General features: G+C 69.9%; 56 protein-coding genes, 1 tRNA gene and 1 pseudogene (2 of these 58 only partly in view). 25 read left to right on the plus strand and 33 right to left on the minus strand.

Features of this window, described 5'->3' with window-relative positions; translation table 11 throughout:
- On the plus strand, positions 1-779 hold the 3' end of the coding sequence (locus ACLHG5_RS07255) for a molybdopterin-dependent oxidoreductase (RefSeq protein WP_411318263.1). Its footprint begins 1,939 nt before the window's first position; 779 of the gene's 2,718 nt are visible here — the last part of the coding sequence; the start codon falls outside the window, past its left edge; its stop codon occupies positions 777-779.
- Between the two features lie 168 nt (positions 780-947).
- On the opposite strand, the gene ACLHG5_RS07260 is transcribed toward ACLHG5_RS07255, so the two are convergent.
- Positions 948-1,931: an XdhC family protein gene (locus ACLHG5_RS07260; protein WP_411318264.1), complete on the minus strand. Its 984-nt coding sequence runs from the start codon at positions 1,929-1,931 to the stop codon at positions 948-950.
- 78 nt (positions 1,932-2,009) lie between these two features.
- On the opposite strand from ACLHG5_RS07260, the gene ACLHG5_RS07265 reads away from it, so the two are divergent.
- Complete coding sequence (locus tag ACLHG5_RS07265; RefSeq protein ID WP_411318265.1) at positions 2,010-3,344, plus strand: amidohydrolase family protein; 1,335 nt, start codon at positions 2,010-2,012, stop codon at positions 3,342-3,344.
- A gap of 26 nt (positions 3,345-3,370) precedes the next feature.
- On the opposite strand, the gene ACLHG5_RS07270 is transcribed toward ACLHG5_RS07265, so the two are convergent.
- The 7 genes from ACLHG5_RS07270 to ACLHG5_RS07300 form a co-directional block, all read right to left on the minus strand.
- Complete coding sequence (locus ACLHG5_RS07270; RefSeq protein WP_411318266.1) at positions 3,371-3,664, minus strand: BON domain-containing protein; 294 nt, start codon at positions 3,662-3,664, stop codon at positions 3,371-3,373.
- A 157-nt stretch (positions 3,665-3,821) separates the two neighbouring features.
- Positions 3,822-4,388 carry a TetR-like C-terminal domain-containing protein gene (locus ACLHG5_RS07275; protein ID WP_411314847.1) on the minus strand — a complete coding sequence of 189 codons (567 nt, stop codon included), beginning with the start codon at positions 4,386-4,388 and terminating at the stop codon, positions 3,822-3,824.
- Positions 4,381-5,217, minus strand: coding sequence for an alpha/beta fold hydrolase (locus ACLHG5_RS07280; protein ID WP_411318267.1), 837 nt, complete (start codon positions 5,215-5,217; stop codon positions 4,381-4,383). Before ACLHG5_RS07280 ends, ACLHG5_RS07275 begins: the two co-directional genes overlap by 8 nt.
- 40 nt (positions 5,218-5,257) lie before the next feature.
- Positions 5,258-5,752, minus strand: coding sequence for a DUF4870 domain-containing protein (locus ACLHG5_RS07285; protein ID WP_411318268.1), 495 nt, complete (start codon positions 5,750-5,752; stop codon positions 5,258-5,260).
- Positions 5,753-5,784: 32 nt separating this feature from the next.
- On the minus strand, positions 5,785-6,639 hold the full coding sequence (locus ACLHG5_RS07290) for an ATP-grasp fold amidoligase family protein (protein ID WP_411318269.1): 855 nt from the start codon (positions 6,637-6,639) through the stop codon (positions 5,785-5,787).
- 68 nt (positions 6,640-6,707) lie between these two features.
- The gene (locus ACLHG5_RS07295) at positions 6,708-7,682 is read right to left on the minus strand and encodes a PDR/VanB family oxidoreductase (RefSeq protein WP_411318270.1); all 975 of its coding nucleotides are present in this window, start codon (positions 7,680-7,682) and stop codon (positions 6,708-6,710) included.
- Positions 7,679-8,314 carry a helix-turn-helix domain-containing protein gene (locus tag ACLHG5_RS07300; RefSeq protein WP_411318271.1) on the minus strand — a complete coding sequence of 212 codons (636 nt, stop codon included), beginning with the start codon at positions 8,312-8,314 and terminating at the stop codon, positions 7,679-7,681. Before ACLHG5_RS07300 ends, ACLHG5_RS07295 begins: the two co-directional genes overlap by 4 nt.
- A 194-nt stretch (positions 8,315-8,508) precedes the next feature.
- Here ACLHG5_RS07300 and ACLHG5_RS07305 point away from each other — a divergent pair, with 194 nt between their 5' ends.
- The 9 genes from ACLHG5_RS07305 (at position 8,509) to ACLHG5_RS07345 (ending at position 16,732) form a co-directional block, all read left to right on the plus strand.
- Positions 8,509-9,759, plus strand: a complete 1,251-nt coding sequence (locus ACLHG5_RS07305) for an amidohydrolase family protein (RefSeq protein WP_411318272.1) — start codon at positions 8,509-8,511, stop codon at positions 9,757-9,759.
- A gap of 5 nt (positions 9,760-9,764) precedes the next feature.
- The gene (locus ACLHG5_RS07310; protein WP_411314840.1) at positions 9,765-10,538 is read left to right on the plus strand and encodes an ABC transporter ATP-binding protein; all 774 of its coding nucleotides are present in this window, start codon (positions 9,765-9,767) and stop codon (positions 10,536-10,538) included.
- Positions 10,535-11,395 (plus strand): ABC transporter permease, encoded by an 861-nt coding sequence (locus ACLHG5_RS07315; protein WP_411314839.1) that lies wholly within the window; start codon positions 10,535-10,537, stop codon positions 11,393-11,395. The genes ACLHG5_RS07310 and ACLHG5_RS07315 overlap by 4 nt, the downstream gene beginning before the upstream one ends.
- 65 nt (positions 11,396-11,460) lie before the next feature.
- Positions 11,461-12,630 carry an ABC transporter substrate-binding protein gene (locus tag ACLHG5_RS07320; protein ID WP_411314838.1) on the plus strand — a complete coding sequence of 390 codons (1,170 nt, stop codon included), beginning with the start codon at positions 11,461-11,463 and terminating at the stop codon, positions 12,628-12,630.
- 19 nt (positions 12,631-12,649) lie between these two features.
- Positions 12,650-13,414 carry an SDR family NAD(P)-dependent oxidoreductase gene (locus tag ACLHG5_RS07325; protein ID WP_411314837.1) on the plus strand — a complete coding sequence of 255 codons (765 nt, stop codon included), beginning with the start codon at positions 12,650-12,652 and terminating at the stop codon, positions 13,412-13,414.
- A gap of 85 nt (positions 13,415-13,499) precedes the next feature.
- Complete coding sequence (locus ACLHG5_RS07330; protein WP_411318273.1) at positions 13,500-14,882, plus strand: FAD-binding oxidoreductase; 1,383 nt, start codon at positions 13,500-13,502, stop codon at positions 14,880-14,882.
- Entirely contained in the window at positions 14,879-15,691 is an 813-nt protein-coding gene (locus tag ACLHG5_RS07335) for a creatininase family protein (protein WP_411318274.1), read from the plus strand. The genes ACLHG5_RS07330 and ACLHG5_RS07335 overlap by 4 nt, the downstream gene beginning before the upstream one ends.
- The gene (locus tag ACLHG5_RS07340) at positions 15,688-16,317 is read left to right on the plus strand and encodes a pyridoxamine 5'-phosphate oxidase family protein (RefSeq protein WP_411318275.1); all 630 of its coding nucleotides are present in this window, start codon (positions 15,688-15,690) and stop codon (positions 16,315-16,317) included. Before ACLHG5_RS07335 ends, ACLHG5_RS07340 begins: the two co-directional genes overlap by 4 nt.
- 4 nt (positions 16,318-16,321) lie before the next feature.
- On the plus strand, positions 16,322-16,732 hold the full coding sequence (locus tag ACLHG5_RS07345) for an NUDIX hydrolase (RefSeq protein ID WP_411318276.1): 411 nt from the start codon (positions 16,322-16,324) through the stop codon (positions 16,730-16,732).
- Position 16,733: 1 nt separating this feature from the next.
- Here ACLHG5_RS07345 and ACLHG5_RS07350 read toward each other — a convergent pair whose 3' ends face one another.
- Positions 16,734-17,789: a methylenetetrahydrofolate reductase C-terminal domain-containing protein gene (locus ACLHG5_RS07350; protein ID WP_411318277.1), complete on the minus strand. Its 1,056-nt coding sequence runs from the start codon at positions 17,787-17,789 to the stop codon at positions 16,734-16,736.
- Positions 17,790-17,990: 201 nt separating this feature from the next.
- On the opposite strand from ACLHG5_RS07350, the gene ACLHG5_RS07355 reads away from it, so the two are divergent.
- The 7 genes from ACLHG5_RS07355 to ACLHG5_RS07385 all read left to right on the plus strand — a co-directional run bounded on the left by ACLHG5_RS07355 (position 17,991) and on the right by ACLHG5_RS07385 (position 25,378).
- Positions 17,991-18,827: an alpha/beta fold hydrolase gene (locus ACLHG5_RS07355; protein WP_411318278.1), complete on the plus strand. Its 837-nt coding sequence runs from the start codon at positions 17,991-17,993 to the stop codon at positions 18,825-18,827.
- 348 nt (positions 18,828-19,175) lie between these two features.
- Positions 19,176-20,267, plus strand: a complete 1,092-nt coding sequence (locus ACLHG5_RS07360; protein ID WP_411318279.1) for a type I restriction endonuclease — start codon at positions 19,176-19,178, stop codon at positions 20,265-20,267.
- Positions 20,268-20,321: 54 nt separating this feature from the next.
- Complete coding sequence (locus ACLHG5_RS07365) at positions 20,322-21,461, plus strand: hypothetical protein (RefSeq protein WP_411318280.1); 1,140 nt, start codon at positions 20,322-20,324, stop codon at positions 21,459-21,461.
- A gap of 119 nt (positions 21,462-21,580) precedes the next feature.
- The gene (locus ACLHG5_RS07370) at positions 21,581-22,528 is read left to right on the plus strand and encodes a hypothetical protein (RefSeq protein ID WP_411318281.1); all 948 of its coding nucleotides are present in this window, start codon (positions 21,581-21,583) and stop codon (positions 22,526-22,528) included.
- 42 nt (positions 22,529-22,570) lie between these two features.
- Positions 22,571-23,926 (plus strand): allantoinase AllB, encoded by a 1,356-nt coding sequence (allB, locus tag ACLHG5_RS07375; protein ID WP_411318282.1) that lies wholly within the window; start codon positions 22,571-22,573, stop codon positions 23,924-23,926.
- A 46-nt stretch (positions 23,927-23,972) separates the two neighbouring features.
- Entirely contained in the window at positions 23,973-24,878 is a 906-nt protein-coding gene (gene pucL, locus ACLHG5_RS07380) for a factor-independent urate hydroxylase (protein ID WP_411318283.1), read from the plus strand.
- Positions 24,875-25,378: a nucleoside deaminase gene (locus ACLHG5_RS07385; RefSeq protein ID WP_411318284.1), complete on the plus strand. Its 504-nt coding sequence runs from the start codon at positions 24,875-24,877 to the stop codon at positions 25,376-25,378. Before pucL ends, ACLHG5_RS07385 begins: the two co-directional genes overlap by 4 nt.
- A gap of 17 nt (positions 25,379-25,395) precedes the next feature.
- On the opposite strand, the gene uraH is transcribed toward ACLHG5_RS07385, so the two are convergent.
- Entirely contained in the window at positions 25,396-25,728 is a 333-nt protein-coding gene (gene uraH, locus ACLHG5_RS07390; RefSeq protein WP_411318285.1) for a hydroxyisourate hydrolase, read from the minus strand.
- Positions 25,725-26,231 carry a 2-oxo-4-hydroxy-4-carboxy-5-ureidoimidazoline decarboxylase gene (gene uraD / locus ACLHG5_RS07395; RefSeq protein ID WP_411318286.1) on the minus strand — a complete coding sequence of 169 codons (507 nt, stop codon included), beginning with the start codon at positions 26,229-26,231 and terminating at the stop codon, positions 25,725-25,727. The genes uraH and uraD overlap by 4 nt, the downstream gene beginning before the upstream one ends.
- A gap of 56 nt (positions 26,232-26,287) precedes the next feature.
- On the opposite strand from uraD, the gene ACLHG5_RS07400 reads away from it, so the two are divergent.
- Positions 26,288-26,953 carry an NTP transferase domain-containing protein gene (locus tag ACLHG5_RS07400; RefSeq protein WP_411318287.1) on the plus strand — a complete coding sequence of 222 codons (666 nt, stop codon included), beginning with the start codon at positions 26,288-26,290 and terminating at the stop codon, positions 26,951-26,953.
- Here ACLHG5_RS07400 and ACLHG5_RS07405 read toward each other — a convergent pair.
- Genes ACLHG5_RS07405 through ACLHG5_RS07415 form a run of 3 tightly spaced genes read right to left on the minus strand, consistent with a single transcriptional unit; the run spans position 26,922 to position 29,895 of the window.
- Positions 26,922-27,425 (minus strand): iron-sulfur cluster assembly scaffold protein, encoded by a 504-nt coding sequence (locus tag ACLHG5_RS07405; protein ID WP_411318288.1) that lies wholly within the window; start codon positions 27,423-27,425, stop codon positions 26,922-26,924. The two genes, ACLHG5_RS07400 and ACLHG5_RS07405, sit on opposite strands and share 32 nt — an antisense overlap.
- Positions 27,422-28,663, minus strand: coding sequence for an allantoate amidohydrolase (locus ACLHG5_RS07410; RefSeq protein ID WP_411318289.1), 1,242 nt, complete (start codon positions 28,661-28,663; stop codon positions 27,422-27,424). The genes ACLHG5_RS07405 and ACLHG5_RS07410 overlap by 4 nt, the downstream gene beginning before the upstream one ends.
- Positions 28,660-29,895, minus strand: coding sequence for a pyridoxal-phosphate-dependent aminotransferase family protein (locus tag ACLHG5_RS07415; protein ID WP_411318290.1), 1,236 nt, complete (start codon positions 29,893-29,895; stop codon positions 28,660-28,662). Before ACLHG5_RS07415 ends, ACLHG5_RS07410 begins: the two co-directional genes overlap by 4 nt.
- A gap of 106 nt (positions 29,896-30,001) precedes the next feature.
- Here ACLHG5_RS07415 and ACLHG5_RS07420 point away from each other — a divergent pair, with 106 nt between their 5' ends.
- Both ACLHG5_RS07420 and ACLHG5_RS07425 read left to right on the plus strand, forming a co-directional pair.
- Positions 30,002-30,310: a hypothetical protein gene (locus ACLHG5_RS07420; protein ID WP_411318291.1), complete on the plus strand. Its 309-nt coding sequence runs from the start codon at positions 30,002-30,004 to the stop codon at positions 30,308-30,310.
- Between the two features lie 51 nt (positions 30,311-30,361).
- Complete coding sequence (locus ACLHG5_RS07425; protein WP_411318292.1) at positions 30,362-31,186, plus strand: YidC/Oxa1 family membrane protein insertase; 825 nt, start codon at positions 30,362-30,364, stop codon at positions 31,184-31,186.
- Here ACLHG5_RS07425 and ACLHG5_RS07430 read toward each other — a convergent pair.
- Together ACLHG5_RS07430 and ACLHG5_RS07435 are read right to left on the minus strand one after the other, a co-directional pair.
- Complete coding sequence (locus tag ACLHG5_RS07430) at positions 31,183-32,751, minus strand: AtzH-like domain-containing protein (RefSeq protein ID WP_411318293.1); 1,569 nt, start codon at positions 32,749-32,751, stop codon at positions 31,183-31,185. The two genes, ACLHG5_RS07425 and ACLHG5_RS07430, sit on opposite strands and share 4 nt — an antisense overlap.
- Positions 32,752-32,755: 4 nt before the next feature.
- Positions 32,756-33,865, minus strand: a complete 1,110-nt coding sequence (locus ACLHG5_RS07435; protein WP_411318294.1) for an acetamidase/formamidase family protein — start codon at positions 33,863-33,865, stop codon at positions 32,756-32,758.
- 128 nt (positions 33,866-33,993) lie between these two features.
- Between ACLHG5_RS07435 and ACLHG5_RS07440 the strand changes: the two genes are divergently transcribed.
- Together ACLHG5_RS07440 and ACLHG5_RS07445 are read left to right on the plus strand one after the other, a co-directional pair.
- Positions 33,994-34,713, plus strand: coding sequence for a YoaK family protein (locus ACLHG5_RS07440; RefSeq protein ID WP_411318295.1), 720 nt, complete (start codon positions 33,994-33,996; stop codon positions 34,711-34,713).
- Positions 34,714-34,943: 230 nt separating this feature from the next.
- Positions 34,944-36,965 (plus strand): hypothetical protein, encoded by a 2,022-nt coding sequence (locus tag ACLHG5_RS07445; protein ID WP_411318296.1) that lies wholly within the window; start codon positions 34,944-34,946, stop codon positions 36,963-36,965.
- Positions 36,966-37,028: 63 nt separating this feature from the next.
- Here ACLHG5_RS07445 and ACLHG5_RS07450 read toward each other — a convergent pair whose 3' ends face one another.
- From ACLHG5_RS07450 to ACLHG5_RS07500, 11 genes are all read right to left on the minus strand, one after another.
- Entirely contained in the window at positions 37,029-37,373 is a 345-nt protein-coding gene (locus ACLHG5_RS07450) for a hypothetical protein (protein WP_411318297.1), read from the minus strand.
- 80 nt (positions 37,374-37,453) lie between these two features.
- Positions 37,454-37,527: transfer RNA gene (locus ACLHG5_RS07455), tRNA-Leu, on the minus strand.
- 57 nt (positions 37,528-37,584) lie between these two features.
- Positions 37,585-38,904, minus strand: coding sequence for an NAD(P)/FAD-dependent oxidoreductase (locus ACLHG5_RS07460; RefSeq protein WP_411314813.1), 1,320 nt, complete (start codon positions 38,902-38,904; stop codon positions 37,585-37,587).
- A gap of 4 nt (positions 38,905-38,908) precedes the next feature.
- A complete protein-coding gene (locus tag ACLHG5_RS07465) occupies positions 38,909-40,201 on the minus strand; it encodes a S8 family peptidase (protein ID WP_411318298.1) in 1,293 nt (430 codons plus the stop codon).
- Positions 40,198-40,707, minus strand: coding sequence for a DUF501 domain-containing protein (locus ACLHG5_RS07470; protein ID WP_411314811.1), 510 nt, complete (start codon positions 40,705-40,707; stop codon positions 40,198-40,200). The genes ACLHG5_RS07465 and ACLHG5_RS07470 overlap by 4 nt, the downstream gene beginning before the upstream one ends.
- Before the next feature lies 1 nt (position 40,708).
- The gene (locus ACLHG5_RS07475) at positions 40,709-41,284 is read right to left on the minus strand and encodes an FtsB family cell division protein (protein ID WP_411318299.1); all 576 of its coding nucleotides are present in this window, start codon (positions 41,282-41,284) and stop codon (positions 40,709-40,711) included.
- 20 nt (positions 41,285-41,304) lie between these two features.
- Entirely contained in the window at positions 41,305-42,585 is a 1,281-nt protein-coding gene (gene eno, locus ACLHG5_RS07480) for a phosphopyruvate hydratase (RefSeq protein WP_411314809.1), read from the minus strand.
- Between the two features lie 129 nt (positions 42,586-42,714).
- On the minus strand, positions 42,715-43,998 hold the full coding sequence (gene hisS / locus ACLHG5_RS07485) for a histidine--tRNA ligase (RefSeq protein ID WP_411318300.1): 1,284 nt from the start codon (positions 43,996-43,998) through the stop codon (positions 42,715-42,717).
- A gap of 37 nt (positions 43,999-44,035) precedes the next feature.
- A complete protein-coding gene (locus ACLHG5_RS07490; RefSeq protein ID WP_411314807.1) occupies positions 44,036-44,641 on the minus strand; it encodes a TetR family transcriptional regulator in 606 nt (201 codons plus the stop codon).
- Between the two features lie 267 nt (positions 44,642-44,908).
- The gene (locus ACLHG5_RS07495) at positions 44,909-45,586 is read right to left on the minus strand and encodes a YabN family protein (RefSeq protein ID WP_411314806.1); all 678 of its coding nucleotides are present in this window, start codon (positions 45,584-45,586) and stop codon (positions 44,909-44,911) included.
- The gene (locus ACLHG5_RS07500) at positions 45,583-47,067 is read right to left on the minus strand and encodes an MDR family MFS transporter (RefSeq protein WP_411318301.1); all 1,485 of its coding nucleotides are present in this window, start codon (positions 47,065-47,067) and stop codon (positions 45,583-45,585) included. Before ACLHG5_RS07500 ends, ACLHG5_RS07495 begins: the two co-directional genes overlap by 4 nt.
- 52 nt (positions 47,068-47,119) lie before the next feature.
- On the opposite strand from ACLHG5_RS07500, the gene ACLHG5_RS07505 reads away from it, so the two are divergent.
- On the plus strand, positions 47,120-47,923 hold the full coding sequence (locus ACLHG5_RS07505) for a CPBP family intramembrane glutamic endopeptidase (RefSeq protein WP_411318302.1): 804 nt from the start codon (positions 47,120-47,122) through the stop codon (positions 47,921-47,923).
- Here ACLHG5_RS07505 and mfd read toward each other — a convergent pair.
- The 3 genes and pseudogenes from mfd to ACLHG5_RS07520 form a co-directional block, all read right to left on the minus strand.
- Complete coding sequence (gene mfd, locus ACLHG5_RS07510; protein ID WP_411318303.1) at positions 47,889-51,590, minus strand: transcription-repair coupling factor; 3,702 nt, start codon at positions 51,588-51,590, stop codon at positions 47,889-47,891. The genes ACLHG5_RS07505 and mfd overlap by 35 nt on opposite strands.
- A gap of 183 nt (positions 51,591-51,773) precedes the next feature.
- Positions 51,774-52,349, minus strand: a pseudogene (gene pth, locus ACLHG5_RS07515) (aminoacyl-tRNA hydrolase); the annotation flags it as partial.
- Between the two features lie 38 nt (positions 52,350-52,387).
- Positions 52,388-53,080, minus strand: a complete 693-nt coding sequence (locus ACLHG5_RS07520) for a 50S ribosomal protein L25/general stress protein Ctc (protein WP_411316273.1) — start codon at positions 53,078-53,080, stop codon at positions 52,388-52,390.
- A 320-nt stretch (positions 53,081-53,400) separates the two neighbouring features.
- Between ACLHG5_RS07520 and ACLHG5_RS07525 the strand changes: the two genes are divergently transcribed.
- The gene (locus tag ACLHG5_RS07525) at positions 53,401-54,105 is read left to right on the plus strand and encodes a FadR/GntR family transcriptional regulator (protein WP_411314802.1); all 705 of its coding nucleotides are present in this window, start codon (positions 53,401-53,403) and stop codon (positions 54,103-54,105) included.
- Positions 54,106-54,111: 6 nt separating this feature from the next.
- Here ACLHG5_RS07525 and ACLHG5_RS07530 read toward each other — a convergent pair whose 3' ends face one another.
- The 3 genes in view from ACLHG5_RS07530 to ACLHG5_RS07540 are tightly spaced (at most 2 nt apart) and all read right to left on the minus strand, a layout consistent with a single transcriptional unit that may run on beyond the window.
- Positions 54,112-55,146, minus strand: coding sequence for an L-idonate 5-dehydrogenase (locus ACLHG5_RS07530; protein ID WP_411318304.1), 1,035 nt, complete (start codon positions 55,144-55,146; stop codon positions 54,112-54,114).
- Positions 55,143-55,913, minus strand: coding sequence for an SDR family oxidoreductase (locus ACLHG5_RS07535; protein ID WP_411318305.1), 771 nt, complete (start codon positions 55,911-55,913; stop codon positions 55,143-55,145). Before ACLHG5_RS07535 ends, ACLHG5_RS07530 begins: the two co-directional genes overlap by 4 nt.
- 2 nt (positions 55,914-55,915) lie before the next feature.
- On the minus strand, positions 55,916-56,219 hold the final stretch of the coding sequence (locus ACLHG5_RS07540) for a GntP family permease (protein WP_411314799.1). Its footprint extends 1,106 nt past the window's final position; the window shows 304 of its 1,410 coding nt (coding positions 1,107-1,410); its start codon lies beyond the right edge, outside the window; its stop codon occupies positions 55,916-55,918.

Below are 56,219 nucleotides of genomic sequence, written 5' to 3' on the forward strand. Positions count from 1 at the left end.
GCACCACCACAGCCCACGTGCAACTGCTCGCGACCGCGATGTCGACGAGCCCCGACCGCATCCGGGTGAGGCAATCCGACACCGACGTCGTGCCCTACGACACCGGAGCGTTCGGGTCTGCGGGAACCGTCGTCGCGGGCAAAGCCGTGCTCGTCGCGGCGGGGGTGCTGCGGGCGCGGCTCGAGGCGGCCGCGACGTCGGGGGCGGATGCATCCGCTGTTCTCACGGCGCACGGTGTCACGATCGGCGGCGGAGGCACCGTGTCGTTCGGCGAGCTGCTCGGCGGTGACGAGTCGTGGTCGGCGACCGGAAGCGACGACGGCACACCGCGCTCGGTCGCCTTCAACGTGCACGCGTTCCGGGTCGCGGTCGACACCGCGACGGGTGAGGTGCGCATCCTGCAGTCCGTTCAGGCTGCGGACGCCGGGGTCGTCATCAACCCCGAGCAGTTGCGCGGCCAGATCGAGGGCGGCACCGCGCAGGCGATCGGCACGGCGCTCTTCGAAGAGATGCGCCTCGACGGCGAGGGCCGCGTGCTCAACCCCGAGATCCGCAACTACCACGTGCCGCAACTCGTCGACATCCCCGAGACGGAGGTCTCGTTCGCGTCGACCGTCGACTCGCTCGGTCCGGTCGGCGCGAAGTCGATGAGCGAGGCGCCGTACAACCCCGTGGCGCCGGCGCTCGCGAACGCCGTGACGGATGCGATCGGCGTGCGGCCGCACGAACTCCCGATGTCGCGCGACCGGGTGTGGCGGCTGCTGCACGGCGGCGCGTAGCGCGGGGCAGCGGCGCCGCAGGGCTGAGGCGCTGCAGGGCGGGGTTGCGTGTCGCATCGCGGTCGCGAATGGCCGCTCAGCGCCCGCGATACCCGCAGAATGCGACCGCGCGAGGGCGTCAGGGCGTCAGGGCATCGCGGCCCGAGGCGCCCCTCCTAGCGACCCGCGTCAGCGTCGCGCGTGGATCGCCCCCGAGCGGGCGCGCAGCTCTGCGCCGCTCGCACCCGATCGCGCTGCGAGCACCTCGGCGAGGATCGACACGGCCGTCTCTTCGGGGGTGCTCGCACCGATGTCGAGCCCGATGGGTGAGTGCAGGCGGGAGAGGTCGTGGATGCCGCGGTCGGCGAGCGCCTCGACGCGTGCCGCGTGCGTGGCCCGGGAGCCCATCGCGCCGATGTAGGCGACGGGGCGCGCGAGGGCGCCGGCGATGAGGTCGACGTCGAACCTGTCGTCGTGGCTGAGGATGCAGACGACCGATCGCTCGTCGAGGTCGACGCGCGCGAGGTAGTCGGTCGGCCATTCGACGACGACCTCCGTCGCTGCGGGAAAGCGCGCGCGTGTCGCGAACGTCGACCGGGGGTCGCACACGGTAACGGCGAAACCGAGGGCGGATGCCGCGGCACACAGCGCCACGGAGAACTCGACGGCCCCGAAGATGAGAAACGTCGCGGGGGTCTCGACGGCGTCGGTGAACACGGTGAGCCCGTCGCATCCGTCCGGGGAAGTCACGACCTCCCCGATGCGAGAGGGGTCACCCGAGGTCACGAGTGACACGCGCGCCGAGCGGCCTGCCGCCGCGTCACGCAGCGCCGCGATGATGGGGGCGCTCGCGGCATCCGCGGTCGACACGCGCACGGCGACGATCTCGATCCGGCCCCCGCACGCGAGCCCCACCGCGAACGCGGCGTCGTCGTCGAACCCGAACCCCGCGAACTCGGCGCGCCCCGTCGCGAGCACCCGGTCGCACATCTCGACGAGGGCGCCGTCGACGCAACCGCCCGAGATGCTTCCGGCCACAGCCCCGCTCGACGACACCGCCATCGACGACCCGACGGTGCGGGGGGCGCTCCCGGTGATGCTCACGGCGGTCGCGACGACAACCGCGTGACCGGCGTCGATCTCGCGCAGCACGCGATCGGCGATCTCGAACACGGCTGCCCCTCTCGCACCGGGGCCGACCCACCGGCCCGTCGTCACGAGCCTGACACATGACGCTGGTACCCATGGTGCATGCTCACCATCACCGGGGCCGACGCCATCGTCATCGACGAGAACACCGAGACGACGGGCGACCTCTCCCTCGTCGACGGTGTGGTCGCCGAGTTCGGGCGTGCCGACGTCGACATCTCCGACACACGCATCCCCGATTCCCCCACTCTCGACACCGAAACACTCGACGCCTCGGGCTGCGTCGTCACCCCCGGCCTCGTCAACGCCCACCACCACCTGCTGCAGTCGGCGTTCCGCACCCTGCCGGGCACGCGCGGGGTGCCGATGGCCGACTGGCTTCCGACGATGGCCGCCGCCTACAGCGCCGCGGGCGTCGACCCCGAGCTGTGCCACGTCGCGGCGAGCGCGGGGCTCGCCGAGTCGCTGCTCTCGGGCGTGACGACCGTGGCCGACCATCACCTCACGTGGCCCGCCGGGTGCGACAGTGTGGGCATGGCGCGCGCGACCGCAGACGCGGCCCGCGCGCTCGGCGCCCGACTCGTGTTCGTGCGCGGGTCGGCGCGCGACGACCCCGAGGTGGCCGCGGCGTCGGCCGAGGCGATCGCAGAGGCGCTCGTCGCCGGAGCCCGTGGCGGCGTGAGCGCCGACGGCATGCTGCAGTTCGCCGTGGGTCCGGCGGGCGTGCACAGCGATTCGGCCGAGACGTTCCGTCTACTCGGCGAGGTCGCCGAACGCCACGGTCTGCGGCGCCGCACCCAGTCGAACGAGCAAGTGGATGTCGCGATCGCCCTCGAGCGCTTCGGTCGGCGCCCGCTCGACCTCCTCGCCGAGTGGGGGTGGCTCGCCCCCGACGTGACGCTCGCGCACCTGTGCGATGTGACTCCCGCGGAGATCGCGCGGGTCGCGGCATCCGGGGCCTCGGCGACTCACGCGCCCGGGTGCGATGTGCCGATGGGCTGGGGCATCGCCCCCGTGGCCGCACTGCGCGGGGCCGGCATCGCCGTGGGGCTCGGCACGAGCGGCGGCGGCAGCAATGACGCCGGTCACCTGCTCGCCGACGCGCGACTGGCGATGCAGATCGCTCCGCTCGTCGGCCCTCCCCTCGCCGCACGCGAGGTGCTCGGCATGGCGACCGCGGGGTCGGCCGCGGGGCTCGGGCGACCGGAGCTCGGGCACCTGCGCCCGGGGGCCGCCGCCGATGTGTGCGTGTGGGATGTCTCGGGGGTCGCGGATGCCGGCATCGCCGACCCTGTGGCCGGGTTGCTGTGGGGCTCCCCCGGGCGCCGTCCCCGCCACGTCGTCGTGGGCGGGCGCGTGGTCGTGCGCGACGGCGTGCTCGTGTCGGGTGACGAGCGCGCGATCACGCGACGGATGCGCGAGCGCGTCGGCCGGTAGCCACGGCCGACCGAGACTGAAGCCCGCTACTCGCCGGAGTGGATGCTGAGCGTCTCGACGAGGAGCTGGTCGCCCACGGCGGAGACCCCGTCGACGCCGAGGGCCGTGTTCACGACCATGTTGCGTTCATCCATCGATCCGACGGAGCCCTGGAGGGCGATGCCGCCGACCGCATAAACCACGCGCACGCGTGAGGTGTCGGTGCTCGGACAGCCGCCGATCGCCGCCGTCACCCGGCCGACCAGGTCGGCCTGAGGGTCGGTGGCACTCGAGGCGGTGCCCGAGATGTTGTTCGTGGCGTTGCTCACGGCATCGTTCATGGTCGAGCCCTCACATTCTGGTGGAAAGAGTCGGTGCGGCTGTGGAGAAGTCCAGTGCGGCACATCCTCCTCCCCTCGGGGGCTCCGAGGAAGAGTCGAGTGCACTAATTGTGAACGAACACCGTGCGAGGCCGCCCGAGGCACCCGGCCCGCCCGATCAGCGCTCCCACGAGGCGAATGCCGTCACGACGCTCTGCACGAGGGTCTCGAAGCTGCGGTCGAGGTCGAAGGGCATGCCGAACCCTCCGCCGGTCTCGAGCGCGACGAACCCGTGGAGTGTCGAGCGGAAGAACCGCGTCGCATCCACCGCGTCGGTGTCGCGCAGGTCGTAGCCTGCGAGCACCGTGAAGATGAGGTCGAGGAGCGCCGCCGACACCGCGAGTTCCTCGTCGCGATCGGCCGCCGGAATCCGCGTCGTGAGCGGGTACTGCCCGGGGTGCTCGAGCGCCCACCGCCGGTAGGCGTGGGCCATACTGCGGATGGCATCGTCGCGCGCGAGCCCGACGGCCGACCGGGACATCGCCTCGACGAGACCCGTCTTCGCGAGAAGGGTCATGCCGAGCACGAGCCCGGGCATGCCGTCGACGTGTTTGTAGAGCGAGGGAACCCTCACCCCGAGGCTGTCGGCGACGGCCGCGAGGTTGAGCGTCTCGGTCGGGTTGGCGTCGAGCAGTTCTGCCGCCCTGCCGACCACGATCGCGGTGCTCAGCCCCGCCCTAGGCAACGGGAGCCACCCTCGCGAGAAACGGGAGCACCGCGGCGCTCGTGAGCTCGGGTTGCTGCGAGTGCGGGTAGTGGCCCGCCTCGGGCACCATCACGACCTCGGCCTTCAGGGTGTCGCCGATCCAGCGCGCCTCGCCCGCCGGGTCGGAGAAGTCGGGGTCGCGCTCGCCCATGACGACGAGCGCGGGCGCAGTGACGTCGGCGAGTCGCGCTTCGGCGGGGTCGTGGTCGGTCTGCCTCGTCGTGAGCGAGAACGCCTTGCCGTAGGCCGGCCGACGGATGCTCGCGACGACACGGGCTCGGTAGTCGTCGAAATCGGCGGGCTTCCTGCCCGCGTAGAGCGTGGGCATGTAGGCCTTCCACGCCGTCGCGACCCACAGCGGGGCCATCATGGCGCGGAACACCGCGAGCATGAACGCGCTCGATTTCGGGTTGCGCACGAACGGACCCACGAGCGCGAGCCCGCTGACCCGATCGGGTTGTTCGGCGGCGACGATGACGGCGGCCCCCGCGGCGAGGGAGTTTGCGACGATCACGGCCGGGCGGCCGAGGTGCCCGAGGAGGGCACTGATGTCGCTCGCGGTCTCAGGGTCGCCGTACGACGAGAACGTCGTGTCGCTGTCGCCGTGACCGCGCAGGTCGGTCGTGACGACCGTGTAGCCGGCGGCGAGGAGTTCGGGGGTGAGGAACCGGTAGGTCGAGCGGAGGTCGCCCATTCCGGGAACGAGGATCACGAGGGGTCCCGAGCCCTGCGTGTCGTAGGCGATGCGGCCTTCGGACACGGACAGGTACTGCGTTGCGGGAGTCGAACCCGCCGGTGTTGTGGTCATGTAGCTAAGTTAGTTAGCTCAATCGCTAATGTCAATACCCCTACGACGCCCGGATGAACGGAATCGCGAGCCGGTTGGTGGAGACCTCCCGGTGGTGGGCCCGCACGAGGCCCCGGATGATCACGACGAGGTGCACGACGCACACGACCACGAAGAGGGTGATCGGGATGCCGAGAGGGTAGAAGCCCGACACGGGCTCGTCGCGCGTGAAGGCGAAGAGCAGCGCGAAGTGCCCTCCGACCGTCAAGACGGTCAGCAGGATGAGCGTGTAGCCCCAGTTGGCGGCCTGGCGCGCATTCTCGGCGGCGAGCGCCCCCTTCTTCTTCGCCGACGGGTAGATCGCGGCCATGACGATCCCCGCGGTGATCACCGAGAGGAACGGGATGCCGATGAACGCGAGGAAGCCGAGCCCGTAGTAGAGCGAGCCGGTCGGCGGCGGCGCGGGGTGAGGCGCGGACGGGGTGGGCTGCGCGGCCGACGGCGGGGTGGGCTGCGCGGCGGACTGCGCGGCGGGATCGGGCTGAGAGATCGTCACGGTCCGAGTGTAGGGAGCCACCGCACGCGCGACTAGACGTAGCGCCGCGGAACCGTCCAGTGGCTGCCGAACTCGGCGTCGTACCGCGAGGGGGCGAACGGGCTCTCGCCCCCGGCCGGATAGCTCGTGAGTTCTCCGAACACGACCCGGTCGGGCAGGTCGTAGAGGTCGACGCGAACGAAGTCGGTCTCGGCAGACAGGCGCCTCGCGACATCGAGCATCTCGTCGAGGCAGCCGGGTCGCGCCGGTGTCGGATCTGCCCACCGAGGCCCGCCGCTGAGGGGCACGTGGTTCCACTCGGGGTCGAAGAAGTCTTGAGTGCGCGAACCGAAGCGCGCGGCATCCACCTGGATGTAACGGCACCGACCGTGGAACATGAAGAACTTGAGGTCGGGCGGGATGCCGCCGTCGGAACCCTCGAGCAACTCTTCGACGATGACGCGCCGTGGCACTCGACCGTAGGCCCACTCGCGATTGGGCCCCTGCCCGTAGAGCTTGGTGAGCCACACCCGGGCGATGTCCGCGAGGTGACGCCGGTCGGCGGCGCCGGGCGCGACGTGCCGATACACCCACCCCCACTCGGCTCGCGGAAGCTCGGCGCCTGCGGGCGCCGACGCAGACACGACGATCGCCGCCCCGCTGCCGTGCGTGGGTTTGACGACGAACGCGTCGGGCAGGTCGACGCTCTCGAGGGCGGCCGAGTCGTCGACGATCGCGTAGGCCCGCGGCAGATACGCGGCACCGACGCGCGACGCCACGTAGTCACGCACGGCCGCCTTGTCGGCGAACGTCACGATGAGTTCGCGCCGGTCGCGCAGCATCTTGTAGCGCACCTTCTCGGTGAAGGTGACCGGATGCCGCGTGCGCAGGAGTCTCGCGAGGCGCACGAGTCGGCTCCGTTCCCGCACGACACGGGCACGGCGAACCAGGGCGGAGCGGGCCACGAGCGCGGCGCTCAGAGGTCGAGAACGAGTCGCGGGCACGCCGCTCGGGAGACGCAGATCATCATCGTGTCTTGCCCGTCTTGCTCGTCGGGGGTGAGCACGGAGTCGCGGTGCTCGATCTCGCCGTCGAGCACGGGGGTCTCGCACGTGCCGCACGTGCCGACCCGACACGACGACACCACGAGCACGCCCTGCTCTTCGACGACCTCGAGGATGGTGCGATCGAGCGGAACCTCGAGGGTCATCCCCGAGAGCGCGAGTTCGACCTCGAACGGCTCCTGCCACACGGGTTCGCCGAACTCCTTGGCCTCGAAGTGCTCGATGTGCAGTCTCGACGTCGGCCACTCGGCGCACGCGCTCTCGACAGCCTCGATGAGGCGCGTGGGGCCGCAGCAGTAGAGCACGGTGTCGGCGTCGAGGCTCGCGATGAAGGCCGCGAGGTCGAGGCGGGCCCCCTCGTCGCGGGCGTGCACCCGCACCCGGTCGCCGTATGCGGCGGTGAAATCATCCGCGAAGGCCATCGTCGAGCGTGATCGCCCCGCGAAATCGAGGGTGAAGTCGACACCCGAGGCCTCGGCCGCCGCGGCCATCGAGACGAACGGCGTCACCCCGATCCCGCCCGCGAGGAACGCGACGCGCGACCCCGGCTTCGACTCGAAGGCGAAGTGGTTGCGGGGTCCGCGGATGCGCACGGGGGTGCCGACGGTGAGAGCGTCGTGGATGACGGCGGAGCCGCCCCGGCCGTCGGTCTCGCGCAACACGGCGACACGGTAGCGCGCCCGATCGGCGACGTCACCGCACAGGGAGTACTGCCGCACGATCGGGCCGTCGGAGGTCGGCAGCAACACGTCGATGTGCGAACCGGGGGTCCACGCGGGCAGGTCGCGGCCGTTGACCGCCACGAGATCGATCGCGACGATGTCGTTCGCGACCGTCGTCGTCGCCTCGACGACACAGTCGCGTTCGACGTCACTGAAGAAACTCACTGCGCCTCCTCCATCTCGAGCGCGAGCGCCGGGTCCCAGACGCTGTCGAGGTCGCGCACCGCGAAGTGCTCTTTGACCACGAAGAGGCGGTAGGGCTCGCCGTCGGGCGAGAACCAGCGGTGCGGGGAGCCCCCCACGTAGTAGAGCGAGTCTTCGGGCGCGAGCTCGAAGGTGCCCTGGTCGGCGAGGTCGACGACACAGCGCCCCGAGATCACGTGGAGGAACTCGTCTTCGTCGTGCTGGTGATACTCGCCCGGGTCGGCGTTGCTCGCGGTGAAGAGCATGGGGTGGAAGCGGCGATCGCCCTGCACGAGGAGCCTCGCGTGACCGAGGCTGTACGGCCCGGTGTCTCCCTCGCCCGCGCGCACGAGCGTGGGGGTCGAGGTGACGAGGCCGCGAGCGAGGTCTGCAGCACCCGAGAGCAACTCGAGCTGGCTGCTGCCGAGAGCCCGCGCGATCTTCTCGAGCGACACCATGCTCGGCCTCGTGAGGCCCCGCTCGAGCTGGGAGAGGAACGGGTGCGAGAGTTCGGCGAGCGCCGCGAGCTGCACGAGGGTGAGCTGGCGCGAGCGCCGCATCGCCCGGATGTGCTGACCCAGAAGATGCTCGTGGCTGGGCGACTCGGTGTCCATGGCCTCTGACTATAGGGGGCGGAATCCGGGCCCCGGTGCACGGTGGCGCGAGCATCACCGCAGCGCCGGAAGGGAGTCCCCGCCAATTAACGAGGCGGGAATGATCGCGACACACGACCGAAACGAGGCGTGCGTAAATTCGCCGATGTTGAGGCCATCAACATTTTGCACCGCCCGCCCCGGCGAGGAGATTCGTGATTCTTCCACTCCCCCTCACGCTCTTGCGAGGAGCGACGCTGCCCGACGGCCGCGTCGTCGACGTCGAGATCGAGGGCGACACCGTGACGGCGGTTCTGCCCGCGGGCGACGCCGCGCCGACATCCGCCGAGCTCGACCTCACCGGATTCGTGCTGCTCACGGCGACCGCCGACCCGCACTCCCACCTCGACAAGGCCCGCTCGTGGGACGCCATCCGACCCCCGATGGGCGACCTGCTCTCGGCCATCAACTCGTGGCGCGACTACACGGCCACGATGACCGAAGCGGATGTCGCCGGCCGAGCCCGCGCACAAGTGCTCGCGATGCTCCGCCAGGGCACCACCGCGATCCGCTCCCACGTCGACGTGCTGCGTGGAGCCGACCCGCTCCTGTGCGCCCGCGCCCTGGTGAGCGTGCGGCACGAGCTCGCCGACCTCGTCGACCTCGAACTCGTCGTGCTCGCCGGCCCCGAGACCCCCGACGTCCACGTCGAGGCGGCCCTCGACCTCGGGCTCGACCTCGTGGGCGGTGCACCGCATCTCGCCGACGACCCGAGCGCCGACCTCCGCCGCCTCCTCGCGATCGCCGAGCGCCGCGGGTCGGGGGTCGACCTCCACACCGACGAGTCGCTCGACGGCGCCGTGACCCTCGGCGAGTTCGCGGCGATCGTGCGGGGCTGGACCCAGAACGTCTCCGCCGGCCACTGCGTGCGGCTCGGCACCCTCCCCGCGGCCGAGCGCGACGCCGTGATCGCCGAGGTGGTCGCGTCGCGCATCGGAATCATCGCGAACCCCATCACCAACCTCTACCTCCAGGGCTGGGACCACGACTCCTCGGTGCCGCGCGGTCTCACGGCCGTGCGCGAGCTCCTCGACGCGGGGGCCCGGTTCGCGGCCGGCGCAGACAACGTGCGCGACCCGTTCAACCCGCTCGGTCGCAGCGACGCCCTCGAAACCGCCATGCTCCTCGTCGCCGCAGGCCACCTCACGATCGACGAAGCGGTGACGGCGGTGAGCGACGGAGCGCGCGAGGTCATGGGCCTGCCCGTGGCGGGGGCGACCGTCGGCGCGAAAGCCGAGTTCCTCGCGGTGCGCGGAACGAGCCTCGCGGATGTCGTCGCCGACGCTCCTGCCGACCGCCACGTCATCCACGCCGGGCGCCTCGTCGCCACCACGACCGTCACGAGTCGAGTCGCCGCCGCGGCCTCCCTCGTATCGCAGACCACCGCCCCTGTGTCGGAGAGATGAGCAGCATGTCCATCGCACCAAGCATCGACCGCCCCAAGACGTCGACCGAACCGCTCCTCGACTTCTCGAACGTCGCCATGAGGTTTCCGAACGGCACCGTCGCCCTCTCGGGTGTCGACCTCACGGTCGGTCGCGGTGAGTTCGTCACCGTCGTCGGGCCGAGCGGATGCGGCAAGAGCACCCTCCTCCGCATCGCGTCGGGCCTCGAGACGGCGAGCGAGGGCGAGGCGATCCTCCGCACCAAGCGTGTCGGCTACGTGTTCCAAGACGCGACGCTCCTGCCCTGGCGCACCGTGCAGCAGAACGTCGAGCTGCTCGCCGAACTCAACAAACAACCGAAGAAGCAGCGGGCCGCGAGCGCGAAGGCGGCCATCGACCTCGTCGGGCTCGCGGGCTTCGAGAAGAACCTCCCGAAGGAGCTCTCGGGCGGCATGAAGATGCGCACGTCGCTCGCGCGATCGTTCACCCTCGACCCCGAACTCTTCCTCTTCGACGAACCCTTCGGGGCTCTCGACGAGATCACGCGCGAACGCCTCGGCGACGAACTGCTCCGCATCTTCGCCGAGCAGCAGTTCGCCGGGCTCTTCATCACCCACTCCGTGGCCGAAGCGGTGTACCTCTCCACGAGGGTCGTGGTCATGAGCGGTCGGCCGGGAAAGATCGTCGACACGTTCGAGGTTCCCTTTCCGAACCCTCGCGACCCCGACATCCGCTTCACCCCGGAGTTCGCCGCCCTCTGCGGCGAAGTCTCGCACGCACTGAGAGAAGGTCACTCGTGAGCACAGCAGTGAAATCCGCGGTGTCGAACACCCAGCCCGCGACCGTGAGCGTGGGGGCGAGATCGAGCAGCCTGGCCAAGCGCGTGGGGCCGCCACTCATCGTCTTCGTGCTCATCATGGTCGGCTGGTACATCGTCGCGAGCTACCTCGAGAGTGTGAACCGGTCGTTCCTGCTGCCGCTGCCGCACCGCATCGTGACGGAGTCGTTCTTTCCGACGAACGGGGCGGAAGGCATCGCCCCCGACCTCCTCCGCGCCCTCGCGTTGTCGACCCAGGTCGCTCTCGTCGGGCTCGCGATCTCGATCGTCATCGGAATCGTCTGGGCCGTGCTCATGTCGCAAGCCCGCTGGGTCGAGCGGTCGCTCTTCCCCTACGCCGTCATCCTCCAGTGCATCCCGATCCTCGCCCTCGTTCCCCTCATCGGTGTCACGATCGGCTACAGCTTCGAAGCCCGCATCCTCGTGTGCATTCTCATCTCGCTCTTCCCGATGGTCTCCAACACCCTGTTCGGGTTGCAGTCGGTCGACCGCAGCCAGCGCGAACTCTTCAAACTGCAGAGCGCGAGCCGCTTCACGGTGCTCACCAAACTGCAGTTTCCGAACGCCATGCCCGCGATCTTCGCCGGGATGCGCATCTCGGCGGGGCTCTCGGTCATCGGGGCGATCGTCGGCGACACGTTCTTCCGTCGCGGACAACCCGGTCTCGGCAACCTCATCAGCGTCTACGCCTCGCGCGTGCAGACCGAGGAGCTCTACGCCTCGGTCATCACGGCGGCGCTCCTCGGCGTCGTGATCTTCCTCGTCTTCGGGCTCATCGGCAAACTCGCCGTCGGCCGCTGGTACGAACAGACCACCTAGACCCTCCCTCCCCGCTCCACTCCCCGCCGCAGCATCCGCCTCACCCCGCCCACTCAAGGAGAACCATGCACACACCAGTCCGTCGCACCATCGCGGCCGTCGGCGCTCTCGCCGCCGTCGTCGCCCTCGCCGGTTGCGCATCAGGAGAGGAGGAGGCCGCTCCCCGAGACGACATGGAGATCGGCGCCATCGACCTCTCGGAGAACTGCCCCTCGACCGTCGTCATCCAGACGGACTGGAACCCCGAGTCGGAGCACGGCACGCTCTACGAGCTGCTCGGCGAGGACTACACCGTCGACGCCGACCTCAAGTCGGTCTCGGGGCCGCTCATGGCGAGCGGTGAGTACACCGGTGTCGACGTGGAGATCCGCTCCGGCGGGCCGGCGATCGGCTTCCAGACCGTCGCCGCCCAGATGTATCAGGACACCGACATCACGATCGGATACGCCGGTACCGACGGACAGGTGCAGCAATCGGCCGACCTCCCCACCAAAGCCTTCATCGCCCCGCTCGACATCAACCCGCAGATGATCATGTGGGACCCGGAGACCTACCCCGGTGTCAGCTCGATCGCCGAACTCGGCGAAGAGCTCGGCGACAACGTCGTGCGATACTTCGACGGCGCCGCCTACATGGAGTACCTCATCGCCGACGGCCAGCTGTCGCGCGAGCAGGTCGACGGCTCGTACGACGGCACCCCGGCGAACTTCGTCGCCGCCGCGGGCGCCGACGGTCAGCAGGGCTTCGCGAGCGCAGAACCGTTCGTCTACGAGAACGAGGTCGAGAGCTGGAACAAGCCCGTCGAGTTCGAACTCATCCACGACGCCGGGTGGACCGCCTACGCCGGCGCCCTCTCGGTGCGCAGTGCCGAGTTCGAAGAGCTCAGCCCGTGCCTCGCCGACATCACGCCGGTGTTCCAGCAGGCGACCGTCGACTTCTACACCGAGCCGGCCGCCGCGACCGAGGTCATCCTCGACCTCGTCGAGCAGTACGACACGGGGTGGGTCTACTCCCAGGAGGTCGCCGACTTCTCGGTGCAGCAGCAGGTCGACCTCGGTCTCGTCGGCAACGCCGACAACGAGACCGTCGGTGACTTCGACCTCGACCGCGTTCAGGGCATCCTCGACACGATGAGCCCCATCGCGACCGACCTCGGCACCCCGCCGGCCGACGGACTCTCCGTCGACGACCTCGTGACCAACGAGTTCATCGACGACTCCATCGGAATGCCGTAACGGCACGGAAGCCACGATCATGACGACACCCCCGGTGACCTCGACCTCCGCCCGCCTCGCGGGCGCGCGGGCCGTCGTCACCGGGGGTGCTCGCGGCATCGGGGCGCACATCGCCGAGAGGTTGAGCGCCGACGGTGCCGACGTGGCGATCCTCGACAGACTCACCGAACGAGGCGAACCCACCGCCGAGCGCATCGGCGGCCGGTTCATCGACGTCGACCTCCTGCATCCGCTCTCGACGATCGCCGCCATGAAGACGGCCATCGCGCACCTCGGAGGCATCGACATCCTCGTCAACAACGCGGGCATCCTGCGCCTCACGCCCCTGCTCGACATCTCGGTCGAAGAGTGGGATCACGTGTTCGACATCAACACGCGGCCCATGCTCGTGACGACCCAGATCGCCGCACGATCGATGATCTCGGCGGGCACCGCGGGCACGATCATCAACATCGCGAGCATGGCGGGCAAGAGCGGCGGTGCGGGGCAAGCGCACTACGCCGCGTCGAAAGCCGCCGTCATCGCCCTCACGCGCGTGTCGGCGCTCGAGCTCGGCGAACACGACATCACCGTCAATTGCGTGTGCCCCGGATACATCCTCACCGAGATGGGCGCGGCCACGAGAACGGATGCCGACGTCGAACGCTGGTCGTCGTTCTCCCCGCTCGGGCGGCTCGGCACCCCCGCCGACGTCTCGGGGGTCGTGGCTTTCCTCGCGTCGAGCGACTCCGACTATCTCACCGGTCACGCGATCGACGTCTCCGGCGGCATGGCCGCCCAGTGACCGAGCCGCTCGCCGCGACACCGCGCCTCTCTCCCCCGCTCCTCTCCACCCAGACCACAACCACCCTCTGCTGTAAGGAATCCGCATGACGGTCGAAGACCTCCACACCGAACTCGTCGAGCTACTCGGGCCTCGCGGCGCGACGGTCGAGATGCGCGCGCGCGAGAAGGCATCCGTCGACGGAGCCAAGATGTCGCCGATCATCACCGAGCTGCTCCCCCTCGGTCTCGCCGACATCGTGGCCTTCCCGACGAGCGCCGAGCAGATCGCCGAGGTCGTCGCGGCCGCCGTGCGCCACGGCGTGGGCATCACCCCGCGCGGCAAGGGCACCGGCAACTACGGTCAAGGCATCCCCCTTCAGGGCGGCCTCGTGCTCGACCTCTCGAAGGCGCGCGCGATCGTCGAGGTCGGTGACGGCACCATCACGGCCGAAGCGGGCGCCCCGATGATCGCGCTCGAACAAGCCGCACGCGAGAGCGGACAGGAGTTGTGGATGTATCCGTCCACAGCCCAGTCGAGCCTCGGCGGTTTTCTCTCCGGAGGCTCCGGAGGCACCGGCTCGATCCTGCACGGCGCCAACCACCAGGGATTCGTCGTCGCGCTCGACGTCGTGTTCGGCGGCCCGGAACCGGAACTCGTGCACGTCGAGGGAGACGAAGCCCAGAAATTCGTGCACAACTACGGCACCGCGGGCATCATCGCGCGCGCGACCGTGCGACTCGACCCCGTGCAGGACTGGGTCGCGTTCTACGCGAGCTTCGACGACTTCTCGGGTGTGCTCGCGACCATCCGCGAGGTCGGCGGCGTGCACCCGACACCGCGACTCGTCTCGGGCGACCTGGCCGAGATCGCCGCGACCCTGCCCGCCGACCCGGCGATCCCCGAGGGCCGCGCGAGCCTCCGCGCGATTCTCGAGAGGTCGACCCTCGACGCCGCCCGCGGACTCGTTGAAGCCGCGGGAGGGGTCGTCGAAGAGGTGCGTGAGGGGCCGACGGCGTGCGTGCGATTGAGCACCCTCTCGTACAACCACCCGATCGAGTGGTTGCAGAAGAGCGCGCCCGGCACCTACTTCCACCTCGAGGTCGGCGGACACGCGCTCGTCGACCGGATCGACGAGGTGCACGCGGTCTACCGCGGCGGGATGCTGCACATCGAATCCCAGCACCGCGGCCCGATCGGCATGCTCGCGGGTGTCTACGAGAGCCCCGAGCAGGTCTACGCGGGCATCGACGCCCTCCGCGAGCTCGGTGTCGGCGTGCACAGCCCGCACCAGTGGTTCGTCGACTTCGAGGTCGAGCGCACCCTCGCGACCGCGCGCGAGACCGACCCCCTCGGGTTGCTCAACCCCGGAAAGCTCGTCGCCGAGGTGACCGCTCCCGGCGCCGGCAAGGTCGCGTCGGGCGAGAGCGCGCCGCGCGCGACCTCGTCGGGAACCCTCGTGCCCGAGTCCGTGTCGAGCGCGTCGTGACGGGCACCGCGTCGCGGCGCCTCGACGAACTCTCGGGCACCGCCGTGACCGAGCGTCTCACCGAGGACTCGATCATCGTGCTCCCCACGGGAGCGATCGAGCATCACGGGCCGCATCTGCCGCTCTCGACCGACGCTCTGCTCGCGGGCGCACTCGCGGGCGCCGCCGTCGATCGGGCCGCCGACGCGGGTCTCGACATCTGGATCCTGCCCACCCTCACCTACACGAAGTCCGACGAGCACCACTGGGCTCCCGGCACGGTGTGGTTGAACTGGGACACCCTCATGGCGACGCTCGTCGACATCGGCAGGTCGATCGCCGCGACCCCCGCCCGCACCCTCGTCTTCATGAACGGGCACGGCGGAAACGGCGCTCTCCTGCAAGTGGCCAATCGCGAGCTGCACCGGCGTTTCGGCCTCAAGACCTTCACGATGCCCGCGGGCATTCAACGCGCGGGCGCCGGCGGTGACGCGGGAGCGGATGAGGCGGGGCTCGGAATCCATGCCGGCCACGGCGAGACCTCCCTCGTGCTCCACGTGCGCCCCGACCTCGTCGACATGGCGCGCGCCGAACGCAACGTGCCCGAGCACATCGGGGCGATGGAGTTCATCGGGTTCAACAACAAGCCCGTGTCGTTCGGTTGGCTCAGCAACGATTTCGGGGCGAGCGGCGTCATCGGCGACCCGACGGCCGCGACGGCGGAGGCGGGTGCCGCGCTCTTCGAGGAATCGGTCGCCCGTTCGGTCGACGCCCTCCTCGAGATCTCCCGGTTCACGTTCGAGGCGCCGCCCTCGGGGCCGACACCGTGACCGATCAGCCGGCGGCCGCGACCGCGACCGACGACACCCTGCACGCCGACCCTCACGAGATCGCCCGGCACTGGCTGCCGGGCAACGAGCACCCCGATCGCCCGCAGATCACCCTCGTGACGAACGGGCTCGACGGCTACCCGACCGGGCGCACAGTGTTGCTCTCCGAAGTGACCGACACGGGCTTCGCGTTCCACACCGACGCGCGCTCGCGCAAAGCCCTCGAGATCGAGGCGGATGCCCGCGTCTGCATCGTCGTCGTCTGGCCCGACTTCTACCGGCAGCTCGTCATCCACGGAGAAGCGCACCGGCAGTCCGAGGAGCGCATCGCGGCGGCGTACCACCGTCGATCGCCCTACCTCAAGCAGCTCGCGTGGGTGAACGACGCCGACTACGCCCGATTGCCCTACGACGAGAGGGTCGCGCTGTGGAGTGACGCGCAGGCGACGCATCCGGAGGGTCCGGTCGACCCGTCGCCGACGTGGGTCGGGTTCGACATCACCCCCGTGCGCTACCTCTTCTGGGAGTCCTCCCCCGTGACCGCGAGCCGGCGCACGGAGTTCCGGCGCGACGGATCGCGTGCCGACGCGCGCGTTTCGTGGGCGGTCGATCACCTGCCAGGCTGACCGGGTGTCCCGCCCGATCATCCGCGTCTCCGCCGCCCTCATCGTCGACGAGTTCGGTCGAGTGCTGCTCGTGCGCAAGCACGGCACCACGATGTTCATGCAACCGGGAGGCAAACCCGAGCCGGGAGAGTCGGCTGCGGATGCCCTCGCTCGCGAGTTGCACGAAGAGGTGGGGTTGCGAGTCGACCCCGCCGACCTCCACTACCTCGGCAGTTTCGAGGCCGACGCCGCCAACGAGCGGGGGCACGCTCTCGTCGCCGAGATGTTCGCGGTGCGGGTGAGCGCGCCCGTGATCGTGACGGCGGCCGCCGAGATCGCGGAGCTGCGCTGGTTCGCCGTCGACGAGCTCGGGGGGCCGACGATCGCCCCGCTCACGAGAGACACCGCCCCCGCGCTCGTGCGGCGGGGCGCCTGAGTCAGGAGCGCAGCGCGCTCCCGACCTCGGCGAGCGCGTCGGCGAACCGCAGCTCGCCGCCCGCGCCACCCCCACCCGAGAGGTTGACACCCGCGACCCCGTCGACGTCGAGCAATCGACGGCTCAACTCGATCGCGGCCGAGATGCCCGCCGCCGTCGGAGAATCGGCGGCGAAGATGCCGTCGAGGTAGCCGGGCGGCAGCACGAGAGACGGAAAACTCGCGAGGAGCGCGGCGCTCTCGACGTCGACGACGATCGGAACGCACGCGATGAAACGCAGCCCGCTGCCGAGGGCCCGGGCCTCGGCGATGAACGCGCGCACCGGCTCGACTCCCCCGGCGTGGTTGACGAAGCAGACCTCCGCGCCCGCCCGCTCCTTCTCTCGCAGCCGCTCCGCGCGACGGTCCATCGGGGGCGTCGCGGGCGACTCCCCCACCGAGACGAGGTGCCCGGCCGCCCGGGCGACGGCCGCGAGGCGGGTCGAGTCGAGGTCGAACACGGGGCGCGCGTCGGGTCTCGACCCCGTCGCCGTGTGGTCTCCCGTCACGCAGTGCACGCCCGAGACTCCGACGTGGGCGAGGCCGGCCAGCTCGCCCTCGAGGGCGACCCTGTTGCGATCGCGGCAATTGAGCCCCGTCCAGACCTCGAGGCCCGCGGCGCGGATGAGCTGCGCGCGGTAGGTGGGCGAGAACTGCACGCGTGAGCGTGCGGAATCGCCGGCGAGCACCGCATCCGTCGACCCCGCGAGGATGTCTGCGCACTCGCGGATCGAGTCGGCGTCGAGAGCCCGCGCCGGAAAGTCACCCACGACCACCCGCCCCGAACCCAGGAGCGCGCGCATCCGGTCGGCCGGCGTGTGCGGGGTGGGTGACGTGTCGCGCGCGGGTGGGCCGAGCGCCGACCGCTCGCGCGACCAGCGCACGGTGTCGACGTCGAGGAACACGCACGCGTGTTCGGCGACCTCACAGCGGCCGTCGCCCTCGACCCCGCCGCACGGGCCGAACTCCATCGACTTGGGGCACTCGGGTGCTCGCACGATCTCGGTCTCGGGTGGCACGACATCCCCTCTCGACCGGTGTGGACCGCACGCTACCCCCGGTGTGTTTCGACGGTGTGACCAGCTCGGGTGTGACCGGCTCCGGTGAGACCGGTTCGCCGCCGCTCGCTGGCAAACCCCCGAGCGCGACCAAACTCCGGCCAACGGGGTGCCGAACCCCCCACGCTCCGCCACAGCGGCGAGCGCACGAAGGAGAAGACGATGACCGAGATCACTGCGCACCACGGACTGTTCAAAGACACCAACCTGCACGTCGACGACACCGGAGGGTCGGGTCGCCCCGTCGTTCTCATCCACGGCTGGCCGCTCTCGGGCGAATCGTGGTCGGAGCAAGTGCCGGCCTTCGCCTCCGCGGGATACCGCGTGATCACCTACGACCGCCGCGGGTTCGGGCGCAGCGACAAGCCCAAGACGGGCTACACCTACGACACCCTCACCGAAGACCTCCACACCCTCCTCACCGAGCTCGACCTCACCGATGTCACGCTCGTCGGGTTCTCGATGGGCGGCGGCGAGGTGGCGCGCTACTTCACCAAGTACGGCGACGAGCGCATCCACAGCGTCGTGTTCGCCTCCGCCGTTCCGCCCTACCTCATGACGACCGACGACAACCCCGAGGGTCCCCTCGCGCCGAGCGCCGCCGGAGAGATGACGGCCCAGCTCACCGCGAGCGAGGAGTCGTTCTACGACCAGTTCACGACCGATTTCTTCTCCGTCGACGGCGAGCTCAAGGTGACCGAGCGGCAGCGCCAGGATGCCCTCGACCTCGCGTTGCAGTCGAGCAAGGTCGCTGCGCTCGCGTGCATGGCGGCGTTCGGCTCGACCGACTTCCGCGACGACCTGCCCCGGGTCACCGTTCCCACGCTCGTGATCCACGGCGACGGTGATGGCACCGTGCCGTTCGAGGGTTCGGGAGCGCGCACGCACGCCGCGATCGCGCACAGCGAGCTCGTCGTCATCCCCGGGGCACCGCACGGCGTCAACGTGAGCCACGCCGACGAGTGGAATCGCGCCTTGCTCGAGTTCCTCGCGAAGTAGTCACGTGAGGCGCGGAACCGCTCGTTCCGCGCCCGCACCACCGCATCGCGGTCGCATAGTGTTCCTCTCCTCCGGGGTGAGCAACGATGTGCGACCGCGATGTCGCGTTGGGGCGCGTTCTCGGGCTCGACGTTCGGCGCGGAGATCGTCATTGTCCACTCCTCCACCGGAGCATTGCGGTCGCATATCGCCCCCCTCCGGGATGAGCAACGATTCGCGACCGCGATGTCGCGTTGGGGCGCGTTCCCCCGAGCCCGAGCCTCTGTCCCTCCAACTAGGGGGAACTCAAGCCACAGGATCCCGCGGTCGACGCTATAACCTCGAACAAATCCATCGACGGGGGAAACAATGGAGTTCGAGGAACGACTGGGCGCTCTGGCTGCGAAGGTCCGGAATCAGCGAGACGCGATCCAAACTGAAGAGGCGACGAAGAATGCCTTCGTCATGCCTTTCATCTCCACCATTTTGGGCTACGACGTCTTCAACCCGCTCGAAGTGGTTCCCGAGTTCACCGCCGATGTAGGCGTGAAGCGGGGCGAGAAGATCGATTACGCGATCATGCGTGAGAGCGAAGTCCAGATCCTCATCGAGTGCAAGAGCTCGACGGGCCCGTTGCGCATCGAGCATGCTTCGCAGCTTTTCAGGTATTTCGCCGTCACCAACGCTCGAATCGCCGTCCTGACGAACGGTGAGGTCTACAACTTCTACACCGACCTCGACGCCCCCAATCGGATGGACGATAAGCCGTTCCTCGTGCTTGACCTCGCGGACATCGACGAGACCCTCATCCCCGAGCTCAAGAAGCTGACGAAGGACATCTTCGACCTCGACTCGATCATCAACGCGGCAGAGGAACTCAAATATGTCGGCGCACTCAAGCGGGAGATCGCGGCGCAATTTCGCGAGCCTGCTGATGAGTGGGTCAAATTCTTCACCGGCCGTGTTTACGACGGGGCTTTCACTCAAAAGGTGAGGGAGCAATTCACGCTTCTGGTGAGCAAAGCGACAAAACAATTCCTCAATGAGCAGGTCAACGACCGCCTCAAAACTGCACTCGGTGCAACATCCGTTCCGTCGGTAACGATGGGAGACCCTGCGGCTATTGCGAGTCAGTCGATCGTCGAGGGAGACCTCGACCGCGACACGGAGATCGAGACGACTCTGGAGGAGCTCGAGGGATATCAGATCGTGAAGGCGATCGCCTGCGCAGAGGTGAAACCCCAGCGGGTGACGAGTCGCGACGCAAAGTCCTACTTCGCGGTGCTTCTAGATGACAACAACCGTAAACCGATCGCACGACTCTGGTTCAACGGCAAGAAGCAGAAATACCTGGGTGTCTTCGACGATGCCAAGAACGAGACGAAGATACCGATAGAGAATCTCGACGACATCTACGAGCACGCCGAGCTGATTCGCTCAACCGTCCGGGCGTTCCGATAGGCCTACTCATCGTGTTCCCTGATCGATCCGCCGTCTGGTGAGCCATCGCACCGCATGACCACTCCATCGTCGGCCACGGCCGCGTCCTACCTGCCCGCGCTGAACACCGACGCTCTCACCGCACGAACGCGTCGACGCGATGTCTCGAGGTTCTACCGGGCTTTCGCCGCGCAGCACTCGAGTGTGAAGGCGCCGCTCGGGGCGTTCCGCAGGGTCACCGCGAGCGTGGGCGTCGCGGCCGGCATCATCGGTCTGCTCACCATGGTCGTCGGAATCACGCAAGAGGTCGAAGGTGCCTCCGCCGACATGGCGAGCGAGCTCGCCGCGATGAGTTTCATCGTCGCTCTGTTCGTCGCCGCAGGAGTGACCCTCGGATGGTTCTGGGTGCGTTCACGAAGACAGCGAGGCACCCCCGAGAGGCACTACCGCCTCGCGAGATTCGCGGCAGACAACGGACTCGTCTACAGCCCGGGCCCCTACGCGGGCGGCCATATCACCCCGTGGCGCGATCGTGGCCGCCTCGTCGTCTCCCGGTTGATGCGTTCGGCCGCGGGGAGGAGCGTCGAGTTCGCCAACTTCGAGCTCGCGTGGGGCAGCGCGACCGATCGGAACACCCAGTTCGGCGGTTACTGCGCCATCAGGTTGACCACCGCGCTTCCCCACATCGTGCTGCACGCCGACGACAATCGGCACCCTCTGGAGTTGCGCGCGATGCCCACCCGCGCCCTGCGGCTCTCGCTCGAGGGCGACTTCGACACGCACTTCGCTCTCTACTGCCCGGCGGGCTACGAGCGCGACGCGCTCTACCTCTTCACGCCCGACATCATGGCGCGGCTCATCGATTCGGTGAGCGGCTACGACATCGAGATCATCGACGATTGGCTCTTTCTCGTGACCACGCGCGACGTCGTAACGCTCCACCCGGCCACCTGGTCCGGCCTCGCCGACGCAGTCGACGCGGTCACCGAGAAGGTGACCCGGTGGGAGCGCTGGCGGGATGACCGCCGAGACGATGATCTCGTCGCCGCCGCGGCAGCCGACGGCGTTGCAGCACCCCCCGCCGGGCAGAGCGCCCCGGTCGCCGCATCGCAGGGTCGGAGGTTGCGATTCGGGATGAGTAAAGCGCACATCGCCACGTTCGCGGTGGTCGCATTCTTCTGCGCGGTGATCCTCGTCACGGCGCTCGTCGAATAGAGACCGTTCCCCTCTCGGGCGAACACGCCTACAGTGGGCACATCGCCGTGACCCCCGCGATCCTGTCGCGGCGCGCCCGCGGGAGGCATCGTCAGCGAGGCTCACCGAAGGACGCTCGAATGCCAGGACCACTGCGCACCCTCCGTTCCACCATCTACCGGTCGACGCGATTCGCGCACGTCGCCGAATTCATCTTCCGGCGGAACGACGCGTCGGAAGACGTCTACCCCGACGACCCGCCGCGCGGCCTCGTCGACGGACCCGACCCCGACCGGGTCGTCTTCATCGGCGAGCCAGGCGAGATCAGCCTCGGTGTGCGCTCCCACGAGCTCTCGCTGCCCGCGTTCTTCGCGCGCCATCTGGCGACCGTCACCTCGCGAGGGGTGTCGTGGTCGATCAGCCCGCTGCCGGGGTCGCGCATCGCCGAGGGACCGGGTGTCGTCGAGGGGCTCACGAACAACCTCGCGAAAGCCGACGCGGTCGTCATCCTCGCCGGCATCTCCGACACCCTCCGGATCATGGCAGCGACGACGTGGGAGAGGCACCTCCGGGCGACCCTCGCGGCGTTGCGCGAGCGGCTGCCCGTCACCGCGCAGATCGTGATCTCCGACATCCCGCCGCTCGACAACGCGGGCAGCATGTCGAAGGCTGCTCGAGTCGCTGCCGGCCACCACAGCAGGCTCCTCAACCGGCACACGCGACTCGTCGCCGCAGAGTTCCACGGGGTCACGGTCATGCTCTTCCCTCGCGAACTCACCGAGTCGGTGTGGCGGCCCGAAGGCGTCGAACAGCGATTCACCTTCACCTACCGCGTGTGGGGAAACCACCTCGCCGATGCCCTTCCGATCGACGCGAGTGTCATCGCCGGCTCCGGGTCCGACCCGGCACCCTCCGCTCCCCGCCCCCGCACCACCACCGCCGGCCCGAGACACGCCAGCACCTCCCTCGCGGAGTCGAGCAATGCCAGTCCGAGCGATACCAGTCAGAGCCGCGTGAGCCAGACACACGTGAGCCAGAGCCGCGCCCACGCGAGGGACGAGGGCGGCGCGACCGCATCGACGCGCTGACAGTTCGGCGATAATGGCTCCATCCCACCCCGGAAGGACGTCATGTCTGCGCCCCTCGATCTGCTCGTCCACGCGACATCCGCCCTCGTCGACGGGGTGTTCCGCCCGGCGACGATCTCCGTGCGCGACGGGGTCATCGTCGACGTGGAACCCCTCCACGACGGCACGGGCGAGTGGATCGACGCCGCCGAGATCGTGACCCTCGACGCCGACACCGTGCTCGTGCCCGGGCTCGTCGACAGCCACGTGCACGTGAACGAACCGGGCCGCACCGAGTGGGAGGGCTTCGCGAGCGCCACGCGCGCCGCGGCATCCGGCGGTGTCACGACGATCGTCGACATGCCGCTCAACAGCATCCCGGCGACGGTCGACGTCGACGCCCTCGACACGAAGCAGGATGTCGCGAGACCCCAGTCGTTCGTCGACGTCGGTTTCTGGGGCGGGGCGATCCCGGCCAGTCTCGGCTCGCTCGCGCCACTCCACGATCGCGGGGTCTTCGGCTTCAAAGCCTTCCTCGCCCCGTCGGGTGTCAACGAGTTTCCTCACCTCGACAGCGCGGGCCTCGACGAGGCCCTGGCCGAGGTGGCCGCGCTCGGTTCGGTGCTCATCGTGCACGCGGAAGACCCCGACGAGCTCGCGAGGCACGAGAAGCACGGGGGGCGCGACTACCGGGCTTTCGAGGCCTCCCGCCCCGACTCCGTCGAGACGGTCGCGATCGATCGCGTCATCGCGGGTGTGCGGCGCACCGGCGCACGCGCACACATCCTGCACCTGTCGAGCGGGGCCGCCCTCCCCGCCCTCGCCGCCGCACGCGCCGACGGCCTCCCGATCACCGTCGAGACGTGCCCCCACTACCTGTGCCTCACCGCCGAGGAGATCCCCGACGGCGCGACCCAGTTCAAGTGCTGCCCTCCCATTCGCGACAGCGCCAATCGCGATGCCCTCTGGCAGGGTCTCACCGACGGCGTCATCGACATCATCGTCTCCGATCACTCCCCGAGCACGCGCGAACTCAAGTTCGCGCACGATGGCGACTTCGGCGTCGCGTGGGGCGGAATCGCGGGGCTCCAGGTCGGGCTCACGGCGGTGTGGGCCGAGGCGCACCGGCGCGGCATCTCGCTCGAACGCGTCGTGGAGTGGATGTCTCGCGGCCCCGCCGACTTCCTCGGTCTTCCCGCGAAGGGTCGCATCGCGATCGGCGCCGACGCCGACCTCGCGGTGTTCCTCCCCACGTGGGCCTCGACCGTCGATGCGACCCGGCTCGAGCACAAGAACCCCGTCTCGGCGTTCGACGGCGCCGGTGTGCTCGGTCGTGTCGACGACGTGTGGTTGCGCGGTCACCGCATCGACATCGACGGGCTCCCGTCCGGAGCCCTCCTCGAGCGCCCCGCATCCTGACGGGCGGCGAAACACGGCGGTCACATGCGGGTGTCAGAATCCCGCTATGGCGATAGTCCTCGGGTCACATCAGTACGGCAAAGCCGAATCCCGCCTCGTGCGGTTCCGTCGCGACAGCGCTCGGCACGAGATCCAGGATCTCAACGTGAGCACGAGTCTGCGGGGCAGCTTCGCCGAAGCACACCTCTACGGCGACCAGTCGCAAGTGCTCCCGACCGACACCCAGAAGAACACCGCGTACGCCTACGCCAAGTCGGTCGGCATCGAGTCGATCGAGACTTTCGGTCTCGCCCTCGCGCGCCACTTCGTCGATGACATCGACCCGGTCACGGGAGCGCGCATCGAGATCGAGCAGTACGGCTGGACTCGCGCCGTCGTCGACGGCGCCGAGCACGACCACACCTGGGTGCGCGCGGGCGAAGAGGTGCGCACCGCCGCGATCACCGTCGACGGCACAGGAGACGACCGACACGTGCACGTCGTCGGGGGCCTCAAAGACCTCGTGCTGCTCAAGTCGACGGGCTCCGAGTTCCGCGACTTCCTCGTCGACGAATACACGACCCTGCCGGCGACCTCGGATCGCGTGCTCGCGACCTCCCTCGTGGCGCGGTGGCGCTTCGAGACTCTCGACGTCGAGTGGGACGCCGTGTATGCGAGCGTCAAGCGCATTCTCGTGGCGCAGTTCGCGACCCTGCAGTCGCTCGCGCTGCAGCAGACCCTGTGGCACATGGGTAAGGCCGTGCTCGCCGCCCACCCGGAGATCGCGGAGATCCGGTTCTCCGCGCCCAACAAGCACCACTTCCTCGCCGACCTCTCGCCGTTCGGGCTCGAGAACAGCGGTGAGGTCTTCCACGCCGCCGACCGACCGTACGGCCTCATCCAGGCGAACATCACGCGCGATGATGCGAGCGACCCGGGATCTGCGTGGGACGCCGGATCGGGCCTCGCATGAGTGCTGCGGATGACGCGGGCCCGGCCCTCGCGCAGACGGACGAGCGCTGGCTCGCCCACGCCGTGACCCTCGCGACCGAGAACGTCGCGGCGGGAGGCGGCCCGTTCGGCGCGGTCATCGTGCGCGACGGCGAGCTTCTCGCGATCGGTCAGAACCGGGTGACGCGCGACCTCGACCCGACCGCGCACGCCGAGGTGCAGGCCATCCGCGCGGCGTGTCAGGCCGCGGGAGATTTCTCTCTCGCCGGGGCGACCCTCTACACCTCGTGCGAGCCGTGCCCGCTGTGCGTCTCGGCGTCGCTGTGGGCGCGGCTCGATCGCGTCGTGTTCGCGGCGGACCGCCACGATGCGGCGCGAGGCGGCTTCGACGACCTCGAGTTCTACGAGCTGTTCGCGCGCGACCGGGCGACGTGGCCGACCGCGATCGAGTCGCTCAGGCTGCCCGAGTCGGCAGCTCCGTTCGACGCGTGGCTCGGCAAGGGCGATCGCACCGATTACTGACCCGGGCCCGGGAGCGCCTACGACCCGCGGTAGCTGCTGAACGCGAACGGGCTCAGCAGCAGGGGCACGTGGTAGTGCTCGTCGCCCCCGACATCGAACTCGAGGGTCACCTCGGGAAAGAACCCCGCCTTGTCGGTCGAGGCGAAGTAGCTCCCGGTGTCGAAGATGAGGCGGTGCCGGCCCGGCTCGAGAGCGTCGGGTCCGAGCGTCGACACGCGGCCGTCGGCATCCGTCGCGGCGATGGCGAGGGGCACCCACGTGCCGTCGCTGCGCCACGAGAGCGCCACGGGCACCCCCACAGCGGGTCGGCCGAGGGCGGTGTCGAGAACGTGGGTGGTGACGTGGCTCACTGGGGATCTCCGTAGGTTTTTTCGAGGCGGATGAGGGCGATGTCGCGGAGTTCACTGCCGACGAGGGCGAGCTCCGAACGCTCGTCGAGGTCGAGGCGGCGCTCGAGTTCTTCGAGGATCTCGCGCTTCGACCTGCCGGCGGCGCGGATGAGGAAGATGCGCCCGAAGCGGTCTTCGTAGCGACGGTTGCCTTCGGCGATGGCCGCGGCGAGCACCTCGTCGTCGGTCGCGCTGCTCGACGCCGCACCGAGCGAAGCCTGTTCCGTGCGGGAGAACGCCGCCGCCGCGCCGTCACCGGTGGGGCGTTCGCCGATGCGCGGATGGTGCGCCATCGCCTCGTCGATCTCCGATTCGCTCAGCGGCGTCGCGGCGCTCGCGGCGACACCCAACAGTTCGTCGAGGTCGGCGAACGGAGCAGACGCGGCGACCTCGTCGACCCACCGCGCGACCCCGAGTGCGGCCTCCAGGTCGCCCCGGAGGGCGGCTTCCGTCTCACCGATCACGCGCATCGACCTCCCGTCGGTGCCGCTTTCCGGCACCGGTCGCTATAACTGTAACGATGACCTCCGATGTCCCGGCCGACGCGCCGCCGCGCCCGACACAGTCTCCGGCGCAGCCCGGCTGGGTGCTCGGCGCCGTGCTCGCGGCGGGAGCCGGGCGCCGCTTCGGCGGCCCCAAGGCCCTCTCGCGCGACTCCGACGGTGTGCCATGGGTGCACCTCGCCACGACCGCGCACCTCGCGGGCGGTCTTCCCCGCGTCGTCGTGGTGCTCGGAGCCGAATACGACGCGGCGCGCGAGTTGCTGCCCCACGACCCGCGCATCACAGCGGTGATCGCGCACGACTGGGGGCGGGGCCAGTCCGCGTCGCTCGCCGCCGCACTCCGAGCCGCCGAGTCGACGGATGCCTCCGCCATCCTCGTGACACTCGTCGACCTCCCCGGCCTGCCGCCGAGTTCCGTCGCGAGGCTCCTCGAGACCGCGGTGCGCGCGGGGCTCCACCGCGCCCTCGCGCAAGCGACGTTCGACGGTCGCCCCGGGCATCCGGTGGTCGTCGGGCGCGATCACTGGGCAGCGCTCGTCGCGAGTCTGGGCGGCGACTCGGGCGCGCGCGACTACGTGCGGGCGCACGACGCGGAGTTCGTGGAATGCGGCGACCTCGGCGACGGCACGGACGTCGACACCCGCGACGCCGTCACTCCAGCGCCGCGTCGAGCGCCTCACTGAGCGCCTCACTGAGCGCCTCCCACGCGAGCGTCGCGCAGCCCGCGCGCAGCGGGAGACGCCCGATGCCCGCGAACGCGACGGCGTCGCCGAGACGCTCGTCGTAGCGCAGAGCGTCGCCAGGGTCGAGAGGGTCGAAGGCGGGGTCGACGTCGCGATCGCGCACGAGATCTCCGAACGCGACGGCGAGCGCGGCGAGTTCGGCGGGCGACCGACCGGGGGCCAGTGCGGCGAGGGCCGACGCCGAGGCCATCGACACCGTGCATCCGCGACCGTGCCACGTGACGTCGGCGATCGTGACCCCGGCGATCGTCCCGTCGACCGTGCCACCAGTGCCACCCGTCAGCGTCACGGCCATACGCACTTCGTCTCCGCAACTCGGGCTGCGGAGCACCGGGGTGTCTGCCGCGACCTCTCCCGCACCGTGCCGCACCCGGTCGAGCTCGACGATGAGGGCTTCGCGCGGGTCGGTCATCGCGCGGCGAGCTCCCGCACGGTGCCCTCGAACGCGTCGAGGGCGGCGGCGACATCCTCGACCGTGACCGCCTCGTCGGGGTGGTGGCTCACTCCCCCGGCGCAGCGCACGAAGAGCATCGCGAAGTCGGTGAGGGCCGAGACCGCGACACCGTCGTGGCCCGCGCGACTGTAGAGCGCCATCGGCGCGTCGTCGCCCGTGCTGCGGATGCCCGCGGCGATCCCATCGCGCAAGTGCGGGGCGCACTGCGCGGCGTCGGCGCGGTAGATCTCGACGGCGTCGAACTCGAGCGTCCGCCGCGCGCAGATGTCGGCCGCGGCCTCCTGGATGCGCTGCCAGCATTCGTCGCGCACCGCATCGTGCTCGGCTCTCACATCGAGGCTGAAGTCCACGCGGCCGGGGATGACGTTGACTCCCCCGGGGTAGGCCTGCAGTTTGCCGACGGTTCCGATCGTGTCGAGCTCTTTCGAGATCGTCTCGACCGCGATCACGAGTTCGCTCGCGCCGACGAGCGCGTCGCGACGGCGGTCGTACGGTGTTCCGCCGGCGTGACCCGCGTGGCCGGTCATCGTGAGCGAGAAGCGTCGCGCTCCCGCGATCGAGGTGACGACCCCGAGGGCGCGGTCCGCGTCTTCGAGGTGCGGCCCCTGCTCGATGTGCGCCTCGAGGTAGCCCACGAGTTGCTCGGGCCGGCGGAACGCGCTCGGGAGCCGCGCCGGGTCGAGCCCGAAGTCCTGAAAGGCCTCGAAGAGCGAGATGCCGTCGCTGTCGCGCAGCTCCCACCACGCGTCGTCCCAGGTTCCCGCGAGCGCCCGGCTGCCGAGAAGAGCCGTGCCGAAGCGCGTGCCCTCTTCGTCGCTGAACGCGACGACCTCGAGGGCGAAGGGCAGAGCGGATGCGTGCGGCCGAACCCTCGAGGCCACCTCGATCGCGAGCAGCACTCCGAGCATGCCGTCGTAGCGTCCCGCGTCGGGCACCGTGTCGATGTGAGAGCCGAGGAGGAGGGCGGGGAGCCCGTCGACGCGGCCCTCGATCCTGCCGCACTGGTTGCCCGCGGCATCCTGCCACGTGGTGAGTCCCGCCTCGCGCATCCAGCCCTCGACGACGTCGTTCGCCGCCCGATGTTCGGGCGAGAGGTGCACGCGCTCGAGGCGCTCGGGTGTGACGGTGATGGTCGCGAGTTCGTCGCAGCGCGCCATGATGCGCTCCGCGGCGGCCGCGAGAGGGGGCGTCGTCACACGACCCCCGACGAAGCGTCAGCATAGAAGTCGAGTGCGGCGCCGACGCCGCCGCCCGGCGTCACCGACACTCCGCCCGTGCGCAGCACTTGCTCGAGCACGGCGAGGGTCGTGAGCACCGTGTCACGGCGGGCGTTGTAGCCCATGGTCCCGATGCGCCAGATGCGGCCGTGGAGCGGCCCGAACGACGTGCCGATCTCGATGCCGTAGTCGGTGAGCATCCCGGCGCGCGCGGCGTCGCCGTCGATCCCCTCGGGGATCTCGACCCCCACGACGTTGTTCATGCGATGGGTCTGGTCGCCGAAGAGGGTGAGGCCGAGACCGAGGAGCCCCTCGACCATGGCCGTTCCGTGCACGCGGTGACGCTCGACGGCGGCATCCATTCCCTCGTCGACGAGCAACCGTGCGCACTCGCGCGCCCCGTAGAGCATCGTGGTCGCCTCGGTGTGGTGGTTGAGACGCTTCTCGCCCCAGTAGTCCATGATCATCGCGAGGTCGAAGTAGTTGGAGCGGATCGGGTGGGCGCTCACCGGGTCGCCAGCGGCGCGGATGCCCGCTTCGACGCTCTTGCGCGCCGTGACGACCTCGACGGCGCGCGGCGAGAGCGTGATCGGGGCACTGCCCGAGGGCCCTGCGAGACACTTCTGCAGACCGGCGGTCACCGCGTCGAGACCCCACGCGTCGGTGCGGAACTCGTTTCCGGCGAGCGACGCCGTGACGTCGGTGTAGAAGAGCACCCCGTGTTCGGCGCAGATCGCGCCGAGCTCGTCGAGGGGCTGGGCCATCGTCGTCGAGGTGTCGCCGTGCACCACGGCGAGGAGCTTGGGCTTCACCTCGCGGATGGCGGCCTCAATCTGTTCCGGCGCGAACACGGTGCCCCACTCGGCTTCGAGCACGTGCACGTCGGCCCCGCAGCGCTCCGCGATCTCGCGCAGCAGATGACCGAACCGCCCGAAGATGGGCACGAGCACCCGGTCGCCCGGCTCGATGAGCGACACGAGGGCCGCCTCGATGCCGGCGCGCGAGGTGCCGTCGACGAGAAACGTCGCATCGTTGTCGGTGTCGAAGACGGTGCGGTAGAGCCCCATCGTCTCGGTCATGTACGCCGTCATCGCGGGGTCGTACTGGCCGACGAGCTGGGCGGACATCGCGCGCAGCACACGGGGGTCGGCGTTGATCGGGCCGGGCCCCATGAGCACGCGGGCGGGCGGGTCGATCTGCGCGCTCGTCATGGCTCGCTCCTCAGCTGTCGGGATGAGCCGATTCTAGAGCGGCCGTATTCCAGCGATGTTTCGCGCGCCGGCTGTGCGCTCACCACCTGTCGATAAGCTGACTCATGTGAGAGCCGCCGTCCAGCACGCATACACGCGGCTCCTCGTCGCGCTGTCGCTGACGGTCGTCGTCCTCGCTCTCGCGGGCGAACCCCAGGTCGCCGCCCTCGCCCTCGGCGGGGCCGCCGCCATCGTGATCGCGGTCGTCGTGCGTCACGCCGCCCTCACTCTCGTGACGACCGAGCGGATGCGCGGCATCGGCGGTCGCTCGCGCGAACACCGTCAGGTTCTCAGCCGTATGCCCGCGCCGCAGCATCCCGACACCGTCGGTCGTGCTCGCCCTCGAGCTCCCGGAGTACTGGTCTCGGTCGCCTGACCCCTCTTCCCGCGTGTGATTCGCGCGGGTCGGTGACGGGTGGGTGGCCACATGCCATCCCATCCGATCCGACTCGAGGACACCGTGAACTTCTACACCTTTCCGCCCATCGCGGCGGCGCTCGACGCCGCCCACTCCGCCGTCTCGGCTTTCGCCGACTTCCTCTCCCCCGTCGCCGGGGCGCACGCGACTGCGATCGCGATCATCCTCGCGGCCGTGCTCATCCGCACCCTGCTCATCCCCGTCGGAATCTCCACGGCGCGGGCCGACGCGGATCGGCGCCGACTGGCTCCGCAACTGCAGAGGCTGCGCGAGCGGTATCGCAAGAATCCCGAGCTCCTGCAGCGCAAAACGATGGAGCTCTACAGCACCGAGAAGGTGTCGCCGCTCGCGGGGTGCCTCCCCCTGCTCGTGCAAGCGCCCATCGTGAGCGTCGTCTACGGACTCTTCATCTCGCCCGAGATCAACGGCCACCCCAACCTGCTGCTCGGCGCACCGCTCCTCGGGGCACCGCTCGGCTCGTCGCTGCCCGTGTTCGTGGCCGCGGGCGCGTGGCCGGACATCCTCGTGGTCGTCGCCCTCCTCGTGATCATCGCCGTCGTGGCGTGGCTCACCAGGTGGGTGTCGATGCGGTGGCAAGCGCAAGCAGTCGCTGCCGCGCCGGCCCCGTCCGGAGCGACTGCGCAGCCCGCCGTACCGGGGATGCCCGCCGGCACCCTCGCCTTTCTCAGCTGGTTGCCGTTTCTCACCGTCGTCTTCGCGGCGATCGTGCCGCTCGCCGCGACCCTCTACCTCGCGGTCACGACGTCCTGGAGTCTCGCGGAACGGGTGCTCCTGCGGCGACGGTTCGACGCGCGGGCGACGCCGACGGGCTAGCGGCCGCGCGGTGCGGCGTTCGCGAGTTCGCGAGCGAACTCGAGCAGGTCGAGGTCGCTGCTTCGGGGCCCGACGACACACACCCCGACGGGGCCGGACTCGGTTTCGACGAGCGGCATCGACACCGCGGGCGCACCCAGGATGCCCGCGACACACGTGAGGCGCAGGGTGCCCGCTCGCGTCACCTCGTTCTCGTCCGGGGTCGCGCTCGCGAGTGGCGCGGCCGACGACGCCGAAGGCAGCACGAGGGTGCGGCCCGCGAGGCGCTCGTCGAGTTCGGCTCGGTAGCTGGCCACGTCGTCGCGGCCCCGCACCTCGTCGGCACTCGAGAACCGGGATGCCCACGCGAATCGCGCCGAGATCTCCGCGCCGAGAGCGCGGGGGTGGTCGGCGATCCAGGCCCCGTGGGTGCGCCACGCCTCGATGCCCTGCACCGTGCGGAACGCCTCGAACATGCCGTCGACGTCGGGCACGTCGATCTCGTCGACGGTGATGCCAGCAGCCGTCCAGGCGTCGATCACGGCCGCGACGCCCGCCCTCGACGCGGGATCGGCGAGCGCGAGCAGCGCGGGAGACACCGCGAGGGTGCGCGAGACGCGCGGCGCGGATGTCGCTTCCCGCGCCGCGACATCGCCGAGCGTCGCGCGCGCGGCGAGCATGAGAGTCTCGAGGTCGCGCGTGAGCCACCCGACCGTGTCGAACGACTCCGCGAGGGGGAGCAGTCCTGAGCGGTCGATCGCACCGTGGGTCGTGCGGATCCCCCACAGGCCCGAGTACGACGCCGGAACCCTGAGGGAACCCCCCGTGTCCGTTCCGAGCCCGATGTCGGCGTGCCCGAGCGCGACGGCCGACGCGGGTCCGTTAGACGAGCCCCCGGGGATTCCGCCGACGACGGCGGGGTTGGGCGGAGTGCCGTAGTGGGGGTTGCGGCCCGCGATGCTGTAGGCGAACTCGTCGGTCTGCGCGATGCCCGAGACATCCGCTCCCGCTTCGAGAAGCGCGACGACGGCGGGAGCGGTCCCGCTCTCGACCGCCGCGCCGTCGAGGTAGGCGGGAACACCCGCGCCGATCGGATGCCCGGCCACGGCGAAGAGGTCTTTCACAGCGACGCGGAGCCGTGCGAGCGACCCCGTGGCCGACCCGCGCACGAGCGGTGTTCCGACGGTGCGCCACACGCGCCGGTCGATCGCGGGTGCGGGGGCGGTCACGTGCGCGACCGCGATGGCCCACCCCGACTCGCTCCTGCGCCACAGCTGGGTCTGCTGCCCCCGACCGCCGCCGTGCGCCTCCGAGACCGTCACGACGACGGCGCTCTCGGGGGTGAGCGTGCGCACGTGGGTCTCGACGATGCTCCGTGCCGGAGTTCCCCCGCGCGAGCGCCGGAAGGCGGCGATGCGCTCGTGCCCGACGAGCAGACCGGATGCGTCTCCACGCAGGGTCTCGGAACCGGGTTCGAAGAAGGCGTCGAGGCGTGCGACGTCATCGGCCATGAGAGCGGCCTCGTAGGCGCGCACGGCGTCCATCAAACCGTGCGGCGCGGTCGAGATTCCCGTGTCTGCGGTCATTTCGTCAGCCTCCGAAATCACTCTTGCGGATGCGCGCGTGCGCGCCCGAAACGATATCGACCACTTGCGAGATGTTGAAGTCGGTCGCGGCGCTCAGGTAGGCGTAGGCGAGGTGCGCGTCCATCCCGTATCGCGCCTGCAGAAGCGCGATCGCCGCACGCACGCACTCGCGCACGGCTTCGTCGAGGTCGACGTCCATCCCCGTCGGCACGAGGAACTCGGTCGTCTCGGCGAGCGGCCCCGCGAGGGCACCGAACTCGCGCAGCGCGACATCCTGCGGCACGACCTCGAACTGCAGCTCGACACGGAGGGAGGCCTCGAGCGCGGTCAGGGCCACCTCGCCGTCTCCCTGCGCGAAGTGCGGGTCGCCGACGTAGGCGAGCGCGCCGGGAACCTGCACGGGCAGATAGAGGCTGCTCCCCGCCGTGAGGAGGTTGATGTCGATGTTGCCCCCGTGCGGTCCGGGCGGAACGGAGTGCGGCCGCTCGCCGCCCGCGACGGCGACGCCCATGATGCCGAGGAACGGCGCGAGGGCGAAGCTCACGCGCTCATCGCTCCCCTCCCGCCGCGGGATCGAACCGCGCCCCTCGGCGTCGACGGCGGCGAAGACGCTCACCGGGTCGGGGCCCGCGGGGTACTCCCCCGGGAGAGCTCCGCGCGAGTGCCGGTTCGAGATGACGCCGTATGGCACCCGGTGCCGCGTCTCGAGCACGGAGATCTTGAGCAGGTCTCCCGGGTGTGCGCCGCGAACCCGGATCGGACCGCTCACGACGTGGGGGCCGTCGGTGCGCGGGTCGCGCCCGCCCTCGCGAGCGGCGACCTCGACGGCGTCGCGCAGCACCGAGTCGGCCGCGACGCCGAAGCGACCGAAGAACGCCTCGGGGTCGCGCCCCTGGTCGTCGAGGATGCCCTCGTGACTGAGGGTGTCGATCGTCGCCGTCTCGCCAGACTCGAGCGTGAGCACGGGCGAATCCCCCGCGCACGGCAAGCGCCCCCAGAGGTACGATCCGGGCTCCACCGGCAGGTAGGCCCCGTCGCGGATGTCTCCGACCCCCGCGTCGAGGGGCCGCTGCTCTCGCCCGGGCACACGGCCACTCGTCGCTGATCCGCTCACATCGACCGCCTGTCCGGTAGCAACTTCGAGTCCCACTACTGTGTGAGAACAGTACCGCCCGTTGTCACGACGCTCGCGCGCGGTGCTCGGCCCCGCTCACTGCCCGCGACGACACCCCGGGAGACCCCGTGCTGAAACGGCTCCGCAGCAACCCCTCCGGTCTGCACCTCGTGCTCATGCTCGCTTTGACGTTCTCGACGGGCGTCATCGACGCCGTCGGCTACCTCGGCCTCGATCGTGTCTTCACGGGCAACATGACGGGCAACGTCGTCATCCTCGGCATGGGTCTCGTCGGTGCCGACGACCTCCCCATCGTCGGCCCGTTCATCGCCCTCATCGCCTTCATGCTCGGCGCCCTCGTCGCCGGGCGCACGCTGCGTCCGGTCGAGGCCGGGTGGACGACCCACTCCACGTGGTTGTTCACGATCGTCGGCGCGATCATCGCCGCCGCCGCCGTCGCGGCGTTCGTCGTCGGCACGGGCATGCCGCAGTGGCTCGAGTTCACCATCACGGGCGCCCTCGGCCTCGCCATGGGTCTGCAGGCCGGCGCGGCGCGGCACATCGCGGTGAAGGATGTCACGACCGTCGTCGTGACCTCGACGCTCGTCGGTCTCGCCTTCGATTCGCGCTTCGGTGGCACGGCCAAACAGCAGTGGAAGCGCCGCCTCGGTGCCGTGCTGCTCATCGGTGCCGGTGCGGCCGCGGGTGCCGCCCTCCTGCGCCTCGACCTCGGTTGGGGCATGGCGCTCTCGGCCGCGATCAGCATCCTCGTGGCGATCGTCGGACACCTCGGCCGCCCCGCCCCCGCGCCGACGCCCGACGTCGAGGGGCGCGCGAGCGCGGCCTGACGAGCGACCTCACGGCATCCCCGACCTCGTCGGAGGTGTCGAGATCGCTCCGACGCGTTTCGCAACACGGGCCCCAGGGCATTGACAGGCGCGCCCGTGCCCTGCTGAATGGACGCACGGTGCGAAACTCTTCTTCTTCTCGTCACCGGCCGTCTCGCTTCGTGGGGAATGCGCGACCTGTCGGCCCGGCACGACGGTCTCTCGCCGCAATAGCTATTGCGGCGCTCTTCGTGACCCTGCAACTCGGGCTCGTCGTGCCGTCGGCGACCGCGCAGGGCGACCCGAGCCCCGAGCCTCCCGCTTCGGCGCCGCTCGAACCGACGACGATCTCCGCCCCCGCCTTCTCCGGCACCGGCGGCGCCGCGGTGACCGGCTCGAGAACACCGGGCAGTGCGGTGTCGGTGACGGCGGATGGGCGTGTCGTCTGCAGCATCCCCCCGGCGCAATCCGCGTCGTGGGCGTGCACCGTGACCCGGCTGCCCACCGGGGCGGGCCAGGAGATCGTGGCCACGGAATCCCCCGCCGCACCGACCGATCCAGCACCCCCCGCCGCGCGAACCACGATCGACGTGCTGCTGCCTCCTGTGCTCGACGGCAGCGGTGCCTCACTCACACCGGGTCTCGTCTCCGGCACGGGCAACCCGGGGTCGTTCGTGCGCGTCGTCGTCGCGGGCACCGTCGATGCCAACTGCTCTCGCGTGCCGGTCTCGACGCGGGGCACGTGGTCGTGCAGCGTCTCGGCCGAGGGCGGGCCGTTCACCGTGCGCGCGCAACAGGTCGATCCGGCGATCGGGGGCGGGCAGGCATCCGCCTTCTCGAACGCCCGGAACGTCACCGTCGACCGGACTCCCCCCGAGCCCGCCGTGATCGTCTCGCCCGCGGCGGGCGCTCGAGTCGGCAGCGAGCCCCTCGAGATCCGGGGCACCGGCGAGAACGGCGGCACCGTCGACGTCTACGTCGATGCCGTGCCCGTGTGTTCGACCACCACGAGCCGATCGGGGTGGTCGTGCGTCATCGGCGGCATGGCCGAGGGTGAGCGCTCGATCGTCGCGATCCAGCGCGACGCCGCCGGCAACTTCGCGTCGCCGAGCGCCCCGCTCACGCTCACGGTCGTGGGCGACGCCGCGGCGTCACCCGGCACGCCGACGCCCGTGCCGACGCCCGAGGGCGAGAGTCCCGACCCGGCCGAGCCGTCGGCCCCGGGCTCGCCGTCGTCCGAGCCCGAGACCGACGACGACCCCACACCGTCGCCATCGGACACGGCACCGCCGCCCGGAGTCGATGTTCTGCCGCCCCCCGCCGACGGCTCGGCGGACTGGGGCTCCCCCACCGAGTTCGGCAGCGCGCTCACATCGATCACCGACCGCGACTCCCTCGGTTCCTGGTGGGTGGCCCCCGCGTTCGGCGTGCTCTTCCTCGCCCTGTTCGCGATCCCGCTGCGGATGCTCGCGACGACCCTGCGAGGCCGCGTGCCTGTTCGCGCGGCGAGCCTGACCGGACGCAACCGGCCCCGCGCCGACCACGCGACCACCGTCAACCCCTGGCTCGCGGGAGCCGTGCCCCTCGGGATCGCGGCCGTCTTCATCGCCGTCTCGAGCGGCGTCGACAACGAGGTGCGCTACGCGCGGCTCGTGCTCGCGATCGTCATCGGGCTCTCCGTGCTCAACATCGTCGGGGGTGCGGTCGCGACGCGGCTGGGCGCCACGATGGCGAAGACCTCCACCCGCTTGCGGTTCATGCCGATCATGCTCGCCGCGGCAGTGACGACGGCGATCCTCTCGAGGTCGGTCGAGCTCGACCCGCCGATCATCGCGGGCGTGCTCATCGGGGCGTCTTTCGTCGCCGACACGGCCGTGCGCCGCCGCGCCGTCGTGAGCCTGACGCAGCTCGGGGCGGTCACGGTGCTCGGCGTGCTCGCGTGGCTCGGTCACGGGCTCGTTGGCACCCCGACGGGCTTCGTGAGCGCCCTCGTGAGCGAGAGCCTCGCCACGATCTGCCTCGCCGGGCTCGGCTCGGCCCTCGTGCTCGCGCTTCCGATCGGGTCGCTTCCCGGGCGCGTGCTGCTCGAGTGGTCTGCCCCCGTGTGGGCGCTCGTCATGGTCGTCGTCGCAGCCGCTGTCGCGACCGTCGTCGCGACCGGAGCGCCGGCGGCGGCGCTCGTTCCGTGGCTCGTGGCCGCCGCCGTATTCGCGGCGCTCAGCGCCGCGGTGTGGACGTACACGACCTTCGTTGCTCCGGCATACGCGCGCTGACGCGCGCGGGCCCGGAGCTCGCGGCTGAGGCCGCCCGCCCGTTCTCTCAGTCGACCCGTTCTCTCAGACGGTGAGGTCGTCGAATGACGTCGCCGGCCCACCCTCGTCGAGGGGGTACGCGGTGCGGTCTCGCGCGGACTTGAGCGCTCCGATCCGGCGCTCGATCTCGGCGACCGCGACGGTCGTGTCGATCTCGCTGGGCCTGTCGTCGGCCGGAGTGCTGATCACTTCGCTCGCCGGGCCGACCACGATATCGATCTCGACGACGCGCCCTTCCTCGTCGACGGTCGGCAGAGTGACGGCTTCGGAGTCCTCGCTCTTCGCCATCTCGGCGGTGAACTCGATGATGACATGCGCCATCTCGTCGGTGGTCACGAAAGTCTGGCTCGCGTACTTGAGTGTTCTCACGCTCTCATGGTGGCCCATCGCCGGGCCGATCGGCACCCCGTTGACTCTCCCGCCCGGCCGTGCGAGGCGCCCGCCGACGGTGCCCCCGGTGGGGTTCGAACCCACACTGTGACGATTTTAAGTCGCCTGCCTCTGCCGGTTGGGCTACGGGGGCGGAACGAGAAAGGGGCCGGTGCGCGAACGCGACCGACGCCTCCTTTCGTGACGAGAGTCAGCTCTTGGGGCGTGACGCGTACTCCGCGAAAGCGTCGCGAGGCGTCTCGCGCGCCTCGATCGACACGATGTCGCGCTTGAGCACGACGTTCAGTGCCCACACGACGAAGACCCGGATCTTGCGCTCCCACATGGGGATCGCGAGACCGTGGTATCCGCGGTGCATGACCCAGGCGATGAATCCCTTGAACGAGATCTTGCCCGACTGGAACACGCCGACGCCGAGACCGAGGGTCGCAACCGCACCGAGGTTGTCGTGGCGGTACTCCTTGGGCGCATCGCCGCGTAACGAACCGACGATGTTCTTGGCGAGGAGCTTGCCCTGGCGCACGGCGTGCTGAGCGTTGGGAACGCAGAAGCCGCCCACGCCCTTGCCCGTGAGGTCGGGCACGGCCGAGACGTCGCCCGAACCCCAGGCGTCGAGCACGACACCGTCGTCGTTGATGACGCGCAGGTCGGGCTGCACGCGCAGACGACCGCGCTCTTCGGTCGGGAGGTCGGTGTTGCGCAAGACGGGGTTCGCCATGACGCCGGCGGTCCACACGATGAGGTCGGACTCGAACGACTCTCCGGTCGAGAGCTCGATCTTTCCGCCGACGGCCGAGGTCAGTTGCGTCTCGAGGTGCACTTCGGCACCGCGCTCGGCGAGGTTCTTGAGCACCCAGTGGCTCGTCTTGAGCGACACCTCGGGCATGATGCGGCCCATCGCCTCGATGAGGTGGAAGTGGGTGTCTTCGAAGGCGAGCGTCGGGTAGTAGCGCAGGAGGGCGCTCGCGAGGCTGCGCAGCTCACCGAACACCTCGATGCCGGCGAATCCTCCGCCGACGACGGTGACGGTGAGTAGGCGGTCGCGCTCGGGGCCCTCGGGGAGGTTCGCCGCCCGCGCGAAGTTCGCCATGAGGCGGTCGCGGATCGCGGTCGCCTCCTCGATGGTCTTGAGGCCGATCGCCTCGTCGGCGACGCCCGGGATCGGGAACGTGCGCGACACCGAACCCGCGGTCACGACGATCTGGTCGTAGTCGATCTGCCAGGGCTCGCCGATCTCGGGCGTGATCGTCGCCGACTTGGTGGCGTGGTCGATCGCGGTGACGCGAGCGGTGATGACCTCGGTCTTCTCGAGGTGACGACGCAACGATACGACCGCGTGGCGCGGCTCGATCGATCCGGCCGCGACCTCGGGGAGGAAGGGCTGGTAGGTCATATAGGGGAGCGGGTCGACGAGGACAACCTCGGCTTCACCTCGCGTAAGCCACTTCTCGAGCCCGAGAGCAGTGTAAAAACCGGCGTATCCGCCGCCAACGATCAGGATTTTCGGCACTGACTTAATGTACACGCCCGTCTGCGGCCGTTTTGCGCCGTCGAACGACGAGAGCGCGCACGAGACCCCCGATGCTCACGCCGAACCCCGCGGCGAAGACGGCGATGACGAGCAGCGGGATCCCGACCGCGCGCACCGACTCGACCGTGGGCAGAACGACACCGAGAGGGTTGCCGACATCCACCGGCTCGCTCGCCGTCGTGACGGGAGGACCGGGGGCGGGCGCGGGGTCGGGCGCCTCGGTGCTCGGGTCGGGAGCGTCTGCACGGCGGTTGACCCTGATCCACTCCGCCAGGTCACCCATGGGGTTGGCGTCGACGGGGGCCACGGCATCGCCGACGGCCTTCGACGCGTTGATGAGACCGTAGCCGTAGATGGGGCTCGGAATCGTCGACCCGACCGGGTCGACCGTGCGGATCACGCGATTGATGACGTTCGTCGCATCGAGGTCGGGATAGGCCGACCGCACGAGCGCGACGAGGCCCGAGACGAGCGGCGCGGCGCCACTCGTGCCCGCCCACGCGCGGTATTCGTTGTCGGGGGCGGCCCCGACGAGACCCTCGCTCGGCGCCGAGACCGAGATCGTGATGCCCTGCGATGACGCGTCGAAGCTCGCCCTCCCGGTCTCGTCGACCCCCGCGACGGTCAAGACGCCGGGCATCGTCGCGGGGGCGCCGACGACGGATGTTCCGCTCCCCCGGTTGCCCGCGGCCGCGACGACGACGACGTCGTTCTCCATCGCGTAGAGGAAGGCGTCGTCCCAGCTCTCCGGCCACTCGAGCGTGTTGCGGGTGAGCGACATGTTGATGACGTCGGCGCCGTTGTCGACCGACCAGCGCACGGCATCCGCGATCTGCTCGTCTGAGCCGCGCGTGCCGACACCGAAACCCACCGAGACGGCGAGGATCTTCGCCTCCGGAGCGACGCCGATGACGCCGTCACCGCCGCCCGGTCCGTGCCCCTGCCCCGCGAGGAGCGACGCGACCATCGTGCCGTGTTCGGGACCGTCGCCGACCGGGGTCTGACCGTCGGCGGAACCGACGCCGGAGACATCCGTTCCGCCCACGACAGTGCCGACGAGGTCGGGGTGACTTCCGTCGACCCCCGTGTCGATCACGGCGACCGTGACGCCGGCGCCGCGCGTCGTCGACCAGGCATCCGAAATTCCGTAGTCGGCGAGCCAATACTGGCGGTCCCGCACCTCGTCGGCGGCGGCCGGGAGCGCGACGACGAAGGTCGAGCTGACGACCGCGACGAGCGCCACGAGCGCGGCGCCGCGGCGGGAGGCCCCGGTCACGGTGAGTCCGTGACGCACTCGCACCGGTCGGGCGACCACGACGCGCGCTCGAGTGCGAGGTCGCCGATGGGGTTGACTCCGGGGCCCGCCGCGAGGGAATGACCGACGAGGGCGTGCAGGCACTTGACCCGCGTGGGCATCCCACCGGCCGAGATGCCCTCGATCTCGGGCACGTCGTCGAGCGTCGCGCGGTCTGCGAGATAGGCCTCGTGCGCGCGGCGGTAGGCAGACGCGGTGTCGTCGTCGGAGAGCAGAGCGGCGAGCTCGGGCATGACCGCGGTCGCCTCGAGGGTCGAGACCGCCGCGGTCGCCGCGGGGTGGCTCAAGTAGTAGAGGGTCGGAAACGGCGTGCCGTCGTCGAGTCGCGGCTGGGTCGCGACGACCGTGGGCCTGCCGCACACGCAGCGAGCGGCGATGCCGACGACACCGCGCACGGGGCGACCGAGCTGCGCGGTGACCGTCGCGATGTCGGCGGGGGTCGCTTCGTCGAAGGGCGGAGTGGGCATGTCAGCCCTCCTCGGATGGTGCATCGGGTGCCGGTTGTTCGGGTGCCGGCACTTCGGGGGCCTGCTCGTCGGGAGCGGGGGTGTCGAGCGACGGCGACACGATTTCGCCCGCGGGGGCGTCGGTGAGAGCTGCCGTGAGCACGGAGGAGAAGAGTGACGAGACCCAGTCGACATCCGTGGTCTGGATGTCGTCGCTGATCGGGAGTCCCTCGGCATCGGTCGGCGTGCTGCCGTCGTCGATCACGAGAAAGCTCAGTTCGCCGGGATACACGTAGTCGAGTCGTTCGCGCGCGAGCGACTGGAGGTAGCTCGGGTCGTCCCACCTGGCCCGCTCGGCTTCGAGGTCGTCGACCTCGGCCTGCTGGCGCTCGACCTCGGCGGTGAGCGCCGCGATCTCCTGCCGCTGCTCGACGAGGATGCGCAGACTCGGCGCGAGAACGACGACCGTGAGGATCACGAGGGTCAACACGGCAATCGTGAAACCCGAGAGTCGGATGCTGCGCAACCACGCCGCGGGGCCGATGTCGGAGGTCGGCAGCGCAACCGGAACCCTCCGGGTGCGCTGCCGACTCTTCATGACCTCAGACTAAGCCGCGCTCAGTTCGAGAAGCGTGGGAACGCGCTGCGCCCCGCGTAAACGGCTGCGGCGCCGAGCTCTTCTTCGATGCGGAGCAGCTCGTTGTACTTCGCGACGCGCTCGGAGCGGGCCGGGGCGCCGGTTTTGATCTGACCCGAATCGGTGGCGACCGCGAGGTGCGCGATCGTCGTGTCTTCGGTCTCTCCCGAGCGGTGCGACAGCACGGCGGTGTAGCCGCTGCGCTGCGCGAGCGTGACGGCGTCGAGGGTCTCGGTGAGCGTGCCGATCTGGTTGACCTTGACGAGGATCGAGTTGGCGGAGCTGAGCCCGATGCCCTTCGCGAGGCGCTTGGGGTTGGTGACGAAGAGGTCGTCGCCGACGATCTGCACCTTGTCGCCGATCTCGGCGTTGAGCTGAGCCCAGCCCTCCCAGTCGTCTTCGTCGAGCGGGTCTTCGATCGTCACGAGCGGGTAGCTCGAGACGAGGTCGCCGTAGTAGGCCGACATGTCGCCCGCGCTGACCTTCTTGCCTTCGAAGAGGTACGAGCCCTTCTCGAAGAACTCGGTCGCGGCGACGTCGAGGCCGAGCGCCATGTCTTTTCCGGGCGTGAAGCCGGCTTTCGAGATGGCCTCGACGAGGAGGTCGAGGGCCGCGCGGTTGCTGTCGAGGTTGGGGGCGAAGCCACCCTCGTCGCCGAGGCCCGTGCTGAGACCCTTGCTGTGGAGGATCGACTTGAGGGCGTGGTAGGTCTCCACTCCCCAGCGGAGGCCCTCGGAGAAGGTGTCGGCTCCGACGGGCAGGATCATGAACTCCTGGATGTCGACGTTGCTGTCGGCGTGCGAACCACCGTTGATGACGTTGAGCATCGGCACGGGGAGGGTGTGCGCGTTGGGGCCACCGACGTAGCGGAAGAGCGGCAGGTCCGACGAGTCGGCCGCGGCCTTCGCGACGGCGAGCGAGACTCCGAGGATGGAGTTGGCGCCGAGTCGCTTCTTGTTGTCGGTTCCGTCGAGAGCGATGAGGGTCTCGTCGAGCACGCGCTGGTCGGTCGCGTCGATTCCCTCGACCGCGGCGGCGATCTCGCCGTTGACGGCGTCGACGGCCTTCGTGACACCCTTGCCGAGGTAGCGCTTCTTGTCGCCGTCGCGCAGCTCGTAGGCCTCGAACGCTCCCGTGGACGCTCCCGATGGCACGGCCGCGCGCGACACGGTGCCGTCTTCGAGCAACACCTCGACCTCGACGGTCGGGTTGCCCCGGCTGTCGAGAATCTCGCGGGCTCGTACTACCTCGATCGCTGACACCAGAGATCTCCTTCGTGTGGGGGTTTTGTGGCTGATGATCACGCGCGAACAGACCTCGCGCGTGCCCTCGACATCCTACTCGGGGGAGGGAAACGGTCGACGGCGAGGGGGGCGCGCGCGGCCCGAGGATCAGGCGAGCGGCCGCAGCTCGAGGTCGGCGATCGTCTCGGTCGACGAGGTGACGGTCGCGACCGACGCGAACCCGGCCGCCGCGAGCGACGCGAAGAGCGGCTTGACGTTGCGGGGCTTGCGCTCGAGTCGAACGCGCGCGCCCGTCTCGATGAGCGCGGTCTTGAGCTTCACGAGGCGAGCCGGGTCGACGTCCGGGTCGGCGACGAGCGCGACCGAGTCGCGGTCGTCGCTCGCGTCGGCCTCGAGGAGGTCGACGATGCGCTCGAACCCGATCGAGAATCCGGCGGCGGGCACGGGCGTGCCGAGGAACCGCCCGATCATGCCGTCGTACCGGCCACCACCACCGAGAGCGCTCGACGACGAGGGGTGCGCGATCTCGAAGATCGTTCCCGTGTAGTAGCCCATCCCCCGCACGAGAAACGGGTCGAAGACGAGCTCGACGTTCGAGCCGAGGGCGTCGATCGCGGCTCCGAGCGAGGCGAGCTCGTCGATGAGGCCCGCGTCGACGTCGGCGGGCACGGCGCGCGCGATCGACTCCCGCCCGAAGCGTGCGGTGCCCGTGTCGGATGTCTGCGCCGCGAGCAGGTCGTCGAGCGCGGCGATCGCGCCCGCGTCGACACCGCGCTCAGCGAGTTCGGCGACGACACCGCCCCGGCCGATCTTGTCGAGTTTGTCGACCGTGATGACGATGCTCGCGTGGTCGGACTCGGCGAATCCGAGTGACGAGAGCATCGCCGTGAGGATGCGCCGGTCGTTGATGCGGATCGAGCACCCGTCGAGTCCGAGGCTCTCGAGAGTCGCGATCGTCGCCGCGATGAGTTCGATCTCGGCGATCGCCCCCGACTCGCCGACGATGTCGATGTCGCACTGCACGAACTGACGGTAGCGACCCTTCTGCGGGCGCTCCGCTCGCCAGACCGGAGCGATCTGGATGGAGCGGAACACCGTCGGGAGCTCGGCGCGGTGGGACGCGTAGAAGCGCGCGAGCGGAACCGTGAGGTCGAACCGGAGACCGAGGTCGGCGAGGTCGAGCGGGTCGGTCGCCGCCCGGAGGTCGTCGGGGGTGAGGCCGCGCTTGAGCACTCCGAAGGCGAGCTTCTCGTTGTCGCCACCGAGACCCGCGTGCAACCGTGCACTGTCTTCCATGACGGGCGTCTCGATCTCGTCGAAACCGTGAGCCGTGTAGACCCGGCGGATCTTCGCGAGCACGTGCTCCCTGCGGCGTTTCTCGGCGGGGAGGAAATCGCGCATTCCGCGCGGCGGGGAGACGGGAGAAGCCATGACCCGATTCAACCAGAGCGCGAGCAGGGCCTCGCGCTCACGTCGCGGCGCGCGCCCGCTCGATGAGATCGGTCAAGCGGTGACGGTAGACCTCGACCATCGCGTCGAAAGCCTGCCGAGTGGCCTCGATCTCGCCGAGGAGCACGAGGTCGTATTGGAAGCCGTACATGATGTTGACCATCGCCCGCGCTTCGACGCGAGCCGTGTCATCCGGGATTCCGAGCTCGCACAGGCCTTCGGAGACGAGTTCGTACCAGCCGCCGAGCGTCGACCGCTCGCCGACCGGCACGTGGTCGATGGCTTGGAGCATTCCGGCCTCGACCTCGAGGCGATGGAGGTACCTGTTGGTGGGCTCGAGGGTCCACTCCCAATAGCGGTAGATGCCCTCGAGGTATTCGTCGACGCTCGTCGCGTTCAATTCGATGTCGCCGAACCCCCGACGCTGCCGGTCTCCGATGGCCTGCACGATCTCGGCGACGAGGTTGCTTTTGGTTCCGAAGTGGTAGACGACCGCGAAAGCGCTCACGTCGAGGTGGTCGGCGATGGCGCGGAAGGTCACCGAGGAGAGGGGCTTGTCGGCGAGGTAATCGAGGATGTCCGAGAGCAATTGCGGCTTGCGCTCGGGGTCGGGGCGGCGTGACATCGGCGGCATCCTCATCGTCGGGTCTGTCTGGGGGGATCGCAGCGTCGCGAACCCGACTAACCATAACAACTGTTTGCCGAATTGTCGTCAACGAGATAGGGTGTGTGCGAAAGGGCATTCGGGTTGCCCTTTCACTCAGGGTCAAGTGCGCTTTCGGGTAGTTGCGCCTGACCCGCCGGCAGGTTCCGGGCCACGCTTCCCGTTCGCGGGAACGTCGCGCCCACTGCCAGGATGCCCTCCCCAGCCCCCCTCGGGAGGGCATCCACCTCAGCGCTGCGCGGGTGACTCCGCCGCACGGATGTCGGTGCGGAGGTCACGCAGCGCCCCGCGCAACGCACGCTCGGGATCGAGGCCGGCCGAGCGGGCATCCGCGACGATCGAGAGCAGGAGCGATCCGAGCGCCTCCTCCGACTCGGGCGACGCGACGGATTCCGAAACGGGTGGGGTCGGTGTGGCCGGGGCCACGCCCACGCGTTCCGCGCGCCCGACGAGCTTCGCGGCGAGGAGCAGCGATGGCATCGCGAGCGGGATGCCGTCGAGCACGCTCGTGCGACCCGGTTTCTCCACGGCCTTGACGTCTTCCCACAGGGCCACGACATCCGCAGCGGTCTCCGCCGTCGACTCGGCGAACACGTGGGGATGACGACCGACCATCTTCGCCGTCATGCGCTCGGCGACATCCTCGATGTCGAACGAGCGATCGGTCGCGTGAGCGGCGATGTCGGCGTGGAAGATCACCTGGTAGAGCACGTCGCCGAGCTCCTCGACGAGGTCGTCGCGCGAGCCGGACTCGATCGCCTCGACGAGTTCGTAGGTCTCCTCGAGGAGGTATTGCACGAGCGACTCGTGGGTCTGCTCGCGATCCCACGCGCAGCCACCCGGAGCGCGCAACCGCGCGAGAACAGCGATGAGCTCGTCGAGTCGGGGGTGCGGAGCGTCGGTCATGGCTCCATCGTCGCAGACCCGTCGTCCGCCGCCCCGTCGTCCGCCGCCCCGTCGTCCGCCGCCCCTCCCGATGCGGATGCCGCGCGCCCGGGCATCGCGAGGGCCACGGCGACGACCGCTACCGCGCTGATGGCCACGCCCACGAAGACGCTCGTCGACCCCGCCTGCACCGCTTCGGGCGCTGTCGGGTCGGTGCCGACCGAGGCGAAGAGCGCGTTGGCGACCGCCCCGAAGACGGCGACGCCGACCGCGCTGCCCATCGAGCGGGCGAAGAGGTTGGTGCCCGTGACGACTCCGCGCTCGTTCCACTCGACGCTCGACTGGGCGGCGATGAGGCTCGGGGTGGCGACGAGCCCGAGCCCGAGGCCCACGACGAAGCTACTCGCCGCGACGAGGGGGATCGACGGGTCGCCTGCAGAAGCGACGAGCGCGAGCGCTCCCGTCGTCGTGATGACGCTCCCCGTGAGAACCGTTGCCCGGAAACCGAACCGCAAGTAGAGCCGTCCGGAGAGCGATGCCGAGATCGGCCACCCGATCGTGAGGGCAGCGAGGGTGAGCCCCGCCGTCAGCGGCGAGACGTCGAGCACGCCCTCGAGGTAGGTCGGCACGTAGGAGGTCAGACCGATGAGGATCGCCCCGACCCCCACCGACACGAGCGCCGTCACCCCGAGGAGCCGGCGGGAGAGAACCCACAGCGGCAACACGGGCTCGTCGGCGCGCCGCTCCGCGAACACGAAGGCGAGGAGCAGCAGACCACCCGCGGCGAAGACGGTGAGGCTCTGCGGCGAGTTCCACGCCCAAGCCTGACCGCCCTCGAGGATGCCGAGGATCACGAGGGTCAGGCTCGCGGCGAGGAGGGCAGCACCGAGGTAGTCGATGCGGTGCCTCCGGGGTTCGAGGGTCTCGTGATACTGGCGCACGAGAAGCACCCCCGCCGCGATGCACAGGGGGATGTTGATGAAGAAGATCCAGCGCCAGGACACGAACTCGGAGAAGACCCCGCCGAGGGTCGGTCCGACGACCGAGGAGATCGCCCAGACACTCGCGAGATAACCCTGCACTTTCGCGCGTTCCCGGAGCGTGTAAATGTCCCCCGCGATCGTGATGGCGATGGGCTGCACGGCGCCCGCCCCGAGCCCCTGCACGGCGCGGAACACGATGAGCGACGTCATGTCCCACGCGAACCCACACAGGACCGACCCGACGAGGAACAGACCGATGCCGACGAGGATTATGGGCTTGCGCCCCACGGTGTCGGCGAGCTTGGAGAAGATCGGCACCGAGACCGCCTGGCCCAGGAGGTAGATCGAGAACAGCCACGGGAACTGTGCGAAACCGCCGAGCTCGGAGACGATCGTCGGCACCGCCGTCGCCAGGATGGTCGCGTCGATCGCGACGAGCCCCGTCGTGACCATGAGGGCGATGAGCACCGGGCCGCGATCGGAGGTGAAGCCGACACCGGCGGAAGATTTTCTGGTCACGGTGTTCCATCATGGATGCGATGCCTCCCCCACTCGACCCGACCGGCCGACGATGATCGACCCCGCGTGGCCGGGAGCACCGTGGACACTCGGCGCGCTCCTCGCGGGTCTCCTCGCGCTCCTCGTGGCGCGCGCCATAAAGCGGGACCGCAGGGACTACCGCCGATTCACGCGCTTTCGCAGCACGAGGCGACGTGTCCGCGCGATGCGGCGCTGGCTCCTCGACTCACTCCTCACGTTCGGCGGAGCGTCGGTCGTCGTGCTCGCGTTCGTGTGGCAGTACGTCCCGCTGCTCCTCGACGAGGTCGACGGGGTCTGGTGGGTCGCGTCGGCGCGGTCGTGGTGGGAGTCGACGGGCGGCCTGCTCGACGTCGTCGCGTGGTCGGTCGCCGCCGTCGTTCTCGTCGGCGGCACCCTCGTGCTCTTTCTCGCACGCTCGGTCGACACCGTGCCGACGATCGGCGACATCCACACCCTGCTCCCCCGCAACCGCCGCGAACTGCCCTACGGCGCAGCGCTCTCGGTGAACGCGGGCATCGTCGAGGAGCTGCTCTTCCGGCTCGCGCTCCCGGCGATCGTCTTCGGCGTGACCGGCAGCGCTCTCGTGGCGATCGTCGCGAGTGTCGCGGTCTTCGGCGCGCTCCACGCCTACCAGGGCGTTGCGGGAGTCGTCGGGTCGACCGTCATCGGGGCCGCACTCATGGCGCTCTACCTCGCGACGGGGTCGATTCTCCTGCCGATCGTCGCGCACGCGCTCATCGACGTGCGATCGCTCGTGCTCATCCCGGTGATCGTCTACGGGGTGCACCGCGAGCCGTCGACTAGGTCGACGCCGAGTCCACCTCGGGTGCGGTGACCGTCTCGGCGCCGAAGATCGACACGAGCAGGCCCCTCGTCCACTCGATGAGGGCGGCGTCGGTGAGAGTCGCGCCGTCGACCTTCGGCATCGGAATCGACACCGACGAGGTCTGGGCGAAGTAGCGCGCCCCCGGGTAGAGGCGCTGCATCCGCACCTGGATCGAGTCGGCGAGCTCCATGCCCGCGACCCGGAGGTTCGTGCCCATCGCCACGACCTCTGAGAGACCCGCCTTCTGCGCCATCCGGCGCAGCCTCGAGACCGCCACGAGGTTGTGCACCGCCGCGGGCGGCTCGCCGTAGCGGTCGGCGAGCTCGTCGAGCACCTGGTCGATCGCCGCGTCGGCCGATGCGGGCCCGCTCGCCGACGAGAGCTTCTGGTAGGCCTCGAGCCGCAGACGCTCGCTCTCGACGTAATCCTCGGGGATGTGCGCATCCACGGGCAGCTCGAGCCGCAACTCGGTCTGCCCCTCGGCGACGTCGCCACGGAACGAACTCACGGCCTCGCCGATCATGCGCAGGTAGAGGTCGAAACCGACGCCCGCGATGTGACCGGACTGCTCGCCGCCGAGGAGGTTTCCCGCTCCGCGGATCTCGAGGTCTTTGAGAGCCACCTGCATGCCCGCGCCGAGCTCGTTGTTCGCCGCGATCGTCGCGAGACGGTCGTGCGCGACCTCGCCGAGGGGCTTCTCGGCGTCGTAGAGGAAGTAGGCGTATGCCCGCTCCCGCCCTCGCCCGACCCGCCCGCGCAACTGGTGCAGTTGCGAGAGGCCGTACTTGTCTGCGCGGTCGATGATGAGGGTGTTCGCGTTGGCGATGTCGAGCCCGGTCTCGATGATCGTCGTCGAGACGAGCACGTCGAACTTGCGCTCCCAGAAGTCGACCATCACTTGCTCGAGCACGTGCTCGGGCAATTGCCCGTGGGCCACGGCCACGCGCGCCTCGGGAACGAGCTCGGCGAGCTGGGATGCCACGCGATTGATGCTCGACACCCGGTTGTGCACGAAGAAGACCTGGCCCTCGCGCAGGAGTTCGCGGCGGATCGCGGCGCTCACCTGGTTGGGGCTGTACGGCCCCACGAACGTGAGGATCGGGTGGCGGTCTTCGGGAGGCGTCGCGAGCGTCGACATCTCGCGGATCCCCGTGACCGCCATCTCGAGCGTTCGCGGGATCGGCGTCGCACTCATCGCGAGGATGTCGACGTTGGTCTTGAGCTTCTTCAGCGCGTCTTTGTGCTCGACCCCGAACCTCTGCTCCTCGTCGATGATCACGAGACCGAGGTCTTTGACGACGACGCCCTTCGCGAGCAAGCGGTGCGTTCCGATGACGATGTCGACGCTGCCGTCGGCGAGCCCCTCGATCGCCTCCTTCGACTCCTTCTCGGTCTGGAATCTGCTGAGCGCCCTCAAGTGCACGGGGAACCCGGCGAAGCGCTCCTGGAAGGTCTCGAGGTGCTGACGCACGAGCAGCGTCGTCGGAACGAGCATCACGACTTGCTTGCCGTCTTGCACGGCCTTGAACGCGGCGCGCACGGCGACCTCGGTCTTGCCGTAGCCGACGTCACCGGCGATGAGACGGTCCATGGGGATGGGCCGCTCCATGTCGGCCTTGACCTCGTCGATCGTCGTGAGCTGGTCGGGGGTCTCGGCGAACGGGAACGCCTCCTCGAGCTCGCGCTGCCACGGGGTGTCGGGGCCGAACGCGTGTCCGCGGCTCGCCATGCGCGCCGAATAGAGCTTCACGAGCTCGACCGCGATGTCGCGCACCGCGCGTCGCGCCTTGCCCTTGGCCGCCGACCAATCGCTCCCGCCCATCTTGCTGAGCGTGGGCGCTTCACCGCCCACGTAGCGCGTGAGGAGGTCGAGCTGGTCGGTCGGCACGAAGAGCTTGTCTCCGGGGTATCCGCGCTTGCTCGGCGCGTATTCGATCGCGAGATACTCGCGACTGTTCTTGACGGCGTTGCGGCCACCCGAGCTCACCTCGCGCTGCACGAGCTCGATGAACCGCCCGATGCCGTGGGTGTTGTGCACGACGATGTCGCCGGCCTTGAGCTGCAGAGGGTCGACGACGTTCTTGCGCCTCGTCGCGAGCTTCTTGACCTGCCTGCCGCCGTAGCCCGCCGTGCGCCCGTAGAACTCGGCTTCGCCGAGCACGGCGAGACGGATGTCGGGCAGCTCGAACCCGGCCTCGACCCCCGCCTTGACGAGATACGCGACACCGTCGTCGAGCTCCTCCGGGAGGTCGTCGACGGCGCGCGCCGCGAAACCGTGCTCGCCGAGAGCCTCGGCCGCGCGCTCGACGAGCCCCGCGCCCTCCGCGACGACGACGACGCTCCAGCCCTCACCGAGTCGACGACCGACGTGCTCGATCGCGCCCTCGGCCTGACCCGTGAAACTCGGCACGGTGTCGGCGACGACGCGGACGTATTCGCCCGCGTCGTCGACGAGCGCGCTGATGTCGGCATCCGTGAGCTTCGCGAGGGCCGTCGTGCTGTCGGCTCCGCCCGCCGCGGCCGTGGGCTCGGCGGCACCCGAGTCGAACGAGCTCATCGTCCACCACGCGCGAGACCCCGCGGCCTCGCGGAGCCCCATGAGGCTCAAGAAGTCTCCCGAGTCGAGGTCGATGGGCGCTTCGGCGCCGGCCGTGGCCGCGTTCCACGCCGCGCTCAAGAACTCCCGGTTGGTCTCGACGAGACTGACGGCTCGCGCCGCGACGCGCTCGGGCGAGAGCACCGCGATCGCGGCATCCGCGGGCAGGTAGTGGGTGATGGGCACGAGCCTGTCGACGAGGGCGGGCGCGAGCGACTCCATGCCGTCGACGGGGATGCCCTCGGCGATCTTGGCGAGCATCTGCGTGAGACTCGGAAACTCGTGCTGCATCTCGGCGGCACGCTGGCGCACCTCGGGGCTCAGAAGCATCTCGCGACTCGGCGGGAGTTCCGCGACCTCGACGGCGTCGGGCAGCGACCGCTGGTCGGCGACCGAGAACAAGCGGATGTGCTCGACCTCGTCGCCGAAGAACTCGACGCGCACGGGGTGCTCGGCGTCGGGAGCGAAGACGTCGAGAATGCCGCCGCGCACCGCGAACTCGCCGCGTCGCGTGACCATGTCGACGCGCGAGTAGGCGAGATCGATGAGCTGCACGGCGATCGTGCCGAGGTTGTAGCCGCGGCCCCCGGCCTCGAGTCGCAGCGGCTCGAGGCTCGTGAGGTTGTCGGAGAGCGGCTGCAGGGCGGCGCGCACGCTCGCGACGATGACGATGTCGCGAACCGGCTCGGCAGTCGAGTCGGCGGTCGCCCCGCCCGCGCGCTGCGCGTCGACCGCCGCTTGCCACGCGGCGAGCCTGCGGAGGGCGCGGATGCGTTTGCCGACCGTCTCCGCGCTCGGGCTCAAGCGCTCGTGCGGGAGGGTCTCCCACGCCGGGAACTCCACGAGTTCGGCGTCAGGCAGCACGCTCGGCAAGGCGGATCGCAGCGACTCGGAGTCGCGACCGGTCGCGACGATCGCGAAGAGCGCTTGCGGACCCTCGCGCCGATCGAGGAGCCCCGCGAGCAGCGGCGCGCGCAACCCGTCGACGAGGGAGAAGTCGGCGCTGCCCGAAGCGTATTCGAGGGCGTCGCCGAAAGTCTGGGCGCGCGAAAGCCCCGCAATCAAGCCTGAAAGTGACACCGCAGAAGTCTACGCGCGCCCACTGACAGCGACCGCTGCGGGCCCACACGGCGGGCATGCGCCGCCAGACCGCCCTGCCCGAGCCCCGTGGGCCGACGGAGATGCAGGAAGTTCTGCCGACAGCGCAGCAATCGCCGGAGTTTCTGAGCCTCCGACACCAGAGGGTCCTGCGAAACCGCGCGGTCAGCTCGCGGTGTGGAACTTGAGTTGCGCGGCGGTCAGACCCTCGCTCGCGAGAAGTTCGACGGCATCCGCTGCGTCGGAGACGAGCGACGGGAGCGTCTGCTTCTCGACCGACGAGAAGTCTTTGAGCACGAAGTCGGCGGCGGGCTGGCGACCGGGAGGGCGCCCGATGCCCACACGCACGCGCACGAAGTCGGGCGAGCCCGTGGCCTGGATGATGTCGCGCAGACCGTTGTGCCCGCCGTGACCGCCGCCGCTCTTGAGCTTGACGGTGTCGAAGGGGATGTCGAGCTCGTCGTGCACGATCACGATGCGCTCGTGCGGCACGCCGTAATACTTGGCGAGGCCCGCGACGGGGCCCCCGGACACGTTCATGAACGTGTTCGGTTTGGCGAGCACGAACGACGGGCCACCGGGTGCCGTGCGCCCCTCGGCGACCACGGCGTTCGCACGGTGCTTCTTGAACGACGCCCGCGCGCGATCGGCGAGCTCGCCCACGATCATCTGGCCGACGTTGTGGCGGTTGCCGGCGTAGCCGGGCCCGGGGTTACCGAGCCCGACTACGAGCCATCGATCCGATGGCGCCGGCGCCTGACGGCCGAAGAGGGCCGTGACTACTCCGACTTCTCGTCGGAGCCGTCGTTCGTGCTGTCGTCTCCGGACTCGTCGGAGTCACCCTCGGCCGACTCGTCGTCTTCGGGCTCGGGGTCGGCGTCGCTCGTGAGGTCGAGCTGCGGCGTGATGACGTTGACCACGAGGGTCTCCGGGTCGGTGACGAGCGTCGCACCCTTGGGGAGCGTGAGGTCGTCGGCGAGCACCTGGGTGCCCTCCTCGTAGCCCTCGACGCTGATCGAGACGCTCTCGGGGATGTGCGTGGCCTCGGCCTCGACCGAGATGGTCGGGCTCTCGAGCTGCGCGATCGTGCCGGGGAAGGTGTCGCCCTCGACGTGCACGGGGATGTCGACGACGACCTTCTCACCGCGACGGATGACGATGAGGTCGACGTGCTCGATGAGCTGCTTGACCGGGTCCTTCTGCACGTCCTTCACGAGGGCGAGCTGGCTCGTGCCCTCGATGTCGAGGTCGAGCACGGCGTTCGCCTTGCGCAGGAGCAGAGCGACCTCGTGGCCCGGGAGGGTGAGGTGCTGGGGCTCGGTGCCGTGACCGTAGACGACGGCGGGAATCTTGCCGAGGGCGCGCAGCTTGCGGGCCGCGCCCTTACCGAACGAGGTGCGGATCTCGGCGGCGAGAACGTTGCTCTCGACCTGCGACTTCTTGCTCGTGCCCGCGCGGTCGGCGCTGCTCATGCCGCCGGCGTTCTTGTCTTTGGGGGTGGTCTCAGCCATGGTCATCTCCTTTAGCGGGCGCCGTCCTCGTGAGGCGGGCCACGGTGTTCTGGTCAACTCGAACGCATGTCAGCGTGAGGAAAGACGTGTGCCCGTTCGGACTGCCTGCCCACCGCGTCGATCACGGATGTCGGTCGGACGCGGTTTCCGCAGCCGACGACGATCCCTCGCCGAAGTACAGTGCCCGAGTTTACACGCTCGCGTCGAGACCGCCGCGCGGGCCGGTTTCGCGGGCCGCTGCTCCGCGGTGTTCCGCGGGCGCCGCCCGGTATTCTGCACCCATGAGTAGCCTGCACGATCACGCCGTCGACGAGCTCGGTCGACGCGTCGTCGGCGGCACCCTCCCCGCCGGAGCGGTCGTGCTCGCCGACGACCTCGCGGTGTCGCTCGGGGTCGGGCGCTCCGTCATCCGCGAGGCCATCAGGGTGCTGAGGTCGCTCGGTCTCGTGACGTCGGTCAAGAGGGTCGGAATCCGCGTGCTCCCCGCATCCGAGTGGAACGTCTTCGACCCCCACGTGATCGCGTGGCGTATCGCCGTGACCGACGACGGTGCCCAACTGCGTTCCCTCACTGAACTGCGTACGGCCGTCGAGCCGTTCGCCGCAGAGCTCGCAGCACGGCACGCGAGCCCCGAGCTCGGCGCGGAACTGCTCGCGGTCGCCGCTCACATGCGCACGATCGGCCGCTCGGGCGACCTCGACGCGTTCCTCGAGCTCGACATCCGCTTTCACGCCCTCGTGCTCAAGGCGAGCGGCAACGAGATGTTCTCGGCGATGAACGAGATGATCGCCGCCGTGCTGCGCGGGCGCACCGACCTCGGACTCATGCCCACCCATCCCCACGAGGAAGCGCTCCAGTGGCACATGGATGTCGCGGAGGCGGTGCACGCCGCGCACCCCCAGCGCGCCCACGATGCCATGGAGCTCATCATGCGCCGCACGGTCTCCGAGGTCGAGCACGTGTGGGACGGCGTGCCCCGCGGCTAGCGCTCCTCAGAACCGGAGCAGCACCTTGCCGCTCGACGCCGAGTCCGCCGCGACCGCGAACGCCTCGAGGGCGTCCTCGGCGTCGAACTCGTGGGTCACGACAGCGTCGACGATGAGAGACCCGTCGGCGAGCGCCGCGATGACCTCGTCGATCTCGTCGGCGAAACGGAACGAGCCGACGAGCTCGAGTTCGCGAGTGATCGCGAGGCTCACGAGCGCGGGCTGCTCTCCCGAGGGGAGCAGGCCGACCATGACCACGCGACCCCCGCGCGCCGCCCCGCGCACGGCGGAGGCGAGACCCCGCCAGCTTCCCGACGACTCGACGACGATGTCGGCTTGCACCGCGGCGATCGCGTCGACGTCGGTCGCCGCGATCGTCGCGGTGGCCCCGAGGGCGCGCGCGATCTCGAGGGGCTTCTCGTGCATGTCGACGGCCGTGATGCTCGTCGCTCCCGCGCGTTTGAGCACGGCGATCACGAGGGCGCCGATCGGCCCCGTTCCGATGACGAGCGCCGACCTGCCCGCGACGTCTCCCGCGCGGGACACCGCGTGCCACGCGACGCTCGCGGGCTCGACGAGCGCCGCGTCGCGCAGCGAGAGACCCGCGGGGAGCGGCCGCAGCATGCGCGAGGGCAGCGCGACGAATCGTGCGAACGCCCCCTCGGTGTGCGGGCGGTGCGCCGCGCTGCCGAGGTAAGTCGTGCCGGGGGCGAGGTTCGGGCGATCCTCGGGATACCGCACACCCTCGACGGGGCGGGGGGTCGCGGGATGCACGGCGACGAGCGTGCCTCGGGCCGGGCCCGAGCCATCCGCGGCCGCCGTCTCGACCGTGCCGACGACCTCGTGCCCGAGCACCATCGGGTCGCGCAGAATCGACTCCCCCGCGGCGCCGTGGGTCCAGTAGTGCAGGTCGGAGCCGCACACGCCACCGAAGGCGACGCGCACGAGCGCTTCGTCTGCAGCGACGACCGGCACGGGCACGACGTCGACCCGGAGGTCGTCTTTCGCGTGCGCGACGACGGCGATGTTCGACTCGCTCATACGACCACCGTCATCCCGCCGTCGATGAAGACGACCTGACCGTTGACGAAGTCGGAACCGGATGACGCGAGCCACACGGCCGGGCCGACGATGTCGGCCGTCGTGCCCCAGCGGTGGGCGGGCGTGCGGCCGAGGATCCACGAGTTGAACTCGGGGTCGTCGACGAGCTTCTGCGTCATCTCCGTGTGGATGTAACCGGGGGCGATCGCGTTGACCTGCACGTTGTGCGCGGCCCACTCGACGGTCATCGCGCGAGTGAGGTTGCGCAAGCCGCCCTTCGCCGCCGTGTATGCACCGATCGACTGGCGCGCGAGATCGGCCTGCACCGACGCGATGTTGATGATCTTGCCGCCACCGCGAGCGATCATGCCGCGCGCGACCTCGCGACCGACGAGGAACGCGCTCGTGAGGTCGGTGCGCAGAACGCGGTCCCAGTCCTCGACCGCGAGGTCGAGGAGCGGCTCGCGGTGCTGGATGCCCGCGTTGTTCACGAGCACCGCGAGGTGACCCGCCGACGACTCGACCTCGGCGATGCCCGCGACGACGGCGGAGGCATCCGTCACGTCGAACGCCACCGACCGCACGCGGGCGCTGCCGAACGCCACCTCGAAATCGGATGTCGTCGCCGCGAGCCTCTCGGGGTCGCGGCCGTGGAGCACGACCGTCGCCCCGGCGGTCGCGAGACCGTGGGCGATGGCCCGGCCGATTCCGCGACTCGATCCGGTGACGAGCGCGATGCGACCGGTGAGGTCGAAGATGCCCGTCATGATCAGAACAACCCGGCGACGAGGAAGATCGGGAGCGCGAACGCGAACCCGCAGATGCCGACGAGAGCCTGGCCGACCGTCCAGGTCTTGAGGGTCGTCTGGGTGTCCATGCCGAAGAACCTGCTCACGAGCCAGAAGCCCGAGTCGTTGACGTGGCCCGCGAAGACCGATCCGGCGGCGAGCGCGAGCACGAGGGCCGCGAGCTCGACGGCGTTGAGGCTCGAGTCGGCGGCGACGACGGGCTGCACGAGGGCGGCCGCCGTCGTGAGCGCGACCGTCGCGGAGCCCTGCGCGACACGGATGATC

Source organism: Marisediminicola sp. LYQ85 (genome assembly GCF_046600695.1).
In the GTDB taxonomy this organism is placed as follows: Bacteria; Actinomycetota; Actinomycetes; order Actinomycetales; family Microbacteriaceae; genus Marisediminicola.

Excerpts from the sequence above, each read along its gene's own strand:
- ACLHG5_RS07355 (WP_411318278.1), top strand. The coding sequence starts at position 17,991 with ATGACCGAGATCACTGCGCACCACGGACTGTTCAAAGACACCAACCTG.
- ACLHG5_RS07495 (WP_411314806.1), bottom strand. The coding sequence starts at position 45,586 with ATGACCGACGCTCCGCACCCCCGACTCGACGAGCTCATCGCTGTTCTC.
- ACLHG5_RS07265 (WP_411318265.1), top strand. The coding sequence starts at position 2,010 with ATGCTCACCATCACCGGGGCCGACGCCATCGTCATCGACGAGAACACC.
- allB (WP_411318282.1), top strand. The coding sequence starts at position 22,571 with ATGTCTGCGCCCCTCGATCTGCTCGTCCACGCGACATCCGCCCTCGTC.
- ACLHG5_RS07270 (WP_411318266.1), bottom strand. The coding sequence starts at position 3,664 with ATGAACGATGCCGTGAGCAACGCCACGAACAACATCTCGGGCACCGCC.
- pucL (WP_411318283.1), top strand. The coding sequence starts at position 23,973 with ATGGCGATAGTCCTCGGGTCACATCAGTACGGCAAAGCCGAATCCCGC.
- ACLHG5_RS07530 (WP_411318304.1), bottom strand. The coding sequence starts at position 55,146 with ATGAGCGAGTCGAACATCGCCGTCGTCGCGCACGCGAAAGACGACCTC.
- ACLHG5_RS07300 (WP_411318271.1), bottom strand. The coding sequence starts at position 8,314 with ATGGACACCGAGTCGCCCAGCCACGAGCATCTTCTGGGTCAGCACATC.
- ACLHG5_RS07320 (WP_411314838.1), top strand. The coding sequence starts at position 11,461 with ATGCACACACCAGTCCGTCGCACCATCGCGGCCGTCGGCGCTCTCGCC.
- ACLHG5_RS07425 (WP_411318292.1), top strand. The coding sequence starts at position 30,362 with ATGCCATCCCATCCGATCCGACTCGAGGACACCGTGAACTTCTACACC.
- ACLHG5_RS07535 (WP_411318305.1), bottom strand. The coding sequence starts at position 55,913 with ATGACGGGCATCTTCGACCTCACCGGTCGCATCGCGCTCGTCACCGGA.
- ACLHG5_RS07415 (WP_411318290.1), bottom strand. The coding sequence starts at position 29,895 with ATGACGAGCGCGCAGATCGACCCGCCCGCCCGCGTGCTCATGGGGCCC.
- ACLHG5_RS07385 (WP_411318284.1), top strand. The coding sequence starts at position 24,875 with ATGAGTGCTGCGGATGACGCGGGCCCGGCCCTCGCGCAGACGGACGAG.
- ACLHG5_RS07360 (WP_411318279.1), top strand. The coding sequence starts at position 19,176 with ATGGAGTTCGAGGAACGACTGGGCGCTCTGGCTGCGAAGGTCCGGAAT.
- ACLHG5_RS07400 (WP_411318287.1), top strand. The coding sequence starts at position 26,288 with ATGACCTCCGATGTCCCGGCCGACGCGCCGCCGCGCCCGACACAGTCT.
- ACLHG5_RS07325 (WP_411314837.1), top strand. The coding sequence starts at position 12,650 with ATGACGACACCCCCGGTGACCTCGACCTCCGCCCGCCTCGCGGGCGCG.
- ACLHG5_RS07330 (WP_411318273.1), top strand. The coding sequence starts at position 13,500 with ATGACGGTCGAAGACCTCCACACCGAACTCGTCGAGCTACTCGGGCCT.
- ACLHG5_RS07470 (WP_411314811.1), bottom strand. The coding sequence starts at position 40,707 with ATGCCCACTCCGCCCTTCGACGAAGCGACCCCCGCCGACATCGCGACG.
- ACLHG5_RS07370 (WP_411318281.1), top strand. The coding sequence starts at position 21,581 with ATGCCAGGACCACTGCGCACCCTCCGTTCCACCATCTACCGGTCGACG.
- ACLHG5_RS07365 (WP_411318280.1), top strand. The coding sequence starts at position 20,322 with ATGACCACTCCATCGTCGGCCACGGCCGCGTCCTACCTGCCCGCGCTG.
- ACLHG5_RS07525 (WP_411314802.1), top strand. The coding sequence starts at position 53,401 with ATGAGTAGCCTGCACGATCACGCCGTCGACGAGCTCGGTCGACGCGTC.
- ACLHG5_RS07280 (WP_411318267.1), bottom strand. The coding sequence starts at position 5,217 with ATGACCACAACACCGGCGGGTTCGACTCCCGCAACGCAGTACCTGTCC.
- ACLHG5_RS07505 (WP_411318302.1), top strand. The coding sequence starts at position 47,120 with ATGATCGACCCCGCGTGGCCGGGAGCACCGTGGACACTCGGCGCGCTC.
- ACLHG5_RS07310 (WP_411314840.1), top strand. The coding sequence starts at position 9,765 with ATGTCCATCGCACCAAGCATCGACCGCCCCAAGACGTCGACCGAACCG.
- hisS (WP_411318300.1), bottom strand. The coding sequence starts at position 43,998 with ATGGCTTCTCCCGTCTCCCCGCCGCGCGGAATGCGCGATTTCCTCCCC.
- ACLHG5_RS07520 (WP_411316273.1), bottom strand. The coding sequence starts at position 53,080 with ATGAGCAGCGCCGACCGCGCGGGCACGAGCAAGAAGTCGCAGGTCGAG.
- ACLHG5_RS07490 (WP_411314807.1), bottom strand. The coding sequence starts at position 44,641 with ATGTCACGCCGCCCCGACCCCGAGCGCAAGCCGCAATTGCTCTCGGAC.
- ACLHG5_RS07405 (WP_411318288.1), bottom strand. The coding sequence starts at position 27,425 with ATGACCGACCCGCGCGAAGCCCTCATCGTCGAGCTCGACCGGGTGCGG.
- ACLHG5_RS07430 (WP_411318293.1), bottom strand. The coding sequence starts at position 32,751 with ATGACCGCAGACACGGGAATCTCGACCGCGCCGCACGGTTTGATGGAC.
- ACLHG5_RS07475 (WP_411318299.1), bottom strand. The coding sequence starts at position 41,284 with ATGAAGAGTCGGCAGCGCACCCGGAGGGTTCCGGTTGCGCTGCCGACC.